At 70.5% G+C, this 56,474-nt stretch carries 58 protein-coding genes (1 of these 58 running past the window's edge); 38 read left to right on the top strand and 20 right to left on the bottom strand.

Going from position 1 to position 56,474, the window contains the following annotated elements:
• From VFI59_12540 to VFI59_12515, 6 genes are all read left to right on the top strand, one after another.
• Positions 1-11, top strand: partial view of an acyl-CoA carboxylase subunit beta gene (locus VFI59_12540; GenBank protein HET6714524.1) — the end only. It extends 1,609 nt beyond the left edge of the window; the window shows 11 of its 1,620 coding nt (coding positions 1,610-1,620); its start codon lies beyond the left edge, outside the window; the stop codon is at positions 9-11.
• An 11-nt stretch (positions 12-22) separates the two neighbouring features.
• On the top strand, positions 23-292 hold the full coding sequence (locus VFI59_12535) for a hypothetical protein (protein ID HET6714523.1): 270 nt from the start codon (positions 23-25) through the stop codon (positions 290-292).
• Positions 293-327: 35 nt separating this feature from the next.
• A complete protein-coding gene (locus tag VFI59_12530) occupies positions 328-636 on the top strand; it encodes an AraC family ligand binding domain-containing protein (protein HET6714522.1) in 309 nt (102 codons plus the stop codon).
• Positions 633-1,763 (top strand): glycosyltransferase family 1 protein, encoded by a 1,131-nt coding sequence (locus VFI59_12525; GenBank protein HET6714521.1) that lies wholly within the window; start codon positions 633-635, stop codon positions 1,761-1,763. The genes VFI59_12530 and VFI59_12525 overlap by 4 nt, the downstream gene beginning before the upstream one ends.
• 22 nt (positions 1,764-1,785) lie before the next feature.
• Positions 1,786-2,736: a glycosyltransferase gene (locus tag VFI59_12520; protein HET6714520.1), complete on the top strand. Its 951-nt coding sequence runs from the start codon at positions 1,786-1,788 to the stop codon at positions 2,734-2,736.
• A 239-nt stretch (positions 2,737-2,975) separates the two neighbouring features.
• Positions 2,976-4,655 (top strand): MFS transporter, encoded by a 1,680-nt coding sequence (locus tag VFI59_12515; protein ID HET6714519.1) that lies wholly within the window; start codon positions 2,976-2,978, stop codon positions 4,653-4,655.
• 49 nt (positions 4,656-4,704) lie between these two features.
• Here the strand turns inward: VFI59_12515 and VFI59_12510 are convergent, their stop codons facing one another.
• Positions 4,705-5,115, bottom strand: a complete 411-nt coding sequence (locus VFI59_12510; protein ID HET6714518.1) for a hypothetical protein — start codon at positions 5,113-5,115, stop codon at positions 4,705-4,707.
• Positions 5,116-5,281: 166 nt separating this feature from the next.
• On the opposite strand from VFI59_12510, the gene VFI59_12505 reads away from it, so the two are divergent.
• Genes VFI59_12505 through VFI59_12495 form a run of 3 tightly spaced genes read left to right on the top strand, consistent with a single transcriptional unit; the run spans position 5,282 to position 7,787 of the window.
• Positions 5,282-6,055 carry a GAF domain-containing protein gene (locus VFI59_12505; GenBank protein ID HET6714517.1) on the top strand — a complete coding sequence of 258 codons (774 nt, stop codon included), beginning with the start codon at positions 5,282-5,284 and terminating at the stop codon, positions 6,053-6,055.
• Between the two features lie 2 nt (positions 6,056-6,057).
• Complete coding sequence (locus tag VFI59_12500) at positions 6,058-6,885, top strand: S8 family serine peptidase (GenBank protein HET6714516.1); 828 nt, start codon at positions 6,058-6,060, stop codon at positions 6,883-6,885.
• Positions 6,882-7,787, top strand: coding sequence for a DUF1028 domain-containing protein (locus tag VFI59_12495; GenBank protein HET6714515.1), 906 nt, complete (start codon positions 6,882-6,884; stop codon positions 7,785-7,787). Before VFI59_12500 ends, VFI59_12495 begins: the two co-directional genes overlap by 4 nt.
• 33 nt (positions 7,788-7,820) lie before the next feature.
• Here the strand turns inward: VFI59_12495 and VFI59_12490 are convergent, their stop codons facing one another.
• Both VFI59_12490 and VFI59_12485 read right to left on the bottom strand, forming a co-directional pair.
• A complete protein-coding gene (locus VFI59_12490) occupies positions 7,821-8,513 on the bottom strand; it encodes a Crp/Fnr family transcriptional regulator (GenBank protein ID HET6714514.1) in 693 nt (230 codons plus the stop codon).
• A 147-nt stretch (positions 8,514-8,660) separates the two neighbouring features.
• Positions 8,661-9,617, bottom strand: coding sequence for a hypothetical protein (locus VFI59_12485; GenBank protein ID HET6714513.1), 957 nt, complete (start codon positions 9,615-9,617; stop codon positions 8,661-8,663).
• A 153-nt stretch (positions 9,618-9,770) separates the two neighbouring features.
• On the opposite strand from VFI59_12485, the gene VFI59_12480 reads away from it, so the two are divergent.
• Positions 9,771-10,415 carry a hypothetical protein gene (locus VFI59_12480; protein HET6714512.1) on the top strand — a complete coding sequence of 215 codons (645 nt, stop codon included), beginning with the start codon at positions 9,771-9,773 and terminating at the stop codon, positions 10,413-10,415.
• Positions 10,416-10,602: 187 nt separating this feature from the next.
• Here VFI59_12480 and VFI59_12475 read toward each other — a convergent pair whose 3' ends face one another.
• The gene (locus VFI59_12475) at positions 10,603-11,460 is read right to left on the bottom strand and encodes a 3-hydroxybutyryl-CoA dehydrogenase (GenBank protein ID HET6714511.1); all 858 of its coding nucleotides are present in this window, start codon (positions 11,458-11,460) and stop codon (positions 10,603-10,605) included.
• 47 nt (positions 11,461-11,507) lie between these two features.
• Between VFI59_12475 and VFI59_12470 the strand changes: the two genes are divergently transcribed.
• From VFI59_12470 to VFI59_12435, 8 genes are all read left to right on the top strand, one after another.
• Positions 11,508-12,086 (top strand): hypothetical protein, encoded by a 579-nt coding sequence (locus VFI59_12470; protein ID HET6714510.1) that lies wholly within the window; start codon positions 11,508-11,510, stop codon positions 12,084-12,086.
• 94 nt (positions 12,087-12,180) lie between these two features.
• Complete coding sequence (locus VFI59_12465; GenBank protein HET6714509.1) at positions 12,181-12,870, top strand: hypothetical protein; 690 nt, start codon at positions 12,181-12,183, stop codon at positions 12,868-12,870.
• 19 nt (positions 12,871-12,889) lie between these two features.
• Positions 12,890-13,465 (top strand): hypothetical protein, encoded by a 576-nt coding sequence (locus tag VFI59_12460; GenBank protein HET6714508.1) that lies wholly within the window; start codon positions 12,890-12,892, stop codon positions 13,463-13,465.
• On the top strand, positions 13,462-15,483 hold the full coding sequence (locus VFI59_12455; protein HET6714507.1) for a copper resistance protein CopC: 2,022 nt from the start codon (positions 13,462-13,464) through the stop codon (positions 15,481-15,483). Before VFI59_12460 ends, VFI59_12455 begins: the two co-directional genes overlap by 4 nt.
• 1 nt (position 15,484) lies before the next feature.
• Entirely contained in the window at positions 15,485-15,934 is a 450-nt protein-coding gene (locus VFI59_12450; GenBank protein HET6714506.1) for a hypothetical protein, read from the top strand.
• Complete coding sequence (locus VFI59_12445; GenBank protein HET6714505.1) at positions 15,931-16,503, top strand: CPBP family intramembrane glutamic endopeptidase; 573 nt, start codon at positions 15,931-15,933, stop codon at positions 16,501-16,503. The genes VFI59_12450 and VFI59_12445 overlap by 4 nt, the downstream gene beginning before the upstream one ends.
• Complete coding sequence (locus tag VFI59_12440; GenBank protein HET6714504.1) at positions 16,500-17,771, top strand: ABC transporter substrate-binding protein; 1,272 nt, start codon at positions 16,500-16,502, stop codon at positions 17,769-17,771. Before VFI59_12445 ends, VFI59_12440 begins: the two co-directional genes overlap by 4 nt.
• On the top strand, positions 17,768-18,544 hold the full coding sequence (locus tag VFI59_12435) for a hypothetical protein (protein ID HET6714503.1): 777 nt from the start codon (positions 17,768-17,770) through the stop codon (positions 18,542-18,544). The genes VFI59_12440 and VFI59_12435 overlap by 4 nt, the downstream gene beginning before the upstream one ends.
• On the opposite strand, the gene VFI59_12430 is transcribed toward VFI59_12435, so the two are convergent.
• From VFI59_12430 to VFI59_12420, 3 genes are all read right to left on the bottom strand, one after another.
• Positions 18,541-19,734, bottom strand: coding sequence for a peptidoglycan DD-metalloendopeptidase family protein (locus tag VFI59_12430; protein HET6714502.1), 1,194 nt, complete (start codon positions 19,732-19,734; stop codon positions 18,541-18,543). The genes VFI59_12435 and VFI59_12430 overlap by 4 nt on opposite strands.
• A 143-nt stretch (positions 19,735-19,877) precedes the next feature.
• The gene (locus VFI59_12425; protein HET6714501.1) at positions 19,878-23,099 is read right to left on the bottom strand and encodes an AAA family ATPase; all 3,222 of its coding nucleotides are present in this window, start codon (positions 23,097-23,099) and stop codon (positions 19,878-19,880) included.
• Complete coding sequence (locus VFI59_12420) at positions 23,096-23,443, bottom strand: VOC family protein (GenBank protein HET6714500.1); 348 nt, start codon at positions 23,441-23,443, stop codon at positions 23,096-23,098. The genes VFI59_12425 and VFI59_12420 overlap by 4 nt, the downstream gene beginning before the upstream one ends.
• Before the next feature lie 88 nt (positions 23,444-23,531).
• On the opposite strand from VFI59_12420, the gene VFI59_12415 reads away from it, so the two are divergent.
• The gene (locus tag VFI59_12415) at positions 23,532-24,515 is read left to right on the top strand and encodes a potassium channel protein (GenBank protein HET6714499.1); all 984 of its coding nucleotides are present in this window, start codon (positions 23,532-23,534) and stop codon (positions 24,513-24,515) included.
• A gap of 6 nt (positions 24,516-24,521) precedes the next feature.
• Here VFI59_12415 and VFI59_12410 read toward each other — a convergent pair whose 3' ends face one another.
• Positions 24,522-25,169 (bottom strand): PH domain-containing protein, encoded by a 648-nt coding sequence (locus VFI59_12410; protein HET6714498.1) that lies wholly within the window; start codon positions 25,167-25,169, stop codon positions 24,522-24,524.
• 45 nt (positions 25,170-25,214) lie between these two features.
• Complete coding sequence (locus VFI59_12405; protein HET6714497.1) at positions 25,215-25,961, bottom strand: biotin--[acetyl-CoA-carboxylase] ligase; 747 nt, start codon at positions 25,959-25,961, stop codon at positions 25,215-25,217.
• 110 nt (positions 25,962-26,071) lie between these two features.
• On the opposite strand from VFI59_12405, the gene VFI59_12400 reads away from it, so the two are divergent.
• Positions 26,072-27,796 carry a biotin carboxylase N-terminal domain-containing protein gene (locus tag VFI59_12400; GenBank protein ID HET6714496.1) on the top strand — a complete coding sequence of 575 codons (1,725 nt, stop codon included), beginning with the start codon at positions 26,072-26,074 and terminating at the stop codon, positions 27,794-27,796.
• Here VFI59_12400 and VFI59_12395 read toward each other — a convergent pair.
• Together VFI59_12395 and npdG are read right to left on the bottom strand one after the other, a co-directional pair.
• Entirely contained in the window at positions 27,793-28,674 is an 882-nt protein-coding gene (locus VFI59_12395; GenBank protein ID HET6714495.1) for an alpha/beta fold hydrolase, read from the bottom strand. The genes VFI59_12400 and VFI59_12395 overlap by 4 nt on opposite strands.
• Entirely contained in the window at positions 28,671-29,360 is a 690-nt protein-coding gene (gene npdG, locus VFI59_12390) for an NADPH-dependent F420 reductase (protein HET6714494.1), read from the bottom strand. The genes VFI59_12395 and npdG overlap by 4 nt, the downstream gene beginning before the upstream one ends.
• Positions 29,361-29,433: 73 nt before the next feature.
• Between npdG and VFI59_12385 the strand changes: the two genes are divergently transcribed.
• A complete protein-coding gene (locus VFI59_12385; protein HET6714493.1) occupies positions 29,434-29,598 on the top strand; it encodes a hypothetical protein in 165 nt (54 codons plus the stop codon).
• A 106-nt stretch (positions 29,599-29,704) separates the two neighbouring features.
• Here VFI59_12385 and VFI59_12380 read toward each other — a convergent pair whose 3' ends face one another.
• Both VFI59_12380 and VFI59_12375 read right to left on the bottom strand, forming a co-directional pair.
• On the bottom strand, positions 29,705-30,385 hold the full coding sequence (locus tag VFI59_12380; GenBank protein ID HET6714492.1) for a DUF4397 domain-containing protein: 681 nt from the start codon (positions 30,383-30,385) through the stop codon (positions 29,705-29,707).
• A 172-nt stretch (positions 30,386-30,557) separates the two neighbouring features.
• Positions 30,558-32,153: a methylmalonyl-CoA mutase family protein gene (locus tag VFI59_12375; GenBank protein HET6714491.1), complete on the bottom strand. Its 1,596-nt coding sequence runs from the start codon at positions 32,151-32,153 to the stop codon at positions 30,558-30,560.
• A gap of 43 nt (positions 32,154-32,196) precedes the next feature.
• Here VFI59_12375 and VFI59_12370 point away from each other — a divergent pair, with 43 nt between their 5' ends.
• From VFI59_12370 to VFI59_12335, 8 genes are all read left to right on the top strand, one after another.
• Complete coding sequence (locus VFI59_12370; protein HET6714490.1) at positions 32,197-32,835, top strand: O-methyltransferase; 639 nt, start codon at positions 32,197-32,199, stop codon at positions 32,833-32,835.
• A gap of 126 nt (positions 32,836-32,961) precedes the next feature.
• The gene (gene sdhC, locus VFI59_12365; protein HET6714489.1) at positions 32,962-33,363 is read left to right on the top strand and encodes a succinate dehydrogenase, cytochrome b556 subunit; all 402 of its coding nucleotides are present in this window, start codon (positions 32,962-32,964) and stop codon (positions 33,361-33,363) included.
• A gap of 13 nt (positions 33,364-33,376) precedes the next feature.
• The gene (locus tag VFI59_12360; protein HET6714488.1) at positions 33,377-33,832 is read left to right on the top strand and encodes a succinate dehydrogenase hydrophobic membrane anchor subunit; all 456 of its coding nucleotides are present in this window, start codon (positions 33,377-33,379) and stop codon (positions 33,830-33,832) included.
• A 54-nt stretch (positions 33,833-33,886) separates the two neighbouring features.
• The gene (gene sdhA, locus VFI59_12355; protein HET6714487.1) at positions 33,887-35,626 is read left to right on the top strand and encodes a succinate dehydrogenase flavoprotein subunit; all 1,740 of its coding nucleotides are present in this window, start codon (positions 33,887-33,889) and stop codon (positions 35,624-35,626) included.
• Complete coding sequence (locus VFI59_12350; protein ID HET6714486.1) at positions 35,626-36,390, top strand: succinate dehydrogenase iron-sulfur subunit; 765 nt, start codon at positions 35,626-35,628, stop codon at positions 36,388-36,390. Before sdhA ends, VFI59_12350 begins: the two co-directional genes overlap by 1 nt.
• Before the next feature lie 63 nt (positions 36,391-36,453).
• Positions 36,454-39,612, top strand: a complete 3,159-nt coding sequence (locus tag VFI59_12345) for an ABC transporter substrate-binding protein (protein ID HET6714485.1) — start codon at positions 36,454-36,456, stop codon at positions 39,610-39,612.
• 48 nt (positions 39,613-39,660) lie between these two features.
• On the top strand, positions 39,661-40,332 hold the full coding sequence (locus VFI59_12340) for a GAP family protein (GenBank protein HET6714484.1): 672 nt from the start codon (positions 39,661-39,663) through the stop codon (positions 40,330-40,332).
• Between the two features lie 49 nt (positions 40,333-40,381).
• Entirely contained in the window at positions 40,382-41,464 is a 1,083-nt protein-coding gene (locus tag VFI59_12335) for an isocitrate/isopropylmalate dehydrogenase family protein (protein ID HET6714483.1), read from the top strand.
• A 59-nt stretch (positions 41,465-41,523) separates the two neighbouring features.
• Here the strand turns inward: VFI59_12335 and VFI59_12330 are convergent, their stop codons facing one another.
• Positions 41,524-41,691: a hypothetical protein gene (locus VFI59_12330; GenBank protein HET6714482.1), complete on the bottom strand. Its 168-nt coding sequence runs from the start codon at positions 41,689-41,691 to the stop codon at positions 41,524-41,526.
• A 74-nt stretch (positions 41,692-41,765) separates the two neighbouring features.
• Here VFI59_12330 and VFI59_12325 point away from each other — a divergent pair, with 74 nt between their 5' ends.
• Positions 41,766-42,383 (top strand): Trp biosynthesis-associated membrane protein, encoded by a 618-nt coding sequence (locus VFI59_12325; GenBank protein HET6714481.1) that lies wholly within the window; start codon positions 41,766-41,768, stop codon positions 42,381-42,383.
• A gap of 139 nt (positions 42,384-42,522) precedes the next feature.
• On the opposite strand, the gene mdh is transcribed toward VFI59_12325, so the two are convergent.
• The 3 genes from mdh to VFI59_12310 form a co-directional block, all read right to left on the bottom strand.
• The gene (gene mdh / locus VFI59_12320; protein HET6714480.1) at positions 42,523-43,446 is read right to left on the bottom strand and encodes a malate dehydrogenase; all 924 of its coding nucleotides are present in this window, start codon (positions 43,444-43,446) and stop codon (positions 42,523-42,525) included.
• 88 nt (positions 43,447-43,534) lie between these two features.
• A complete protein-coding gene (locus tag VFI59_12315) occupies positions 43,535-44,017 on the bottom strand; it encodes a PLD nuclease N-terminal domain-containing protein (GenBank protein HET6714479.1) in 483 nt (160 codons plus the stop codon).
• 53 nt (positions 44,018-44,070) lie between these two features.
• Positions 44,071-45,159: an isocitrate/isopropylmalate family dehydrogenase gene (locus tag VFI59_12310; GenBank protein ID HET6714478.1), complete on the bottom strand. Its 1,089-nt coding sequence runs from the start codon at positions 45,157-45,159 to the stop codon at positions 44,071-44,073.
• 154 nt (positions 45,160-45,313) lie between these two features.
• Here VFI59_12310 and VFI59_12305 point away from each other — a divergent pair, with 154 nt between their 5' ends.
• The 5 genes from VFI59_12305 to VFI59_12285 all read left to right on the top strand — a co-directional run bounded on the left by VFI59_12305 (position 45,314) and on the right by VFI59_12285 (position 51,975).
• Positions 45,314-46,432, top strand: a complete 1,119-nt coding sequence (locus VFI59_12305; protein HET6714477.1) for a citrate/2-methylcitrate synthase — start codon at positions 45,314-45,316, stop codon at positions 46,430-46,432.
• A 105-nt stretch (positions 46,433-46,537) separates the two neighbouring features.
• Positions 46,538-47,470, top strand: coding sequence for a hypothetical protein (locus VFI59_12300; GenBank protein ID HET6714476.1), 933 nt, complete (start codon positions 46,538-46,540; stop codon positions 47,468-47,470).
• Positions 47,467-48,135 carry an ABC transporter ATP-binding protein gene (locus tag VFI59_12295; GenBank protein HET6714475.1) on the top strand — a complete coding sequence of 223 codons (669 nt, stop codon included), beginning with the start codon at positions 47,467-47,469 and terminating at the stop codon, positions 48,133-48,135. The genes VFI59_12300 and VFI59_12295 overlap by 4 nt, the downstream gene beginning before the upstream one ends.
• Positions 48,132-48,866, top strand: coding sequence for an ABC transporter ATP-binding protein (locus VFI59_12290; protein ID HET6714474.1), 735 nt, complete (start codon positions 48,132-48,134; stop codon positions 48,864-48,866). Before VFI59_12295 ends, VFI59_12290 begins: the two co-directional genes overlap by 4 nt.
• The gene (locus VFI59_12285; protein ID HET6714473.1) at positions 48,859-51,975 is read left to right on the top strand and encodes an FtsX-like permease family protein; all 3,117 of its coding nucleotides are present in this window, start codon (positions 48,859-48,861) and stop codon (positions 51,973-51,975) included. Before VFI59_12290 ends, VFI59_12285 begins: the two co-directional genes overlap by 8 nt.
• A 68-nt stretch (positions 51,976-52,043) precedes the next feature.
• Here VFI59_12285 and VFI59_12280 read toward each other — a convergent pair whose 3' ends face one another.
• Positions 52,044-52,370 carry a hypothetical protein gene (locus VFI59_12280; protein HET6714472.1) on the bottom strand — a complete coding sequence of 109 codons (327 nt, stop codon included), beginning with the start codon at positions 52,368-52,370 and terminating at the stop codon, positions 52,044-52,046.
• 391 nt (positions 52,371-52,761) lie between these two features.
• Positions 52,762-53,259 (bottom strand): hypothetical protein, encoded by a 498-nt coding sequence (locus VFI59_12275; GenBank protein HET6714471.1) that lies wholly within the window; start codon positions 53,257-53,259, stop codon positions 52,762-52,764.
• Between the two features lie 507 nt (positions 53,260-53,766).
• Here VFI59_12275 and VFI59_12270 point away from each other — a divergent pair.
• Complete coding sequence (locus tag VFI59_12270; protein ID HET6714470.1) at positions 53,767-54,117, top strand: hypothetical protein; 351 nt, start codon at positions 53,767-53,769, stop codon at positions 54,115-54,117.
• A 28-nt stretch (positions 54,118-54,145) separates the two neighbouring features.
• Here the strand turns inward: VFI59_12270 and VFI59_12265 are convergent, their stop codons facing one another.
• The gene (locus VFI59_12265; GenBank protein ID HET6714469.1) at positions 54,146-54,742 is read right to left on the bottom strand and encodes a hypothetical protein; all 597 of its coding nucleotides are present in this window, start codon (positions 54,740-54,742) and stop codon (positions 54,146-54,148) included.
• A 113-nt stretch (positions 54,743-54,855) separates the two neighbouring features.
• On the opposite strand from VFI59_12265, the gene VFI59_12260 reads away from it, so the two are divergent.
• Entirely contained in the window at positions 54,856-55,539 is a 684-nt protein-coding gene (locus tag VFI59_12260) for a class I SAM-dependent methyltransferase (protein ID HET6714468.1), read from the top strand.
• A gap of 97 nt (positions 55,540-55,636) precedes the next feature.
• Positions 55,637-56,407: a class I SAM-dependent methyltransferase gene (locus VFI59_12255; GenBank protein HET6714467.1), complete on the top strand. Its 771-nt coding sequence runs from the start codon at positions 55,637-55,639 to the stop codon at positions 56,405-56,407.
• Positions 56,408-56,474 lie beyond the last annotated feature (67 nt).

The following is a 56,474-nucleotide window of genomic DNA, read 5'->3' as shown; positions in this document are numbered from 1 at the left end:
TCCCGCTCTAGAGGAGACGCCGATGCCGATCCGCGACGAGGGAGAGCGACGGTTCGAGCTTCCCGAGGACATCACCCCCGAGGAAGAGCGCGCGATCCTGATGGCGCTAGAGCGGTACTTCGTGGCCGAGAGTCCCCGGCCCGCGCCGTGGGTGCTGCAGGGCCGCATCGACGCCATCGGGCTCGGGGCGTTGCAGGCTCGCCGCTACGCCCGCGAGCCCTGGCACGGACAGCAGGGGCCGTTCGCGCGCAAGGGTGTGCCGACGGTGCACGGTCGCAGCGACGTCCGCTAGTCTGATTCAGACTAGCCTTCCCGACGGAGACGGACCTGGGCGCGACGAAGACCCCCGGCACCGCAGACCGAGCGCAGGCGCTCGAGGCGTTCCAGGAGGACGGCTGCGACGCGCCGCGTTCGTGGGGGAACGCCCCCGGCGACCGCTACGGCCGACACGATCACGGCACGCACAAGGTGCTCTTCTGCCTCGAGGGGTCGATCGTCTTCCACACCGACGACGGCGACGTCGACCTGACCGCCGGCGACCGCCTCGACCTGCCGGCCGACACCTCGCACGCGGCCACGGTCGGTCCAGACGGGTGCGCGTGCATCGAGGCGTACCGGACCGGCGGCCACACGTGAGGGTCGCCTTCCACATCGACCAGCTGTGGTTCTCAGCGCCCGGCGGCATCGGCACCTACGTGCGAGAGCTCGCGCCGGCGATGCTCGACGAGGACCCGACGCTGGAGCTACTGCCGTTCCGCTCCCGGTTCGCCGCCGGCGGTCCGCCGGCCGCATGGCTCCAGCGGTTGCCGCCCGTCACGATCGTCGATCGTCCGATCCGGGCGCTCTACCCGCGCTGGGACCTGATGGGCCGGCCCCCGCTGCCCGCCGGCATCGCTGGGGCCGCCGTGGTGCATGCAACGAACCCGGTGGCCGTCGCGCCGAAGCAGCGCGGCCAACGGCTCGTGGTGACGGTGCACGACCTCGCCTTCGTGCGCCATCCCGAGATGTTCCCGCGGGACTGGCGCATGCTCTACCGGGCCGGACTCCGCGCCGTCGCCCGACGCGCCGACGCGGTCGTGGTTCCATCGGCGTTCACGGCCGACGAGCTGCGGGAGCACTCGGGCGTCGACCCGGGCCGCGTGCACGTCACACCGCTCGCCTCGTCGCTGCCCGTCGATCCGGACCCCGCCGTCGATGCGACGCTCGAGCGGCTCGGGGTGCCGAGGCCCTACGTGCTCTCGGTGGGCACCCTGGAGCCCAGGAAGAATCAGGCCCGGCTCGTGCGGGCGTACCGGCGCCTGGCGGGCGAAGGGCGACCCCATGCGCTCGTGCTGAACGGTCCCGACGGCTGGCTCGACGACGAGCTGCGGTTGGCGCTCGCCGCCGAGGGGCCGGGTCGGGTCGTGCGGACCCGTGACCTCGGGGCGCGCGACCTCGACGCGTTGTATCGGGGAGCCGATGCGTTCGCTTACGTCTCGCTCTACGAGGGGTTCGGCCTGCCGGTCGTCGAGGCCCTCGCCCGCGGTGTGCCGACCGTGGCGGCCGACGCGACGTCGATCCCCGAGGTGACCGGCGACGCGGCGCTGCTCGTCGATCCACGGAGCGAGGATGCGATCGCTACCGCGCTGGGCCGGGTGGTCGACGACCCGGTGCTCGGCGCCGAGCTCCGACGCAAGGGCCCGGAGCGCGCAGCCGCGTTCTCGTGGCGGGAGACCGCTCGGGCCACGTTGCGCGTGTACCGTCACGTGGCGGGCGCGAGGTGACGATGCTCCTGAGGGGTTCCCGATGAAAGTGACGCTGATCTCCACCGTGAAGGACTGCGCCGGGTCGGCCGGCGGCTTCCTCGCCTCGCTCGCCGCGCAGACGCGCGCCCCCGACGAGGTGATCGTCGTCGACGGAGGATCGACGGACGGCACGGCCGAGGCCTACTCGCGAGGCGAGGCTGTGACCGTGCTCGTGGAGCCCGGCGCGAACATCTCGCGCGGCAGGAACGTCGCGCTGGCCTCCGCGACCCACGAGATCGTCGCCGCGACCGACGCGGATTGCGAGCTCGACCCCAGATGGCTCGAGGCGATCGTCGACCCGATCGAGGCGGGCGCCGACGTGTCGATGGGCTGGTACGAGCCCGTGCTCGAGACGACGTTCGAACGGTGCATGGCCGCAGTGAACCTTCCGCTCGACGCCGGCGACGTCGACCCTGCGACGTTCAACCCGTCCGCACGGTCGGTGGCGTTCCGGCGCGAGGCGATCGACGCCGTGGGCGGCTACCCGGAGTGGCTGGCGATCGGCGAGGACATGTGGGTCGACCAGCGATGGCGCGAGCTCGACATGGACATGCGGTTCGCGCCCGACGCCGTCGTGCGGTGGCACCTGCGATCGGGCCTCGCGGACACGTGGCGCCAATACTTCGGGTACGCGCGCGGCGACGCCCAGGCGGGCATGCACGCCGAGCGCCACGCGCTCCGGTTCGGTGTGTACGCCGGGCTCGGCGCGGCGCTCGCGTCCCGGCGCACTTGGCCGAGGGTGCTCGCTGCGGCAGGGGCCGTCGCGTACGCCCGGACGCCGGTGCGCCGCGGATGGGCGCGCGCGCGCGACGCCCGCGAGCGCGCGATCACCACGGTCGCCGTGCCGGGCCTGATGGCGTTCACCGACGTCGCGAAGATGGCAGGTTACGCGGCGGGCCTCGCGGACCGGCTCGGCGGAGCCGGCCGGCCAGTCGAGGATCCTCCGGGTTAGGCCGCGGCCTCGACGTGCAGATCCCTGGTCACGTCGAAGAGGTCCCACGACGCCGTCCCGAACACGAGCGGGCGAGCCGGCCGGCACCGAGTGGCGATGCTCCATCCGGCGGGTATGGACGGGGGGGCCGGGTGCTCCAGCCAGAGGGTTGCGTGGCGACGCTACCGTAGTCCTGTGTCGTCACGCGTGTACGGACCGCGCTTGACAGGGCGGGGCGACTCATCGGATAACCCACCGTCATGGGCGACGAGGCGCGGGGCGGGACGTTCCGCGCCGCCCTCTCCCACCGCGACTACCGGCTGCTGCTGAGCAGCCTCGCGATCTCGGATTCCGGGAACTGGCTCTACGCCGCGTCGAGCATCATCTACATCCTCGACGTCACCGGCTCGCCGGCATGGGTGGCGGCGTCGGGGGTCGTCCGACTGTTGCCGTACGTGATCTTCGAGCCCCTGGGAGGGGCGATCGCCGACCGATACGACCGACGCAAGGTCATGATCGCCTCCGACCTGGCACGTGCGGTGCTGATGCTGATCCTCACCGTGGTCGCCCTGTCGACCAGCACGGCCGCGGTGATCGCCCTGATCGGGATCACGTTCGTCAACAACACCCTGTCAGCCCCGTACTACCCGGCGGTCACGGCGATCACGCCTTCGATCGTGCCCGAAGAGGACCTCGCCGCCGCGAACGCGTTGTCGGGCACGATCGACAACTTCGCGATCGCCTTCGGCCCAGCGCTCTCGGCCGTGCTGCTACTGCTCGGGCCGCCACCGGTCGCGTTCGCCCTCAACGCCCTGACGTTCCTCATCTCCGCGCTGCTGGTGTGGCGGATGCAGGTGCGAGGCAAGGTCGGCGACGTGGAGGTGGAGGCGGGGCTCCGGTCGCGCATCGTCGCCGGAGCCCGCGCGATCAGAGGATCGAAGGAGGCCGTGCTCCTCGTGGGCCTCACGATGGCGTTCAGTTTCACGTTCGGCCAGGAGATCGTGCTGTTCGGACCGATCTCGGAGGAGTCGCTCGGTATGGGCATCGAAGCGACCGGCCTGCTGTTCGCCGCGCCGGGCATCGGGGGCATCCTCGCCACCGCTGCGGCGGCCAGGCTCGCGTCGAGGGCCCACACGGCTGGCATCCTCACGGTCGCGACATTCGTCGCCGGCATCCCGCTCGCCACGCTGTCGGTCGTCACCCTCCCCCCCGCCGCCTACCTGCTGCTGGCGATCGAGGGCGCCGCCGTGATCATCGCGGACGTCGTGACCACGACCACCCTGCAACGCGTCGTGCCGGCAGAACGCGTCGGCAGCGTCTTCGGCATCCTCGGCGCCCTCACCGTAAGCGCGATCGCGCTCGGTTCGGTCGTCGCGCCGATCACGATCGAGCTGCTGGGGCTCGCGGGGGCTACCGGCCTCGCCGGGGGCGTGTTGCTCGCGGTCACGCTGGTCACCCTGCCCCGAGCGCGTTCGATGGATCGCATCGCCGCGGCGCGGGTCGCCGAGCTCGCCCCGGCGGTCTTCCTGCTCGAGCGGCTGGACCTCTTCGAGACGGCGTCGCCGGCCACCCTCGAGGCGCTAGCCGCCGTCTCCACGCGAGAGCAGGTACCGGCCGCCACGGTCGTCGTGCGAGAGGGCGACGAACCGGACGACCTGTTCGCGATCGAGTCCGGCACCGCGGAGGTCACGACGGTCGGGGCCACAGCGCCCCTCGCGAGCCTGGAGGCAGGCGACTACTTCGGCGAGATCGGCCTGCTCGAGCGGCGACCTCGCACCGCCTCCGTCACCGCGGTGACCGACATGGAGCTCTATCGAATCCCCGGCGAGGAGTTCTTGCGCATCGCGAACGAAGGCCCGCGCATCTCGACGACGCTCCTGGCGGTCGTCTCGAACCGGCTGGCTTCCACGAGCCCCGTGGAGGAACTGGGCCACGCATGATGAAGGGGCCGCCCGAAGGCGGCCCCCGTGGTGCGGATCGGGACGATCGTCACGCCTGCTCGAGGGTGTCGTCCTCGTCGAGGCGCTTCCTCTGACCCTCGGTGTCGTCCTCGTCCACGGTGCGCCGAGACCTGATCATGCCCTCGGTGTCGTCCTCGTCGAGGCGCTTCCTCTGACCCTCGGTGTCGTCCTCGTCGAGGCGCTTCCTCTGACCCTCGGTGTCGTCCTCGGCAAGACCGGCCCGCCTCTGCCGCTGACCCTCGGTGTCGTCCTCGGCAAGACCGGCCCGCCTCTGCCGCTGACCCTCGGTGTCGTCCTCGTCGAGGCGCTTCCTCTGACCCTCGGCGTCGTCCTCGGCGAGACCGGCCCGCCTCTGCCGCTGGCCCTCGGCGTCGTCCTCGTCGAGGCGCTTCTTCTGACCCTCGGTGTCCTCTGCCTCGATCTTCCTCTCGTCCGACATCTTGAACCTCCTTCTGGTGGGAGCCCTCTGGTCTGGGGCTCATCCTGACCCCTGCATCATCGACCATGCAAGTGCTGATGGGTGTCATGCAGGCGACTTCCAGGGTGTCGTGTTGCCGACACCGTGATGTCGCGCCTGGACGCCGGTGCGGGTAGCATCCGCGGCGATGAGCGACGACGGCTCGACGACGAAGGAATCCTCACCGGACCCAAACGCTCACTTCGCCGTGCTCGCGCGCGCGGCATCCGACCTCGGCCCCGCGATCGAGCCCCCCGGCTACCAGGAACTGCTCGACTGGATCGTGGAGGAAGTGCGAGAGATCACGGGGGCCGAGGCCGCTTCGATCGCCTCGTTCGACCCGACCAAGGAAACCCTCACGTTCGTCGCCGCGTCGGGCGCAGCAGGCGACCAGGTGGTAGGCATGCAGATGGATGCGGGCAAAGGTATCGCCGGCTGGGCTCTCTCGTCGGGCCAGGCGATCACGATCTCCGACGCGCCGAGCGACCCGCGCTTCGCGCGGGACATCGCCGACGCAACCGGGTACACGCCCTCGTCGGTCTTCGCGATCCCGCTCGAGACCGACGCCGGCGCCATGGGTGTCATCGAGATCCTCGACGCTCCCGAAGGTCGTGCAGGCGCCCACGACGAGTCGCGACTCGTCTCGACGCTCGCGCGACAGGCCGCCGTCACGCTCGAAACGACGCGCATGTTCCGTTCGCTCGGACGGGTGATCTTCAAGGCGGCGTCGATCGCGGCAGAGGAGGACGACCTCACGGCCGCCCTGGAGCGCATCGCCGAGAAGACACGGGGACCGACTCGCGAGCTGGCGGAATTGCTCGATCTGTTCTCCGAGGTCGGCTCGCTGGGCCCGAAGGAGCGTGAGGCCGCGACCGAGCTGCTGTACACCTTCCTGACGTACGCGCAGGAAACCCGGGACTAGCCATGCGTCCCGCATGGTCGTGGGCCTTCCAACCGGGGGCGCTACAACAAATCAACGTCGACCTGCCGCACGAGATCACGCCTGAGTGGGCATGGGGCGACAGCACCGGCTCGGGGGTCAAGGTGGCGGTACTCGACTCAGGCATCGACGCCGATCACCCGTGGGTGCGGAGCGTCGAGGGCGCCGTGGCCGTGGACTTCGACCCGGAGGCACCCGGCAACGTGCGCTTCACCGAGGGGCCGCACGAGGACCTGTTCGGTCACGGCACTGCGTGCGCCGGCGTGATCCGACGTCTCGCCCCCGATTGCGAGATCTACAGCGTGCGCGTGCTCGGACCCAAGCTCACCGGGAAGGGGTTCGTGTTCGCCGCGGGGCTGCGATGGGCGCTCCGCAGCGACATGAGAGTGATCAACCTTTCGCTGTCGACCGGCAAGCGCGACTATTACTCCGTGTTCCACCGCATCGCCGACGAGGCCGCGTTCCGCCGGGTGATGCTGGTGTGCGCGATCAACAACATGCCGGGACCGAGCTTCCCGGCCGAGTACTCGTCCGTGTTCTCGGTGGCCTCGCACGAGGACGTCGACGACCCGCTCGCATTCGACTACAACCCGGCACCGCCGGCCGAGTGGGGGGCGCCGGGCATCGACGTCGAGGTGCCCTGGCTCGAGGGCAAGACGATCGTCGCGACCGGGAACTCGTTCGCCGCGCCGCACATCGCCGGTGTGCTGACGCTGATCCTGGCCAAGCACCCCGAGCTCACGCCCTTCCAGGCGAAGACAGTGCTGATGGCACTCGCGAGGAACGCCAGGTCGAGGGAGGAACCACCATGACCTACTCGATCGTCGCCCGCGACCCCGAGACCGGCCGCCTCGGGGTCGCCGTGCAGTCGCACTGGTTCTCGGTCGGGAGCGTGGTCTCGTGGGCAGAGGCGGGCGTGGGCGCCGTGGCGACGCAGTCGTTCGCCGAGCGCTCCTATGGCCCGCTCGGACTGGAGCTGATGCGACGCGGGCGCAGCGCCTCCGAGGCGCTCGAGACGCTCGTGCGAGCCGACCCCGACCGAGCGGTTCGACAGGTCGCGTTCGTCGATGCTCGTGGACGCGTGGGGGTCCACACAGGAGCCGACTGCATCCGCCAGTTCGGACATGTGACCGGCGACGGGTTCTCGGTGCAGGCGAACATGATGGAGCGCGACACGGTGTGGAAGGCGATGGCCACCGCGTACCGCGGTGCCGAGCGTGACCTCCCCGACCGCCTGATGGCTGCCCTCGCGGCCGGCCAGGACGAGGGTGGCGACATCCGCGGCATGCAATCGGCCGCGATCGTCGTCGTGGCGGCCGAGCCGACAGGCACCGAGTGGGGCGATCGGCTGCTCGACCTACGCGTCGAGGACCACGCCACGCCCGTGGACGAGCTGGCCAGGCTGGTGCGGCTCTGGCGGGCGTACGGCCACGCGGAGCGCGCCGAGGAGCTCGAGCTCGCCCACGACCTCGACGGCGCGATGCGCGAGCGGTTCACCTCGCTCGAGATCCAGCCCGACCATCCCGAGCTGGCGTTCTGGGCGGCGGTGGCGATGGCGCAGGCCGGTCGCCTCGACGACGCTCGCCGCACGATCGCGGTCGCCCACGCGGCGGGACCTGGCTGGGCGGAGCTGTTGCGCCGGGTGGTCGCCGACGGCCAGGTGCCGCTCGACGAGGAGAGCGTGCAGGCACTCCTCGACGAGGCGCCCTCCTGAACGGAACCGGTGCCGCGAGCACGCGACCGCGGCTCAGCGGGAGCCGCGCCGCCGGAGGGCCTCGAGGTCCGAGATCACGACCTCGCGGCCGCGGAGCTCCAGGAACCCGCGGTTCTGGAACATCCTCAGGCTCTGATTCACGCTCTGGCGCGAGCCCCCGACCATCTCGGCCAACTCGGTCTGCGTGAGCGGCAACTCCAGCACGACCGTCTCGCCCTCGACCCTGCCGTCGCGTGCGGCGAGCGTCGCGAGGGTCTTCGCGAGCCGACCCGCGAGATCGAGGAAGACGAGATCCGACGTCTGCTCGGTGATCCTGCGTGCGAGGCCTCCCAGCGCGCGGAGCATGCCGTCGGCCACACCGGGGTGTCGATGGACCGCATCGAGCAACGTGGCCCGGTCGAGCGCCACGAGCATCGTCGGCTCGAGGGTCGTCGCAGAGGCGGATCGAGGCCGCCCGTCGACCGCCGAGAGCTCGCCGAACGCGTCGGGACTCCGAAGGGTGGCGAGCACCATCTCGCCGCCCTCCCCCGACGAGACCCACACCTTCACGAGGCCTTCGGCGATCACGTAGAGCGTGTCCCCTTCGTCCCGCTGATGGAAGATCGTGTGACCTCGCTCGAGGTCGAGTCGGTTCGCACGTTCGGCGAGGAACTCGAGCGCCTTGGGTGAGAGGTCGACGAACAAGGCCGAGTTCGCCAGCAGCGCGGCGTTCTCCTTCGTCGTCACGGCCGAAGCCTTACAGGACATCGTCCGCGCCGCAAGGCGAGTCTGTCGTTCCCACGCTCAGTGCTCATGACAGTTCGCGCATGCGATCGACTCGCCTCGTGATGCTCGCAACGGCGCGTGGGAGGCGACCGGCTCGTCTGTCGACCCCTACGGCACGATCGCCTGCCACGAGCGCGAGTATTCGTCGCGGCGTTCGGTGTCGGTGATCCGCGTGACGTTCGCACCGTCGGCATCCATGAGCCAGAGATCCCCGGCATCCGGTCCACGCCGCACGGGCTGCTCGCGCGTGAACGCCACGAGGGCGCCGTCGGGCGAGAACAGCGGGCCGTACTCGCTGCGCCGTCGTGTGCCCGTCAGGTTCGAGAGGTTCGCCCCGTCGGGGTCGATCGCGAAGATGTCCGAGTACACCCGGTTGCGCTGGGCTCCGAAGACGATGCGCGACGCGTCGGGGGCCCAGTTCGGCACGACGAACCAGATGACGTTCCAGCGTGCCTCCGGCGGAGGCATCGTCTCGACGACCTCGCGGTCGCTGCCGTCGGGCGCCATCGTCACGACCTGCTGGGCGCCACGCTGGATCTCCTCGGAGGCGACGATGCGGTTGTTGCTGCCCCAGTCGGCGTGGCAATCGTCGGTGCCGAACGAGATCCTCGTGAGGTTCGATCCGTCGACGTCGACGGTGTACAGGCGGTACCCTCGCCGAGCGAACACGCAGAACACGACGCTCCCCCCGTCGGGCGACACCCCGAGCGAGAAGGGCTGGCCGGGCGCGTCTCGGCGTCCGAGGATCACCGTGCGGTCCGAGGTCGCGAGATCCAGCAGCACGATCCGCCCGCGGCGATGGCCCGATTCGGCGATCACCGCCGAGGTGCCGTCGGGTGTGTACTCGGCGTCCACGGCGTCGCTCGCGCCGACCGAGAGCTGATGGTCGCCGGTGCCGTCGGGTGCGATGGCGCGCATCGCGAGGGACGATCCGCCGATCTTGAGGTAGGCGATGTCTCCGTTCCCACCAGGGAAGGTCGCGATCGCCGGGGAGGCCGCGACAGCGACCGCGAGCATGCCAGCGACCACCACCGCGAACGATGGTCTCGCCGATCGTGCTCGCATCGCCGTCTCTCCCTTGGCGGGGTGCCCGGACGGTAGCCGCAGATGCGCCACCGGTCAACACGGTTGCATCACGTCCGCGGGGGTTGCGCAGAAGTGCGCCTGCGGGTAGCGTCATCGGCGGCTGCCCGCCAACCAACCCGTAAAGGGGACGCGATGGTTCGGCGGATCTCACTCCTCGCTCTGTTGGTCTCGCTCTTGATGGTCGCCGCGATCCCGGCGCGTGCAGGCGTTGCCGGCATCCACCGGACGCACCAGCCCCGAGCACGGGAGTACAGCAGGTGGGCGCTCGGCTCGAGCCCGAGCCCGCTCCTCGCGTCACTCGAAGGAACGTGCGGGGGGGTGGTCGACGGCCGCTTCTTCATCGCTCCCCCGATCGCCGAGGACCTCGAGCTCTGGTGCGACGTGCCGGCGGACACCCCGATCGTGTTCTCCCACGCGGCCTGGTTCACATTCAGCCCCGCCGACGGCACGACGGACGCGGAACTCATCGCCGCGGCCGACGCAGGATTCGCACCGGTGTCCTCGTGGGTGAAGTACGACGGTGACCGTGTCGGGACCAGCGGCAAGACCATCAACCTCGGCGCGTTCACGATCAGGTCGCGGTCGGGCAGCTTCCTCGATGCGATCGGCGTCGGAACCGGCTCGGTCCGTGCGTCGCTCACCGGCACCTTCCTCACAATCCCGACACAGGGGTGCGGACGCCACCTCATCGAGTCCGCCGTCGACTTCGGCGTCCCCAACGAGGTGTTCAGCGGCACGTACCACATCAGGATCGGAGGGTGCGGCGAAGACGATTGACGAGCACTCGTCGCACCATCCGGTCGAAGGACGCGGCGAGATGCGCCTCCGCTGGCTCGCTCTGTCATGCACCTTCTTTGTGGTCGCGGTCGCTTGCTCGGGAGGGAGCGGCGACGACTCCGCCCCGCCGGCGCGAGTCGGGACGGCTCGCGTTGGCACCTGATCGGTCGGGACGAGCCACGTCGGGTCAATACTCGTAGAAGCCCTGGCCGCTCTTCCTGCCCAGGTGTCCCGCGTCGACCATGCGCTGCAGCCTGGGCGGCGGTGCGTACAGCGGATCGCGGAACTCGGCGTGGAGCACGTCGGCGATCTGCAGGACCGTGTCGAGGCCGATGAAGTCCGCGAGGCGCAGCGGTCCCATCGGGTGGTTCATGCCGAGCGTCATCGCGGTGTCGATATCCTCGCGGCTCGCGAACCCCTCGTCGAGCAGGCGGATCGCCGCGCAGATGTACGGGATCACGAGTCGGTTCACGATGAACCCGGCGTGGTCCTTCGCCACGACCACGGTCTTGCCAAGCCGTTCGCCGAACCCTCGGGCGAAGGCGATCGTCTCCTCGCTCGTCGACAGCGACGGGGTGAGCTCCACGAGGCCCATCACCGGGGGCGGGTTGAAGAAATGCATGCCGATCACGCGGTCGGGCCGATCCGTGACGGCGCCCAGCGTCGCGATCGGGATGGACGACGTGTTCGAGCCGAGCACGACCTCGTCGCGGGTGAACTCGTCCAGCTTCCGGAACGTCTCGAGCTTGATCTCGGGATCCTCGGTCGCGGCCTCGACCACGAGGTCGACGTCTGAGAACGCGGCGATCTCGGTCGAGCCACCGATGCGCGCCAGGATCGCGTCACGGTCCTCAGCGGTGAGCTTGCCGCGCTCGAGGGCGCGGCCGGTGGACGCCTCGATGCGCTCGCGGCCCGCCTCCACGAGCCCGTCGCTGGGTTCGAGGAAGACCACGTCGATGCCGATGCGGGCGACCACCTCGACGATGCCGGAGCCCATGAGACCGCACCCCACGACCCCCACCGTGCGAACGTCCCTGGCCTGCATCGTCCCCCGTCCCATTGGATGTCGGCGCCAACACTACAATCGACGCGATGAGGGGTACGCATCCTCGCCGCGCCGTGGCCACGGCGGGCATCGCCGGCTCCGGGCTCCTGCTCGGGCACTGGCTCGCCTACGCGCTCGGCACGCCGCAGGCCCACGCCCGCGAGGAGCTGCTGCGCGCCACCGGCCACGGCTACCTGCCTTACGCGACCCAGGTCGCACTGCTCGCCGGCGCCCTCGGGCTGGCGGCGCTGTTCCTCGCCCGCGTCTCGAGGCGGGAGGACCGAGGCTCGTTCGGGTTCGACGCGGCCACGCTGGCCGCGGTGCAGTCGGTCACGTTCGTCGCGATGGAGGCTGGCGAGCGGCTCGCGTCGGGCGCCTCCCTCGACGGCCTCACCCATGGGCGTCTGCTCGCGATCGGCCTCGCGGCGCAGGTCGCCGTGGCTGTCGTCGGCGCGTGTGTGCTGCGGGCGACCGACCGTGCAGCCGAGGCCGCCGAGGCGCAGGCCGGCCTCAGCACGCCCACCGCTGCGCGTCCGGTGGCGACCGTCCCGATCGCCCCGTTCGACGCTCCGCCCCGTCCCGCGATCCGCGCGGCCGCGAGCCGGGCTCCTCCCTCCCTCCCCTGAGCCTCATCGTTCCGAACGCCACGCCGACCACGCCAAGCCCGAGCGACGTGGCCAGCACGCATCTCCGGGAATGCATCTCGGGAAGGAGCACCACATGCGTCGTTCCATCGTCACGCGCGCCGCGCTCGGCGCGACCGTCACCGGCATGATGCTGCTGGCGGCCGCACCCGCCCTCGCCCACGGCGAGGCCGGCGAGGGCGACCTCGTCCTCACGATCGGGTTCGCCGACGAGCCCGCCTACGCGGGTCTGCCCAACGCCGCGCAAGTGCACGTCGAGCACGGCGGTGAGCCCGTCAACGACCTGAAACCCGGCGACGTCGAGGTCGAGATCACCTTCGGCGACGAGACGTCGGAACCCATGGACATGCAGCCGTGGTTCTTCTTCGAGGGCGGCGACCTCGTCTTCGGTGAGCCGGGCGAGTACCGGGCAGACTTCGTGCCGTCGCAGCCGGGCAGGTACACCTTCCATTTCACCGGCACGATCGACGGCGAGGAGATCAACGAGGAGATGACCTCCGGTCCCGACACGTTCTCGATGGTCGAGGACGCGGCCGCGGCGTCGTTCCCGGCGGTCGAGGCGCCCTCGAACGAGGAGCTCGCCACGCGCATCGACGAGGAGTCCGCTCGCACCGCAGACGCCGTCTCCGCCGCGGAGGCCGCCGCCGCCTCGGCGGACGACGCCGCCTCGAGCGCTCGAACCGTCGGTACGGTCGGCGTCGTGCTCGGCGCGATCGGCATCATCGCCGCGATCGCCGCGCTGGCGTCGAGCCGGCGGAAAGCCTGAGGCGGCCAGGACGACGGCGATGCTCGCCCATCAAGGGGCGGTCGACGAGACCCTCTCGGTCGTGCTGCTGCTCGGCGCGCTCTGGGTCGGATGGGTGGGGTGGTCCCGCCTGAAGGGGAAGGGGTTCCCCCGCATGCCCGCCTGGGCGGGGCCGGGGCTGCTGGCCGCGGCCGCCGCGCTGGCCGTCACGGCTGCGATCGCCCCCCGGGCGATCTTCGCTCCGTCACCCGCGACGTTGACCGGCGCCTCGGCGAGCGACCCGGGACCCAGGCCATCCTCCGCAGCGGCCCTCGGGTTCGCGGCCCCGACCGACGGCCAGACCGTGATCGGCGACGAGGTCGAGGTGGTCCTCGACCTGCGGGGGGGTCGCATCGTCGAGGACACGAGCACCCACCTCGCCCCCGACACCGGCCACGTGCACCTCGTGCTCGACGGGGAGCTCGTCTCGATGACTTACGGGCTCGTGCAGGTGGTGGACCTGCGCAACGTGCCGCCCGGGTCACATACCCTGCTGGCGGAGTACGTGGCCGCCGACCACGCCCCCTTCGATCCGCGGGTCACGGCGGTCGTGCGGTTCGAGACGGAGGGTCCATGACGTCGGCGGGCTCGAGCAGGTCGCCTCACCGCGTCGCGAGGGCGATCGCGGCCGCTGCGACCGGCGTCGGCATGCTCGTGGCGCTCGCGGCCGCCGCCTCGGCGCACGCCGGACTCGAGTCGTCGGACCCGGCTGCGGGCGAACTGCTCGCGGCACCGCCCGCGTCGGTCATGCTCGCGTTCACCGAACCCCCCGACCCGGATCTGTCGTCGGTCGCGGTGCTCGACGCCAACGGCGCCGAGATCGAGACCGGCCCCCTCGAACGCGGGTCGGCCCCCCGCTCCGTGCGGGTCACGCTCCCACACCACCTCGGCAACGGTGTCTACACGGTCTCGTGGCGCGTCGTCTCGACCGCCGACGGCCACCTCACGGCCGGTGCGTTCGCGTTCGGCGTCGGTGTGACCGAGGGCGAGGTCGCCGCCGTTCCCGAGGCGCCGTCCACACCCTCGCCGTCGCCGCTCGCCGTCGCGGGCAAGGTGCTGCTCTATGCCGGCCTGGCGGTGGCCGTGGGAACGACGGCCTCCGGCGTGGTCGCGTTCGACGGCATCGTGCCGGCGCGACGCGTGCTGCTTCCTCTCGCGGGCACCTCGGCGCTCGTCGGGGCGGTGGCGATGACGATCGCAGAGGCCGACGTGGTGGGCGCGTCGGTCGGCGACCTGCTCTCGTCGGCCGCCGGGCGCTCCTACGTCTGGCTGCTCGGGACCACCGCGATCACGCTCGCCGCATCGTTCGTCGCGAGCCGAGGGCCGAGCCGCGTCCCGCTCGTCGCGTTCGGCCTGGCGGCCGCGGCGGCGATGCTCGTGCGTGCCACGAGCGGCCATGCGGCGGCGCTCGTGCCCGCGCTCCCGGCAGAGATCGCTCAGTGGGTGCACTTCCTGGCGATCGGTGTCTGGATCGGCGGGCTCCTGCCGCTGCTGTTGCTCGTGCGCGAGCGGCGTACCGGGGCCGCGCCCGCTCCCGTCGCCGAGGTGGCCCGGTTCTCGCGCATCGCCGGATGGGCGCTGCTCGTCGTGGTGCTCACCGGCATCGCGCGTACCGTCGGGGAGGCCGGGGGCATCGGCGACGTGCGGGCCATGCTCACCGGCACGAGCTACGGCACGACGCTCATCGTGAAGATCTCGATCGCGTTCCTGCTGATCGGCCTCGGCGCGCTCAACCGCCGCCGATCGATCCCCCGGCTGCAGCGAGACGGCACGTTGCTGCGCCAGGTGGTCGCGATCGAACTCGTCGCCGCCCTCGGCGTCTTCGGCCTGACCGGCGTGCTGACGAGCCTCAACCCCGACCCCGCCGACGACCCATCGGACGAGCCGGCCGCTGCGTCGGTCTCGGCGTCGGGCGCGGACTTCGCCACGACCACGCGTGTGACGTTCACGGCCACGCCCGGCAGCGCCGGGCCGAACACGTTCGAGGCCCGCATCGTCGACTACGACGAGGGAACCCCGGTCGAGGCCGACGAGGTCGCGGTGCTGATGGCGGCGATCGGACGCCCCGAGATCGAGCCGGCGACGCTTCCGTTGGAGGCTGACGAGCCGGCCGGTGGCGGCGCCCCGGCCGTCTGGACGGGCGCCGGCACCCAGCTCTCGCTCGCCGGCGCTTGGGACCTGGTGGTCCAAGTTCGATCGGGGGCGCGCACGACGGAGGTGCCGCTCGTGCTCGTCACGCGCGCCCCCCCGACGACCAGCGTCGTGGCCCAGGGTTCCGGCGATCTCCCCGACATCGAGACCGTCACGATGTCGACCGACGAGCAGCTCCAGCTCTACCTCGATCCCGGCGCTCCTGGCACGAACGAGTATCACGTGACGGCCTTCGACCCCGAGGGCGATGAGCTCGAGCTCTCCGGGCTCGTCGTCGTCGCCACCGGCCCCGAAGGCACGACCGAGACGCTCGACGTCACCCGACTCACCCCGGGACACTTCGCCGCGCCCATCGAGACCGACGTCGGCTCGTGGCGGTTCGATGTCGTGGCGACCACCGTGGGCGGTACCGTGCTGCAAGCGAGCCAGGAACAGGAGATCTGACGTGCGACGCATCGGGATCGCGCCGGTCGCCCTCGTGGCGGCCCTCGCCGCCGCGTCGGCGCTCGTGGGCTGCGGTGGAGCCGCCGACGACGGCGCGCCGACCTCGGCGGCGTCGCCCACGGTGGCGGTGGAACGGCCCGCGAGCACGGCCGAGCTCACGATCGTGAGACCGGAGAACGGCGATCGCGTCGCGGGCGATACGACGCAGCTCGAGATCGACCTGCAGGGGGCAGAGGTCGTCGACCAGACCTCGACCGACCTGAGGCCCGACGAGGGGCACCTGCACGTGATGCTCGACGGGAAGCTCGTCTCGATGACCTCGGGCACCTCGCAGCTGCTCGCCGACCTCACCCCCGGCGAGCATCTGCTCCAGGTGGAGTTCGTGGCCAACGACCATGCCCCGTTCGACCCGAGGGTGCTGGCCGCGGTGACGTTCGAGGCCAAGGGATGAGCGCCGTCCGCCCGCGCGAGCGCGCCGCGCCCGACCTCGCCACCCTCGGCCTGGTGGTGACCGGCGCGGCCTTGCTGCTGGCGCGGCTGTGGCTGCCCGCACTCGGCACGACCGGACGCGTCGTCGGCCTCACGGCGATCCTGCTCGCGATCCTCGCGGCGTCGCTCCTCGTGCCCACGTCCCCCGAGCCGGCGAGGCTCACCCCAGCGGTCGTGCTCGCGACCGGGCTCGCCGGCGTCACGGTCGCGACCGCAGCAGCCGGCCGTCCCGTCGCCGCCCCCTACGCGGCATGGGCCCTGCCCCTCGCGCTGCTCGCGGCCGTCACCGAGGAGGCCCTCTTCCGCAGGGCGGCCTACGGGGCGCTTCGACGGCACGGCGCGATCGTGGCCGTGGGGGTGACCGCGTTGGCGTTCGCCCTCGTGCACGTGCCCCTGTACGGGATGGCCGCCCTCCCCGTCGACCTGGGCGCCGGGCTGCTGCTGTCGTGGCAGCGCTGGGCGTCGGGAACCTGGACCGTTCCCGCGGCGACCCATGCCGCGGCCAACCTCGCGATGACGGTGATGCGATGAGACGCAGGCTCGCACTGGTGGCCACGGTGGCGATCGCGACCGCGGCCTGCTCGACCGGACCGACCGACCCGGGCGGCGACACGATCGCGGTCGGCGCCGTCTACCCGCTCTCTGGGTCGCAGGGGCAGGGCGGCATCGACGAGCACCGCGGCACCCTGCTCGCGGCGCAGCTCGTGAACGAGGGGGGCGGTGTCGACGGACGCACGATCGAGATCGTCTCGACCGACGTCTCGGCGGCCGAGGCCGCGCCGGGGGCCGTCGAAGACCTGCACGCCGACGGGATCGACATCGTACTCGGCAGCTACGGCAGCACGATCTCGGCGCCCGCATCGGAGACCGCAGCCGCCAACGACATGCTGTTCTGGGAGACCGGAGCGGTCGGCATGCTCACCGAGCGCTCCGAGCAGGGGGAGCGCACGTTCCGCATGCCGCCGACCGGTGCGGTGCTCGGACGCAACGCGATCTCGTTCGTGGACGGCCCGCTCGCCGAGGCGTTCGGGCGTACCCCCGCCGACCTGCGGTACGCGGTCTCGTTCGTTGACGACGTGTACGGACGGTCGGTCGCGAGCGGTGCCCTCCAGGCCGCCGCGGACCTCGATCTCGAGGTGGTGGGCGCGTTCGGCTACGACTTCCGGACGGTCGACTACGACGCGCTGGCCCGGCGGATCGATCGATCGGGCGCCGACGTGCTCTTCGTGTCGGCCTACCTCGTCGACGCGGTCGAGCTGCGGCGCGCGCTCGTGCGCAACGACGTCGACCTGCTCGCGAGCATCGGCACCTCGTCGTCCTACTGCATGCCCGAGTTCGGCGCCGCGCTCGGCGACGGCGCCGTCGGCCTGTTCGCCTCGGATAAGCCGAGCGGCGACGCGATCGATCCGTCGACGTTGCGCCCCGATGGCGCCGCGCTCCTCGAGCGGGCCCGCACCGCCTATGACGAGCGATGGGGCGAGGAGATGAGCTCCGCGGCGCTCGCCGGGTTCTCCGCGGCGTGGGCCTTGTTCGCCGAGGTGATGCCCACCGCCATCGACGCGTCGGGCACGGTCGCTCCCGATGCGATCGCGGACGCAGCGCTCGAGGCCGACCTCCCGATGGGGAGCCTCCCCAACGGCAGCGGTCTGCGCTTCGGCGATCCCGGGACCGCGACCGCCGGCGACAACGTGGCGGCGGCCGCCGTGATCTGGGAATGGATGGTGCCCGGGGAGCACATGGTCGTCTGGCCGCCCGAGCTCGCGACCCACGAGGTGCGGGCGATGGACATCGTTCCGTGACGACGCGGCCGGTACCGATCGTCACCCGGGCGGCGTTCATGGCGGGTATCGCCGTGATCGCTGCCTACGCGGCCCTCGCCGCGTGGTCGGGCTCCCTCTCCCCTCTGGCGCGCGGTCCCCTGCTCGACGGCCTCGGCCCCGTGAACTACCGATGGGTCTCGCCGCCGCCCGGGCTCGCGGCGACGAACCAAGAGCCCAGCTCGGGACGGTTCGCTCTGCCCCTGCTCGAGGGAGGGGTCGGCACCCAGGTCGTGTTCACCTCCGACAGCCAGGTCACGATCGTGATCGACGACGGATCGATCGGAGCCGCGCCGAAGCAGCGGTCGGTCGAGCTGTTGGTGGCACCGGTCGATCCGGCCGGGCTCTCGCCACCGGGCGGCGACCTCGCCGTCTTCGGCAACGCCGTTCGCCTGAGCGCGAGGTATCGGCCCTCGCGCGATCCGGTCCGTGACCTGGACCGGCCGATCCAGGTGATCCTCGTCTACCCGGCGACCTCGACGCTGCACGCGAACACCCACGAGATGCTCTTCTCGCGCGACGGCGAGTCGTGGGAGTCGCTCGAGACCACCGATTCCCCCGGCCAGCAGCAGGCGGAGGCCCAGGTGCCGGGGCTGGGCTACGTGATGATCGCCGGGGTGCCCGCCCCGCCGTCACCGAGCCCGGCAGGAGTGGGGTCGGGCGGCACACCGCCGTTGGCCGTGGCACTGCTGGTCGCCGCCGGCGCCGTCTTCCTGATCGGGATCGGGCTGCTGATCCGCGGCCGGGCGCGTTAGCCGCAGGCGGCCACGAGCAGCGGGTACGGGTTGATCGCGTCCTCGATGATCGAGTACCCGTAGTAGCTCGCCGGCCAGTTCGACGGCATCACGCTCGGGCGGAACTCGAAGTGGTTGTGGTTGACCTCGCCGCCGGCGAGCCCGTCGGAGCCCACGTATCCGATCACGTCGCCGGCCTGCACCGGCCCCAGCTTCGCGATCGAGGTCATGTGCGCGTTGTACGTCGACCCGTACTGTCCTTGCACGTACACGGCCTTGCCGCCGTAGATGTTCGTGGCGTCGCTGGCGACGCCGTCGAACGTCGCGCGGATCGGCGTGCCGAGCGGCGCGACGATGTCGACTCCCTTGTGCAGGTGGTAGCCCCCCACGTACCGGGGAGCACCGAACCCGTCGCCGAACCCCCGCGGCTGGTCGACCGGGCACACCTTGAAGACGCCCTGCCACGCCTCAGGCAGGGCGACCGATCCGTGGCCGCCGTAACCGGTCGCGGCGAGCTCGGCCTGCCACTCCTCGTAGGCCTTCTTGGCCTGCTTCTCATCGCCCTCGGCGTCGGCGAGCGAGGTACGCACATCGGCGAGCACCGCTTGCTGGGCCTCGAGGTCGGCCTGCACCTGCGCCTGCAGCTCCTGGGCCGCCGCCTGGCGGCGCCGTGCCTCGGACTGCAACTCCTCGAGCCGCGCCTCTGCCGCCTCGAGCTCGTGGCGCACGTTGAGCACCGCCTGCGCCAGATCGGCGTCTTCCTGCTGCACGACATCGACGAACTCGATTCGGTCGGAGAGGTCCGAGAGAGACGTCGCGCCGAGGTAGAAGCCGACGTCGGACGCGGGGCCTTCCATGAACACCTCGGCGGCCCGTTCGTTCAACCGCGCTTCGATGCGGGCGGAACGGGCCTCGGCGGCGTCGCGCTCCTCCCGGGTCGCTTGCAGGTTCGCCGTGACCTCCTCGAGGCGACCCGTCGCCTCCTCGAGCTTCTGCATCGCGGTCGCGAGGCGGGCGTCGATCGTCGCCAGCTGTCCCTGGGCGGAATCGAGCTGAGCCGCGACCTGTCGTCGTCGTTCCCGCGCTTCCCGGAGATCATCCTTCGGGGTCGCCGAGCCGCTGGCGGCGGCCAGCGCGACGAGGGCGACGAGCGCGGTCGCGACCGCGACGACGCGGAACGCCACGGGGAAGGAGTGGTGCGTTCTCGTCATGTGTGAGCGTGTACCCATATCGGACCGAGGGAAGGGTTGGCAACCGGCCCGACGCCGTCACAGGCTCCCTCGGGTACGCGGCCGATGCAACCATCCTCGGGCCGAGCGCTCGAACCCTTGAGCCCCGGTCGACCCCGCGGGCACTATCGCCGCAGGTCGGAGGCCAGATCGGGCTCGCGCAGAGCCTGCTTCCAGTGGTGACGTTCGAGCAGATCGCGGGCCTCGCGCATCGCATCCTCGCCTCCCGCGGCATCAGATCCGAACAGGCTCCCCGCCCACCACACCTGCGCCGCCCACACGTTCGTCACGCCTCCGGGGCCCGCCTCGGCCTCGATCGCGGTCGTGGCCTTCATGCGAGCGGTGGCCTCGTCGCCCTCCACGAGGGCTACCAGGCACTCCGCCGTGAGCAGCGCCGTCGACGACCCGGGCTCGCCGTCGGCCAGGCGAGCGGTGGGATCCGAGAGCACCTGGCGAGCCGACGAGGGGTCGCCACGGGTTGCGAGGATGCGCGCGAGCTCGGCCGCGGTCCACGTGACCAACGCCCGTTCCTGCAGGTCGCGGCAGAGCACGAACGCCTCGCGCAGGTCGGTCTCGGCTTCCTCGAGGCGACCGGCGAGACGGTAGATCGCGCCACGATCGCCGAGCGCGCTCGCGAGCTCCCACCGCGCGCCCAGCTCACGGAACGTCCGGATCGCGGCCTCCGAGTGCTCGAGACCCTCGTCGAGCCGCATCAACCGGCGGAGCGAGGCGGCCACCGTCTCGTGCGCGACGGCTGCGGTGAACGCCTGCCCGGCGTCCTCTCCGACGGCGAGAGCTTCGAGTCCGACGCGCAGAGCTTCCTCTTCGTCGCCGGCAGGTGAGATCACGTTGGCGATGCCGACCAGGGCACGCGATTCGCCCCACGGGTCGCCGCCCTCCGCCGAGCGGGCGGCGACGAGCGCCTCGCGGAACATCGCCTCGGCCGTCGGCAGGTCGTTCGACCAGAACGGCACCCAGCCGGCCATGAGCAGGGTGCGGGCGAGCACGTGCGGCTCACCCAACCGGCGTGCCGCCTGCAGCGAGCGTTCGAACAACGCCGCCGCCAGCGGGCGGTCACCGTGGATCGTGAGCGTGATGTCCGCGAGGAACCGCGAACCGTGCGCGCAGACCTTGTCGCTGGAGTCCCCACCGAGCGCGACGGCGCGGCGCAGCGCATACTCGGCGGCGTCGAACTCTCCCAACCAGTAGCGGGCCTCGCCCAACACACTCAGGATCCAGGCCTCCCGGTCGCCCCAGTGATCGTCGGACCCGGCCATGACCAGCGCGCGCTCGTACAGGTCGGCGGCCGACCGCGACTCGATGCGGCGGCGCGCGATGTGGCCGGCGTGGGCGAGGGCGTCGACGGCGCGTTCGGCCAGCGTGCGATCGCCTGGGTTCAGGTCGAGCGCTGCCTGGGCCGCCTGCTCCAGATGGAACGCCACCGTGCGGGGGAAGCGATCGGCCTGGTCGCCCTCCGACAGCTTGTTCGCCACGCGCAGGTGCAGCCGCTGGCGCTCGCGCTTGGCGAGCGAGTCGTAGGCCACGTCGCGGAGCACGTCGGAGCCGAACCGCCACACGCCGGGGCGGTCCTCGTCGCGCATCAGCAGCTCGTCGTCCTCGGCCTCGTCGAGCAGCTCCTGCCGGGGCTCGACGAGAAGGGCGAGCTCCTCGAGGTCGAAACGCCCTTGAGGGAAGACCGACGCCCGGCGCACGAGCTCGCGCGCTGCGGGCGAGAGCTGGTCGATGCGGGCCGCGATCACGGCCTGCACGGTGGGGGGCAGCAGCCGTCCGCTGGGCGCAGGCCCCCACGGCGGCAGATCTCGCTCCTCCCGGCGCAACATGCCCACGATCTCGACGATGAAGAACGGATTGCCCCCAGCGTGCTGGGCGACGCGCTCTGCGTCGTCGTGACGCAAGCCGCCGGCCTCCATCGCGAGCTCGGCGGCGTGGCCGAGCGTGAGCGGCTCGACCCACAGGGTCACGTTATCGGCGATGCCGCCCGCCCAGCTCGGGCGCTGTTCCAGGAACTCCCACCGTGCGACGCAGAGCACCATCAGCGGGACCTTCCGGGCCTCCTTGACGAGCTGCTCGATCAGATCGAGGAGGACGGGGTCGGCCTCCTGCATGTCCTCGAAGACCAGCACCACAGGCCCTCGTGACGCGAGGCCGGTGAGCACGCTCAGCATGCCGCGGCGCACCTCGGCGGCGTGGTAGCGCTGCTCCTCACGGTCGGCGTCGACGCCGAGCGCCATCGCGAGCCGCCGGGCTGCCTCGTCGACGTCATCGTCCTCCACCCATTCCTGCACGAACGAGCGGAGGCGATCGAGCACCTCGTCGTCGGAAGCGCCGCGGTCGGTACCGATCTCGCGGTAGACCATCTGCGCGAGAGGCCAGAACGTGACCTCTTCCTCGAACGCGCTCGAGCGGCCCGCGAGCACGCGCACGCCCTCGGGCAACCCGGCGAGAAACTCCTCGACCACCCGGGTCTTGCCGATGCCTGGCTCGCCGAGCAGCGTCACGAGGTGGGCGCGCTCGCGCACGCGCACGCGCTCGAACGTGTCGGTGAGCAGGGCGAGCTCCCGCCGGCGGTTCACGAGCGAGATGGACCGGCGCGTCTGCGGACCGACGACGCCGATCGCCGGCCACGCGGCCATCGCCTTCTCGAAACCCTTGGCTTCGATCAATCGGCGCTCGCCGAACTCGATCGCGTCGCCGACGAGCAGGCGTGTCCGCTCGCCCACGAGCACCTCGCCGGGACTGGCCGCCTGCTGCAGCCGCGCGCCGATGTTGACCTCGGCCCCGATCACGATGTTGCGATCGGAGGGCGAGCCCACGGCCACCTGGCCGGTGTTCACCCCTACCCGCACATGGACCGGCACCGGCAGCTCCAACCGTGCGCCGATGCGACCCGCCCGCTGCACGATCGCGAGAGCCGCACGGACCCCCCGTTCGGCATCGTCGCCGTGCAGCATCGGCACGCCGAACACGCCCAGCACGGCGTCGCCGATGAAGCCTTCGGCCCGTCCCCCGAGCGCGGTGATCTCATCGGTCACCATGCCGTGGAACGCGGCGAGCACGTCGCGGAAGCGCTCCGGATCGAGCATCGCGGCGAGCTCGGTCGACCCTGCCAAGTCGGCGAAGACCACGGTGACCACCCGGCGCTCGGCTGCCGCGGGCACGACGATCGGCGCGCCGCAGTTCGGACAGAAGTTCGCGTCGGCGGCCACCGTCTGGCCGCATCGACGGCACGCCTCGAGGCCCACCTCCTCCTGCGCAGGAGCGTCGAGCGCGTCCGCGGCCGGGTCCGCCGCGCCCTTCCGGCGGTCCTGCGCGCGCTCCGCGCTCATGCCACGTACTCGATCAGCTGCACCGGGTTGCCGTCGGGGTCACGCACCGTCGCGAACCGGGCGAACCCCTCGACCTCCCCGACGTGATCGTCGACGTGCGCGCCGCGGCCCGTCAGCACGATGCGCACCTCGTCGAGATCGGCGACACGGAACACGATCGTGCCGTTGCCGGGTGACGCCTCGCCACCGCCGTGCAACGCCACCCGGATCGGTCCCGCGTCGAACTCGGCCCACTCGTCCCCGTCTCGCCGTAGGAGAGGAAGCCCGAGCACGTCGCGGTAGAACGCCACCGCGGCCTCCATGTCGCGCACCCAGTAGTAGACGTGGTCGATCTCGCCGATCATGGCCGCGATGGTCGCACGGGCTCGGTGCCTGCGTCACCCGGGCCGAACGGCCGCCGACAGGGCTCGCCCGAGGGGGTAGCCTCCGCTCGTGAACGGCACGGCCCGAGGCTCGGACCTGTCACGGCGCGTCCGATGGACGTTCGCCGCGCTCGTGGCCGTGTTCGTGTTCGGCGTGCTCGGGTACTGGGTGCTCGAGGACTGGTCGTTCCTCGACGCCGTCTACATGACGGTGATCACGCTCACCACGGTCGGGTTCAGAGAGGTCCGCCCACTCGACACCAACGGGCGAGTGTTCACGATCGTGCTGCTCGTGATGGGGGTCGGCCTGGCGCTGATCTCGGTGGCGTTGATCGCGCAGATGGTGGCCGAGAGCCAGCTCGGGGCGCGGAGCAGGAGGAGACGCATGGAACGCGACATCGACCGGCTTCGGGACCACACGATCATCTGCGCCTACGGCAGGGTCGGGCGAGCGGTCGCGCGGGAACTGCGCGCGAACGGACGGGCATTCGTCGTGATCGACCCGCAGGAGGATCTGCGCGAGCGCATGGAAGCCGACGGGGTGCCCTTCCTGATCGACGACCCCTCGAGCGAGGCGGTCCTCAAGCGCGCCGGCGTCGAGCGGGCGCACTCGCTCGTCTGCGCGGTCGACTCCGACGCGACGAACGTCTACATCACCTTGATCGCCCGCTCGATCCGGCCCGACCTGCAGATCGTGGCGCGCGCCTCCGAGCCCGGTTCGCCGGAGCGCCTCGAGCGGGCCGGCGCGGACCGGGTGGTCTCGCCGTTCGTCACGAGCGGCCAGCACATGGCGAAGATGGCGATGCGGCCCGAGCTCGTCGACGTGCTCGGCGAGGAGGAAGAGGGCCGGCCCGCGCTGTCCGTCGAGGAGCGCGTGGTCGCGCACGGCTCCACCCTCGAGGGCCGCCCCGTCGCCGACGCGGGCGGACCGGTGCTCGCGGTACGCCGCGTGGGCGGTCAGGTGATCGCGAACCCGGCCGGCGACCTGCTCCTCGCCGAAGGCGACACGGTGCTCGTGCTCGCAGCCGAGCCGGCCTCGACGGGGCCCGCCTGAGCCCGCTCAGCCCTTGCCGAGGATGCGGGCCTTCTGGGCCTGGAACTCCTCCTCGGTCAGCACGCCCCGCGCGCGCAGGTCGGCCAGGCGCTCCAGCTCGATCGTGACGGACGGCGACGCGGGCGGCGCGCCCGAGCCGTCGGGGCGCGCGGGAGCCGCCGAGGCCGAGCGATGGGCGGACCGCTGCTGGTTCAGCTCCCCCTGATGGAAGATGGTCCGCTGCACCTCCTCGGGGTGACGGATGTGGTCGAACGAGTTCGTTCCGCTCGTGCTCGCCGACTGGATCAGCAGGGTGCCCGCACCCACGATGCGGTCGAAGATGCCCTGCTCGAACCGCACGTCGTTCACCTGCTCCAGCGGGATCTCCATCGAGCGCTTCGCGATGAACCCCTCGCGGCTGATCACCCGGTCGGTCGAGACCACGAAGATCGAGGTCCACCACGCGACCGCCTTCGGCACGACGAACCCGAGCATCAGCGCGAGCCACGCCGCCCAGGCGACCCAGACCACGACGCCGTCGATCTTCGTGGAGAGCCATGACGCGAAGGCGGTGCCGACCAGGAGCGCGATCACCGGCATGGCCAGCGCGACCGGATGCGGCCGCAGCTCCAGGACGACCTCTTCACCCGGGATCAGCAGCTTCCGAGGGAACATGCGCGAGACGCTACCCAAGCGGGAGGTTCCAGGCAACGAGCTGGGTCAGCGGAGGTGCTCGACGTCGTCGGACGCCACGGCCACCGGACCGTCGGCGGTCTCGAGCACCAGCCGTCCCCATGGATCGATCGCGACGGCGACGCCCTCTCGGCGGGTACCGTCGATGGCGACCGCCGCCACCTGCCGCCCCAGGGTGGCCGAGACCGCGGACCAGCGCCCGACGACCTCGCCCACGAACGTCGCCGGGGGCATCCGATATCCGCGCGCGAAGCGCGCGAGGAACCCACCGAGCAGTGGGGCCCGGTCGACCTCACCGAGCCCCCCGGCGTCCTCGACGCCCGGGTCCGCGAGGTTCACTCCGGAGCCGATCACGACCCATCGCACCTCGTCGCCCTGCACCGAGGACTCGGCCAGCACGCCACCCACCTTCCGTCCGGCCACGAGCAGGTCGTTGGGCCACTTGCAGCGCACCTCGAGGCTCGTCGCGTCCGTCGCCGCCTCCGCCCAGGCGGCGCCGGCGAGCAGCGTCAGCAGGCCCAGCCGGTCGGGGCGCATCGCCGGGCGGAGCACGAGCGAGGTCATGAGCGAATCGCCGGGGCGGTCGAGCCAGGTCCGGCCTCTCCGGCCTCGCCCGGCCGTCTGGTGTCCGGCGCCGACGAGCGTCCACTCGTGAGCGCCGTCCTCGGCGAGCGCGACGGCGTCGGCGTTCGTGGACCCGGTAACCTCCTGCCAGTGCACGGAGGCGGAGAGACCCGCGAGGGCTGCGGCTCGTTCCAGTTCGGTCGCCGTCATCGTCATCGCCCCACGTTGACTCGCGTCGAGAGTCCGGAGAGTATCCCGGGCCAGTACCCGCCGAGGAAGCGCCCGAGGAAACGGACGGTGGTCCTGCCAGTGAGGCAGTCATGAGGCCCAAGGTGCTGATCGCGAACCGCGGCGAGATCGCCGTCCGCATCATCCGCACCTGTCGCGAACTCGGTATGACGAGCGTCGCCGTCTACTCCGACGCGGACCGCGACGCCATGCACGTGGAGATGGCCGACCAGGCCTTCCGTATCGGGCCGGCCCAGGCCTCGTCCTCGTACCTGTCGATCGAGGCGATCGTCGACGCGGCCCGTCGCGCCAAGGCGACGCTGATCCACCCCGGGTACGGCTTCTTGTCGGAGCGGGCCCACTTCGCCGAGGCCGTGGCCGAGGCGGGGCTCACGTTCGTCGGCCCGCCGCCGCAGGCGATCGAGATGATGGGTGACAAGGCGGCCGCCCGCCGCGCCGCGGACGCGAGCGGCATGCCGATCGTGCCCGGCACGCCCGAGCCCGTCGACGCGAAGCAGGCGAGGAAGCAGGCCGAGCGCATCGGGTTCCCGTTGCTCGTGAAGGCCGCCTTCGGTGGCGGCGGCAAGGGCATGCACATCGTGCGCGACGCCGGCCACCTCGAGGAGGCGCTGAAGCGCGGGGCGCGTGAGGCGCAGTCCTACTTCGGGCGACCCGAAGTCTTCCTCGAACGCTACGTGGACCGCGCCCACCACGTCGAGGCGCAGATCCTCGCTGATACCCACGGCAACGTCGTGTTCCTCGGGGAACGCGACTGCACCGTGCAACGGCGCCACCAGAAGCTGATCGAGGAGACACCCTCGACCGCGATCGACGACACGATGCGCCAGCGGCTCGCCGACGCGTCGATCGCGCTCGCGCGCGAGACCGGCTACGTGAACGCAGGCACGATCGAGTGCATCGTCGACGAGGACGGCGACTTCTACTTCCTGGAGATGAACACGCGCCTGCAGGTGGAGCACACCGTGACCGAGATGGTCACGGGCCTCGACCTCGTCGCCCTGCAGCTCGAGATCGCGATGGGCGCCTCGATCGCCGGTCTCTCCGTCGAGCCGAGGGGAGCCGCGATCGAATGCCGCATCAACGCCGAGGATCCCGGGCGAAACTTCATGCCGGGGCCAGGGCACATCACCGGCTACGTCGAGCCCGCCGGCCCCTTCGTCCGCGTCGACGCCGGATTCGGCCAGGGGGGGGAGATCCCCGGCGACTACGACTCGATGTTCGCGAAGCTGATCGTCGCGGGCACCGACCGCGAGCAGGCCCGCCGGCGGATGATCCGCGCGCTCGGCGAGTACACGGTCGAGGGTGTGCCGACCACGATCCCTGCGCATCTGTGGGTGCTCGAGTCCAAGGAATTCAAGACGGGACGCCACACGACCACGTGGGCCGAGCGCGCCCTCGCCGAGGCCGACCTGCCGGCGCAGGCCGAGCTCGGCCCGTCGGGCCCGACGGCGCGTGAGGGACGCCCTGCCGACATCCTCGTGGAGGTCGACGGCCACCGGGTGCCCGTGCGCGTGTTCGACGAGCGCCGCGGCGTGGCCCCCAAGCCCCCCGAGGCCCACGCCGCCGGCCACCAGGAGCACGTGCATGGAGAGGTCCGCGCCGAGATGCAGGGCACGATCGTCAAGGTGCTGGTCGAGAAGGGTCAGGACATCAGGGCGGGCGAGGTGATCTGCATCCTCGAGGCGATGAAGATGGAGAACCACATCGCCGCCACCCGCGACGGCGAGGTCACCGACCTGCCGATCCGCGCCGGCCAGGTCGTCGAGACCGGCCAGGTTCTCGCGGTGATCGACTAGCCTTCGTCCTCGTCTTCCTTCCAGCCCAGGAACCGCGACACCGCCTCGAGGTAGACCTCAGGCTCTTCCACGAACGTCATGTGCCCGCTGGCCTCGAAGACCAGCAGCTGGGCGTCCGCGATCCCGTCCGCGATCGCCGCCGACGCCTCGGGAACGCAGGTGCGATCCGAGCGGCCGGCAAGCACCAGCGTAGGAACGGACACCTCGTCGAGACGATCCTCGACCTCGATCGCGCCCTGCTCGCCGCCGGCGAAATGCCGCAGCACGTCGGGCGAGTAGATCATGCCGGCGCTGCGCAGCCGGTACTCCTCGATCCGGGAGTCGCCCGGGAACGCGAAGTGGAACGGCCATTGATCGCGCATCAGGTCCTCGAATTCCTTGGACGTCGACACCTCGGGCTCGCGCGCGAACGACGCGGCCACCTGGTCGCGCAGGTCAGCGGGCTCGAGCGCGCGAAGGTTCTCGTCGACGCGCTCGAGGAACCGCGCAGAGGGAACACCGCTGCTCACGATCACGGCCGCCGCCGAGCCCGGGTAGTCGACCGCCTGCTGCAGCGCTACGAAGGCGCCGTAGGAGTGCCCCAACACCGCCCAGCGCTCGAGGTGCATCGCCCGGCCGAGCATGACCACGTCTTGCGCATGACGCTCGAGCGTCCATGTCTGTGGTGACGGCCGCTCGGAGCGCCCACACGCCCGGAGATCGACGAGCACGAGGCGTACCCCCCGCTCGGTGAGCGGATCGAGGTAGTCGGCGAACTCGTGATGGTCGAGCCCAGGCCCGCCGTGCAGGACGAGCAGCGGCACACCGTCGTCATGACCACGCTCGACCACCCAGAGGGAGGTGTCGTCGATCTCCACCAAACGGCCCGGACAGCTCATGGCTCGGGCGCCCCCCACCCGTCACGGCCCGTGATGCGGAACCCGCCGTCCTTCAGTCTGTAGCGCCGGTTGATCATGATGATCAGCGGGGTGAGCGGCTCGGTGAGCCGGGCGTTCGCGAGCGGCCCGGCGTCGACCCAACGCATGCCGGGCACGGAGTCGATCAGCTCCCCGACCCTTCGCTTCGCCGTCTCGTCGTCGGCGCAGAGCAGCGCGTCGGACGCGATCTCCTCGTCGAGCGCCATCAGGGTGTGTGCGCCGATCGTGTGGAAGCCGGCCACCACCGAGACGCCGTCGGGCACGAGTGAGGCCGCCAGCTCGGCCGCCGATCCCTGCCAGGGGCGGATCGCCTCCCACGCCTTGCCGCCGACCGCCGCCATCAGCGGGCTCGTCGCGTCGAGCACGACCTGTCCATGCTGCAGGGCGGGGGCGATCGAGGCGTAGATCTCGATCATGCCGGCGAAGGGCACGGTCACGACGACGATGTCGGCGCCGAGCACCGACGGCGCGTTCTCCGCCCCCTCGACGTCGACGGCTTCGCCGAGCGCTTCCTTAGCCCGCGTGACCGCGTCGGTCGCTCGCTCGGACGACCGCGAGCCGATCGTCACCCGGTGGCCGGCCAGGAGCAGGCGCAGCGCGAGGCCGAAGCCTTCCTTCCCCGTGCCCCCGACGATCGCGACGTCCATCGTGCGTGGAAGCCTACGGGAAGCGGACCTGAACACGGGAACGCCTCGACCGGCTTCGATAGGGTCCCGCGTCGTGGAGACCGCGACCTGGCTGATCGAGCTCGGGGTCGGGTCGGCCTGCCTGGTCGTCGCCATCCTCGCCCTTCGGAACCCGCGCCTGCGGCTTGCCGGTGTCGTCCTGCTCGTCGCGGGGGTCGCGGCAGCCGGTCATGCGACGACGCAGCTCATCGGCGACTAGTCTATCTTGGAGTAGTTGCGTGAGCCGCACACGCGACGAGCGAGGACGAACGAGGAACCCCGCCGGCTCCGCCGGCGGGGCCCTGGGCTCGCGCCGATGAAGGACGTCACGCCGGAGGCGGCGTGAAGTCCTGGTCGATCACGATGAACCGGTAGTTCGACGCGTTCGTGCCGACCGCCATGACCTGGTAGGCGTGTGCAGCCTCCAGCTCGGAGACGTCGGGCCCGATCACGGGCACGAAGTCGTTGTGGGCGGCCGCCCAGTACGCGTAGACGCCCGGCGGCACCTCGAGGGCGAACTCCTCACCCTTGGCGATGCCGTCGCCCGGCGTGATCTCGGTCCCGTTGGCCCACACATCGACCTTCGGCGCCTTCGCCGTGTGCCGGACCTGCAGGATCGCGTCGCCGATGTCGGTGAACACGACGTCGTTGTCGAACGCCTGCAGGAACGGGTCACCCGACTTCACGTAGGCGACCACCGTGACGTTGTCGCCCGCCTCGATCTCGAGCGAGGCGCCGACGAGCAGGGTGCCCTTGCCGGACTGGGCGGGCGTGCGCACCTTCACCTTGTAGACGCCGGGCGCGACGTTCTCGAGCGTCGCCACCTTGCCGTAGCGCCAGTTCGACAGCACCTCGTCGCCTGCGATGTACACGTCGACCTTCTGGCCCGGGATGCCGTGCGCGAGGAACACCGTCGCGTCGGTGACCGGACCGGCCGACACTCCACCGACGAGCAGGCCGATCACGAGGGCTCCCGCCGCGAGCGCTCCGAGGGATCGCTTCCTCATGTCGCCCCCTCCTTCCATCGGACCGGGGCGTCTGCCCGATCCACGACCGGAGCGACTCCGAGGGGACCACGACCGCACTCCTCGAGCAGGATCGCGATCGAGGCGCTCCCGCCGTTCACCTCCAGCGTACGAGCGCTACGGTCGGTTCCCTTCGGGAGGAACGAACCGACGGTCAGACGGTGGGCCGGTACTCGCCGAATACCCCTCGCAGGGCGTCGCTCACCTCGCCGAGGGTCGCGCGAGCCCTGAGCGCGTCCTTCATCGGCGGCAGCAGGTTGCCCGTCCCACCGGCGGTCTCGGCCACCGCGTCGAGGGCGGCGTCGACGACCGCCTGGTCCCGACTCGCGCGCAGCGCCCGCACGCGCTCGACCTGCTGGGCGGTCTCCGCTTCAGAGATGCGCTGCAGCTCGACCGGCTGTTCCTCGGCGTCGACGAACCGGTTCACGCCGACGACCACCCGCTCCCCCGACTCGATGCCCTGCTGGATGCGGAACGCGGCCTCGTGGATCTCCTCCTGGTAGAAGCCCGCCTCGATCGCGCGCACGGCGCCGCCCATCGCATCGATCTTCCCGATGTAGTCGGTCGCGAGACGTTCGAGCTCGTCGGTGAGCGATTCGACGTAGTACGAGCCCGCGACCGGGTCGACCGTCTCGGTCAGGCCCGGCTCGTAGCCGATCACCTGCTGCGTGCGCAGCGCGATCGTGGCGCTGTGCTGGGTCGGGAGCGCGAGCGCCTCGTCGAACGCGTTCGTGTGCAGCGACTGGGTGCCGCCGAGCACGGCGGCGAGCGCCTCGAGGGCCGTGCGCACGATGTTCACCTCGGGCTGCTGCGCCGTGAGCGTCGCGCCGCCGGTCTGCGTGTGGAACCGCAGCATCCAGCTCCTCGGGTCCTTCGCCTCGAACCGCTCGCGCATGATGCGCGCCCACATGCGCCGGGCCGCGCGGAACTTCGCGATCTCCTCGAAGAAGTGCATGTGGCAGGCGAAGAAGAACGAGAGGCGTGGCGCGAAGTCGTCGACGCCGAGCCCCGCGTCGAGCGCGGCCTGCACGTAGGCGATGCCGTCGGCGAGCGTGAACGCGATCTCCTGGGCGGCGGTCGAGCCGGCTTCCCGCATGTGGTAGCCGCTGATCGAGATCGTGTTCCAGCGGGGGATGCGCTCGCCGCAGTACGCGAACAGGTCGGTGATCAGGCGCATCGACGGGCCGGGCGGATAGATGTAGGTTCCGCGCGCCGCGTACTCCTTCAGGATGTCGTTCTGCACGGTGCCGCTGATGTCGGTCGAGGCCACGCCCTGGTCCTCGGCGACGAGCTCGTAGAGCAGCAGCAGCATCGGCGCGGTCGCGTTGATCGTCATTGACGTCGAGACGCGATCGAGCGGGAGGCCCTCGAGCAGCCTCGCCATGTCGTCGACGGAATCGATCGCGACGCCGGTCTTGCCGACCTCGCCCTCGGCGCGGGGGTGGTCCGAGTCGAGGCCCATCTGCGTCGGGAGGTCGAAGGCCACCGACAGGCCGGTCTGCCCTTGGTCGAGCAGGTACCGGAAGCGCGCGTTCGTCTCGTCGGCGGTCGCCATGCCGGCGTACTGGCGCATCGTCCAGAGGCGGTGGCGATACATCGTCGGATACACGCCGCGCGTGAACGGGTACTCCCCCGGCTCGCCGAGATCGCGCGCCGGGTCGAACCCGCGCGCCGCCAGGTCGTCGGCGGTGTAGACGGGCTGCAGCTCGATGCCGGAATCGGTGGTGCGTCGCTCGTCGCCGGGTGCCATCGTCCGAAGCCTACTCAGGTCGCCGGTCGGTAGCCTTGGGGCCATGGACATCGTCGACCCTCGCATCGAGGCCTACACCGCGTCGCTCCACGCCCGCCACGACGAGCCCGTGCTGCTCGAGATGGAAGCCGAGGCGCGCGAGCTCGGCTTTCCGATCGTCGGGCGGAACGTCGGCGTCACGCTCTGGACGCTCGCCGCATCGATCGGCGCTCGTCGCGTGTTCGAGCTGGGCTCGGGCTTCGGGTACTCGGCCTACTGGTTCGCGAAGGCCACCGGCGCCGAGGGCGAGATCCACCTTACCGACGGCGACGCCGCCAACGAGCGGAAGGCGGCCGACTACCTGGGGCGCGCCGGCGTCTGGGAGCGTGTCACGTATCACGTCGGCGACGCGCTCACCTCGTTCGCGGCCGTCGACGGCGAGTTCGACGTCGTCTACGACGACATCGACAAGCACGGGTATCCCGATGCCTGGCGTGCCGCTCGCGACCGGGTACGCATGGGGGGCCTCTACATCTGCGACAACACGCTCTGGTACGGGCGGGTGCCGCCCGACGGCGAGCCGCCGGACGACCTCACCGGCGCGATCCGCGAGCACAACGCGATGGTGGCGGCCGACGACCGCTACGTAACGACGATCCTGCCGATCCGCGACGGCGTGTTGGTGGCCCTCCGCACGTCATGACCCCGCACCGTGTGAGCCGATCTGCATGGGTGAGCCTCTGCCGGAACGGAGTACACTCCGCGCCGTCCGCTGGACGCCTCGGCTGACTCGCTCGCCGGGGCGCGAGATAGCCTGAGGGTGATCGCCGTGGCCACCAGACTCCGCAAGAAGCAGAAGGACGACTTCGGCTCTCCATATCTGGGCCACGAGGGCCAGTGGTCCTGGATCTTCCACCGCATCACCGGCGTGGCCGTGATCCTGTTCCTGTTCGCCCACGTCGTCGACACCGCCGTGATCGGCTGGGGTCCGGAGGCCTACGACCGGGTCACCGAGGCGTACAAGAACCCCGCGGTCCACGTGCTCGAGCTGGGCCTCGTGCTCGCGGTGCTCTTCCACTCGATCAACGGCATGAAGATCACCTTGATCGACTTCTTCCCGAGCCTGGCCGGTCACATCAAGGTGGTCGGGCGCACATCGGCCGCAATCTTCCTCGTCTCGGCGATCGCGGTCACCGCGATCATGGGCAAGCAGATCCTGGACCTGCTGTGAGCGGAGCGAGCTGATGGCGACCACGATCGAACGACCGTCGACCCCCGAGGGCGGGGCGCCGCAACCACCCCAGCGCGACTACACGCGAGGGCGCGAGCGGCCCGTGGGCGGCTTCGAGCTCTGGATGTGGCTGTTCATGCGCATCAGCGGCATCATGCTGCTCGTGTTGGCGCTCGGCCACACGCTGATCATGCATCTGCCCGCCGGCGGCGTGGACCGCGTCGACTTCGGCTTCGTCGCGGCCCGCTGGGGAAGCCCCTTCTGGCGCACGTGGGACTGGATGCTGCTCACGCTCGCGCTGATCCACGGCATCAACGGGTTGCGCAACATCACGCTCGACTACGTGCGCAAGCCCGGCGTGCGCTTCGCGATGAACATGGTCTTCTACGTGCTCGGCTTCGTGCTCTTCGTGCTGGGCTCGGTCATCGTCGTGACGTTCGACCCGACCGACTGGCCACCGGTGGCGTAGCGATGGCCACCATCACGGAGGCATAGCGATGGCCACCATCTGGAGGGCGTAGCGATGGCCACGACCCACACCTACGACGCGCTCGTGATCGGCGCCGGCGGCGCCGGCATGCGCGCCGCGATCGAACTCAGCGATCAGGTGCGCACGGCGGTGATCTCGAAGCTGTACCCGACGCGCTCACACACGGGCGCCGCGCAGGGCGGCGTCTGCGCGGCCCTCGGCAACACCGAGGAAGACAACCCCGAGTGGCACGCCTTCGACACCGTGAAGGGGGGCGACTACCTCACTGACCAGCCGGCTGCACAGCTGATGGCCGAGGAGGCGATCGACGCGATCTACCAGCTCGAGCGGTGGGGGCTGCCGTTCAACCGCACCCCCGACGGGCGCATCGATCAGCGCCGGTTCGGCGGCCACACCGCCAACCACGGCGAGCGTCCCGTTCGACGTGCCTGCTACGCCGCCGACCGCACGGGTCACATGATCCTGCAGACGCTCTACCAGCAGTGTGTGAAGCGCGACGTGCGCTTCTTCAACGAGTTCTACTGCCTCGACCTGCTGCGCGACGCTGCCGGCGCGGCCACGGGCGTCGTCGCCTACGAGCTCGCGACCGGTGAGCTGCACGTCTTCCGGGCGAAGTCGATCGTCTTCGCGACCGGCGGGTACGGCCGCATGTTCAGCGTGACCTCGAACGCGCACGCGCTCACCGGCGACGGCCCCGCGGTCGTCTGGCGCCGAGGTGTGCCGCTCGAGGACATGGAGATGTTCCAGTTCCACCCGACGGGGCTCGCGAAGCTCGGCGTGCTGCTCAGCGAGGCGGCCCGCGGTGAGGGCGGCATCGTGCGGAACAAGGACGGCGAGCGCTTCATGGAGCGCTACGCACCCACGATCAAGGACCTCGCCCCGCGCGACATGGTGAGCCGCGCGATCTACCAGGAGATCAAGGAGGGCCGCGGCGGAGGGCCGAACGGCGATTGGGCCTACCTCGACATCACCCACCTCGACCCGAAGGTGATCGAGGAGAAGCTGCCCGACATCACCGAGTTCGCCCGCGTCTACCTGAAGGTCGAGCCGACGAAGGAACCGGTGCCGATCCAGCCGACCGCGCACTACGCGATGGGCGGCATCCCCACCGACGTCGACGGCCGGGTGGTCGAGGGGTCCGACGAGACGCCGATTTCGGGCCTGTACGCGGCCGGCGAGTGCGCGTGCGTGAGCGTGCACGGCGCGAACCGCCTCGGCACCAACTCGCTGCTCGACCTCGTGGTGTTCGGTCGCCGCGCGGGCGCCGACGCCGCCCGCCACGCCAGGGAAGCCCCGCTCGGCGAGGTGCCGCAGCGACCGACCGAGCGGACCCTCTCGATGCTGAACGGCGTGCTCGAGCGCTCCGAGGGCGACAACGCGGCCGACATCCGCAAGGAGCTGCAGACGAACATGTTCGACCTCGCGTTCGTCGTGCGCAGCGAGGAGAGCCTGTCGAAGATGGAGGAGATCATCGGTGGGCTCCAGGAGCGCTACGCGCGGGTCGCGATCACCGACAAGGGCGCCCTGTACAACACCGACCTGTTGGAGACCGTCGAGGTCGGCTACCTGCTCGACTGCGCGCAGGCCCTCGTGGTCAGCGCGCGCGCCCGCACCGAGAGCCGCGGCGGCCACTACCGCGACGACCACCCGCTGCGCGACGACGCGAACTGGTTGAAACACACGCTCGCGTACCGCAACGACGACGGCTCGATCCGGCTGGACTTCAAGCCGGTGAAGATGGGTCCCTACGTGCCGATGGAGAGGAAGTACTGATGGCGACGCCCGCCGACGTGCTGCAGGACTCCGACCGTCGGCGGGCGGGTGGTTCCACCGGTCAGGTCACGCTCACCCTGAAGATCCGCCGCTTCAACCCCGAGGTCTCCCAGGATTCCTGGTGGGACGAGTTCACGGTGCAGGCCGACCCGCTGGACCGGCTCGTCGAGGTCCTGCACCAGGTGAAGTGGTACCAGGACGGCACGCTGAGCTTCCGGCGCTCGTGCGCCCACGGCATCTGCGGCTCCGACGCGATGCTGATCAACGGCCGCAATGCCCTCGCGTGCAAGGTGCTCGTCGACGACGTCGGCTCGAAGGTCACGATCGAGCCGATCCGAGGCCTGCCCGTGCTGAAGGATCTGATCGTCGACATGGACCCGTTCCTCGATGGCTACAAGAGCGTGCTGCCCTTCCTGATCAACGACTCCGGCGAGCCCGAGAAGGAGCGTCTGCAGTCGGCCGAGGAACGCGCGCGCTTCGACGACACGACGAAGTGCATCCTGTGCGCCGCGTGCACGACCTCGTGCCCGATCTTCTGGGGGGACGAGGGCTACGTCGGCCCCGCCGCGATCGTGAACGCGCACCGGTTCATCTTCGACTCGCGCGACGAAGCCGGCCGCGAGCGGCTGAAGATCCTGTCGGAGAAGACCGGCGTCTTCCGCTGCCGCACGACCTTCAACTGCACCGAGGCGTGCCCCCGCGGGATCCAGGTCACGAAGGCGATCCAGGAAGTGAAGCGCTCGATCCTGTTCGACCGCTTCTGAGGTCGCAGGTCCGTACCCCTGCAGGGCAACGCAGGGTACGCTCCCCCCGAGAGCGGGGGTCAGGTGGACGAAGAGCCGGGCGGGACGGGCGTCGAGCCCGAGCAGGGACAGATCCGCACGTTCCTGATCGCCGACGTCCGCGGCTGGACCCTGTTCACGCAGCAGCGCGGCGACGAGGTGGCCGCGAAGCTCGCAGCCAAGTTCGCCGGCATCGCCCGCGAGGTGGTCGCGCAACGCGGCGGCGAGGTGATCGAGCTCCGTGGCGACGAGGCGCTCGCGGTCTTCACGTCGACCCGCCAGGCCGTGCGGGCAGCCGTCGACCTGCAGGAGCGCTTCGTCGAGGAGACGATCGACGACCCCGAGCTGCCGTTGCCCGTGGGGATCGGGCTCGACGCGGGGGAAGCCGTCCCCGTCGAGGGCGGCTACCGGGGAGGCGCGCTCAACCTCGCCGCCCGCCTGTGCGGGCAGGCGAAGGCCGGCGAGATCCTCGCGAGCCGAGGCATCACCCATCTCGCGCGCAAGGTCGAGGGCGTCCGCTACCTCGACAAGGGCACGGTCCGTCTGAAGAACCTCACCGATCCGGTCGAACTCGTCCGCGTCGTGCCCGAGGGCGTCGATCCTGCCGAACGGCTGCAGGCGGCATTGCCGGCGCCCGAGGCCGCCCCTCGTCGCCCGGTCGGCCCCATCCTGATCGCGGCGGCGGTCGCGATCGCCCTGGCGATGACCACCGTGGTCGTCCTGATCCGTGATGAACCCACGACGATCGCGGCGGGAACGGTGGGGCTGCTCGACGGCTCAGGGGGCCTCGTGGGCTCCGTCGAGGTCGGCGAGCTCCCTCGAGGCGTGGTCGAGGGGCTGGGGGCGTTGTGGGTCACCGACCAGGAGTCGAGCACGCTGGTGCGGGTCGATACCGAGACGTTCCGGGTGGACGAGCGCATCCCGGTGGGGGCCGGGCCCACGGGTGTGACCACGGCGGGCGGCTTCGCCTGGGTCGCGAACACCGACGACCGCACGATCTCGGTCGTGGATCCGCAGGCGCATCGGGTCGTGCAGACGATCGTCGTCGGCAACGGGCCTGCGGGGATCGTCGCCGCCGATGACCGAATCTGGGTGGCGAACAGCGTCGATGCCACCGTCACGGAGATCGCCGCCGGAGACGGCGCGGTGGTCGCCACCTATCCGGTGGGCGATCGCCCGGTCTCACTGGCGGCCGCCTCCGGTGCCATCTGGGTGGCGAACGAGGGCGGGGGGACCGTGAGCCGGGTAGCGAGCGGCGACGGCGTGACCCAGTCGATCCCCGTCGGGCGAGCCCCGGTGTCGATCGCCTACGGAGCCGAGGCCCTCTGGGTCGCGAACGCCGAGGACGGGACCGTGACCCGCATCGACCCCTCGACCGGCACGGTGACGGGCACCGCCCGGCTCAGCGGCTCACCCGTCGCCCTCACCGCCGGCGCCGAGGCAGCCTGGGCCGCCGACGCGGGCGGAACGATCGAGCGGATCGACGCCTCCACCACGAACGTCACCGACACGTACGAAGTCGGGAACGCGCCGCGCGTCCTCGCGGCCGACGGGGACGGCTTGTGGATCGGCGTACAGGCGTCACCGGCGTCCCACCGTGGAGGGACGCTGCGGATCGTATCGGAGCAAGGGGTCACCACGATCGACCCCGCCAGCCCCAACGCGCTCGGCGGCCCACCGGCCTCGGTGATCTCGTCCGTCTACGACGGCCTGGTGACCTTCCGTCGCGCCGGCGGGGCGGCCGGCCTGACCGTCGTCGCCGACCTCGCGGCGACCGTGCCCGTGCCGACCGATGACGGCCGGACCTACACGTTCCGGCTCCGGGACGGGGTCCGCTTCTCGGATGGCCGCGAAGTCGAACCGCAGGACGTGGTGGCGACGTTCGAACGGATCTACACGATGCGGCGCGGATGGGCGCGATCCCTGCTGCCGGAGATCGTCGGCGGACCGGCATGCGTGGAGCAGGATCCGGCGGGATGCGACCTGTCCCGAGGGGTGATCGCCGACGAGGATGCCCGCACGGTCACGATCCGCCTCACCCGACGCGCCCCCGACTTCCTCACGATCCTCGCGAGCCTCAATTTCGTGATCCTGCCCGCGGACACCCCGCTGGCGATCGAGGAGCCCGCTCCCGGCACAGGCCCGTACGTGATCAGCGAGATAGCGAAGGACGGCTCGGCCGTGCTGACGCGGAACGAGGAGTTCCGGGAGTGGTCGGCCGACGCGCAACCCTCAGCGTTCGCCGATCGCGTCGAGTTCGCCGCAGGGGTCGCCCCTCCCCAGCAGGTTGCGACCGTGGAGGAAGGGGACGCCGATCTGGCGGCTGACGGCGTCCCGTACGAACTGCTCGACGCGCTCGACCGCCGAGCCTCCGATCAGCTCGTGCGATCGCAGGCCTTCTTGATCTTGGCCTTCGCCCTCAACACGGTGGACGGGCCCTTCGAGAACCCCGACGCCCGCCGGGCAGTCGCGAACGCGCTCGACCGTGCGTCGCTCGCGGAGCTCTTCCTGACGATTGGGATCGTCCAGGAGACCCCCGTGACGTGTCAGGTGATTCCGTCGAACCTCCCGGGGTACGCCCCGTACTGCCCGTTCGGGCGGCCGGGCGACGTGGAGGGCTCCTGGGCTGGGCCGGACATGACCCGGGCCCAGGAGCTGATCCGTCGATCCGGCACGGCGGGCGACGAGGTGGTGTTGGCGATCACGCAGTTCCAGAAGGATCTCGCGAGCCGCATCGCCCCGACCCTCCGAGACCTCGGGTACGACGTCGAGGTCAGGATCGTACGTGTCGAACAACCGGGGCTCCTTTTCGGGGAGGACCTGCCGTCGGATGCTGACCTGTCCCTGATCGCGTGGGTGCAGGTGTACCCGTCTGCGGCGGAGTTCCTCGTGCCGCTGCTCGCGTGCGTATCGCCGTCGGGGGGGCACTCGATCAAAGGCGTCGAGCAGAACACCTTCAACCTTTATGACTTCTGTCGCCCCGATCTCGACCGTCGGATGCAGCGGGCGCTGGACCTGAAGCTCACCGACCCGTTCGGATCCGCCCGGGCGTTCGAGTCGATCGACCACGATGTCGTCGACCTGTCGCCGCTGATCCCGTATGCGACCGCGAACAACCTCTACCTGGTGTCGGAAGGGGTCGGTAACGTGCAGGCGAACCCACAGCTCGGCGGCGTCCTGATCTCCCAGATGTGGATCCGCTGACGCTATCGGTCCACGCAGGCGTCGACGGATCCCTGGGAGACTGCCGCGATGCTGACCGAAGCGATCGGGAACGTGCTGCCGGCCGCGGCCGCGGTGGCGCTGAGCCCGATCCCGATCGTCGCTGTCGTGCTCGTGCTGGGCAGTCCCCGGGCGCGCACGGCCGGGCCGGCCTTCGCGCTCGGCTGGGTGGCGGGGCTGGGCGTCGTGAGCGTGACCGTCACCCTGGTGGCCGGCGGAGCCCCCGAGACGAACGACGGTGTCGACACCGGCATCAGTTGGGGCCTCGCGACGATCGGCCTGGCGTTCCTGGTGATGGCGGCACGCCAGTGGCGGAAGCGGCCGAGGCCGGGTGAGCAGCCACAGATGCCCGCCTGGATGGCGACCGTCGGATCGGTCTCGTGGCCACGAGCGCTGGTGCTGGGCCTCGCGCTGTCGGCCGCGAACCCGAAGAACCTCGCGCTGACCCTCGCCGCGTCGGCATCGATCGCGCAGGCAGGGCTGGAGACCGGCGAGACGCTGATCGCCGATGCCGTCTTCGTCGCGATCGGCTCGGTCACGGTCGTCGGAGCGGTGCTGTTCGCGCTCGTCGCTCCTCGGGTGGCCACCCGACCTCTGGACTCGGTCCGACGGTTCATGACCGACAACAACGCGACGATCATGATGGTGCTGCTCCTCGTGCTCGGGCTGAAGATCCTGGGCGACGCGATCGGGGGCCCGTAAGCACGTCCGCCGCGAGTCGCCGCTCGTGGCTCCGGTATCGTTCCCCGCGATGGCCCACCGCGTGACCCTGATACCCGGCGACGGCATCGGCCCCGAGGTGGCCGCGGCCGCCCGCATCGTGCTCGACGCCGCCGACGTCGGCATCGAGTGGATCGAGCGCCCCGCCGGTACCGCGGCGCTCGAGGACTACGGCGAGCTGATGCCCGAGGAGACCCTCGACGCGATCCGCGAGAGCCGGGTGGCGCTCAAGGGCCCGATCACGACCCCGGTCGGCACTGGGTTCCGAAGCGTGAACGTCGCCCTCCGCCAAGGGCTCGACCTGTTCGGGGCCGTGCGGCCCGCGCGGGCGCTCCCGGGCGTGCCCATCCGCCACCCGAGCGTCGACCTCGTCGTCGTGCGCGAGAACACCGAGGACCTCTACGCGGGCATCGAGTTCGAGCGTGGCTCACCCGAGGCTGCCGCGCTCCGAGATGAACTGCGCGCCCTCGGCGGGTACGAGCTCCGTGAGGACGCCGGTCTCACCGTGAAGCCGATCAGCGTGAGCGGCACCCGGCGCATCGTGCGCTTCGCCTTCGAGTACGCGCAGCGCAACGGTCGAAAGAAGATCACCGTCGGCCACAAGGCCAACGTGATGCGCTACTCCGACGGTCTCTTCCTGCACACCGCGGAGCAGGAATCCCGCGCCTATCCCGACGTCGCCTGGCAGGAGATCCAGATCGACCACCTCACGAGCCGCCTCGCCCGCATGCCCGGCGAGTTCGACGTGCTGCTGCTGCCGAACCTGTACGGCGACATCATCAGCGACCTGTGCGCGGGCCTCGTCGGCGGCCTCGGCCTGATCCCCGGGGCGAACATCGGGTGGGAGTACGCGGTCTTCGAACCCGTGCACGGCAGCGCCCCCGACATCGCCGGCCAGGGCAAGGCGAACCCGATCGCGATGATCCTGTCGGGAGCGATGCTGCTGCGCCACGTCGGCGAGCTCGCTGCGGCCGAGAACGTGGAGTGGGCGGTCGACGAGGTCCTCTCACGCGGGGAAATCCGCACCGCCGACCTCGGCGGAACCTCGACGACGATGAGGGTGGCCGAGGAGATCGCGACCCAGGTCACCGCCTGGGAACATAGCCCGAGCTGAGCCCTTCAGTGATCGTGGTTCCCGTGGGGACCCCGACCGGGGTCCCGGTCCTCCAGGCTTCAGCAGCCGGGCTGGCCGTGGTTCCCGCAGCAACCCCCGTTCACGAGTGACTTCGCGCGGTTACGGAACGTGACCCCGACCTTCTCGGCGAATCCGTCGTCGGAGTTGCGCCAGTTCGTGAAGAACGAACCGACGTGGTAACGCAGTTGCTCGCGGAACGTCGCCATGACTCGATGCTACCCGCGTGCTGCGTCGGGGCCGGGTGCTTGGAGCGACGTGCATGGGATGCCACGATGCGCCGATGAGCGAGCCCTCCGGCACCCCTGCGGACACCGGCAGCGACACCTCGATGCGCCTGGCCGGATTCGGCCTCACGGCGCTCGGGGGCCTGCTCATCGGGGTCGGTGCCCTGATGCCGTGGGTGCGGTCTTCCCTCGAGGGACTCCCCGACGCCATCTCCCCCACCTACTACGGCGTCGACCTTCCCGCCGGGCTGATCGCCCTCGGAGCCGCGACCGTCGTGCTCGTCGGGCTCGCGATCACGCGGCTGGCTTCGTCGCCCAGGGCTCGACGCGTCGCCGCCGGCGCGGTCGTGGCTGCCTCCTGCGTCGCCCTCGCGGTCGCGGGAGCGGCCCTCGTCACCGCCGCCGCGCGGTTCGAGTCGACCGCTGTCGACGACATCCTCGCCGACCTCGACCCCTCGGGGAACGCGACCCAGGAGCAGCGACAACAGGTCGAGGAGCTGGTCGTAACACGCATCGCGCCCGGCCCGTTCGCCGTGCTGGGTGGCGGCGTCCTCGGCGTGGTGGGTGGCGTCCTCCTGCTGTCGTGGGCGAGCCGTGGCTCGACCGCGGTCGCTCCTCGTTTCCCGAACGTCGGTGGTCGACCACCGACGTCGACCACCGACATCGTTCCCTGACGGGACCCCCGGAAGGTCGTCGGCACTCGGCGAGGACCTCCCCCGTGGCGCCTGCGATCGAACAGGGAGGTCCCTGCCAAGTCGCGACGCGAGCCGCGGTGCCGATGATCCGTTTGCCCCGACCGACCCGTCGAACCGCTTAGAGCTTCGCGAGGTCAGCGCACTTGGCGCGGATCCCCTCCGCCGCTTCCCGCAACGCCGCGAGCTCGTCGTCGTTCAGGTCGAGCTCGACGATCTCCTCGATGCCCTTGCGACCGAGCCTCGCCGGAACGCCGACGTAGGTGTCCTCGATCCCGTACTGACCTGTCGTCCACGCGGAGACCGGCAGCGTGTCGTGCGTGTCCTTCACGATCGCCTCGACCATCGCGACCACCGATGCGCTCGGCGCGTAGTACGCGGAACCGGTCTTCAGCAGGCCGACGATCTCGGCGCCGCCGTCGCGCGTGCGCTGGAACAGCTGCTCGAGCGTCGCCTCGTCGACGAGCTCGGGCAACGGCTTCCCAGCGACGGTCGCGTGCCGCGGCAGCGCGATCATCGCGTCGCCGTGCGACCCGAGCGTGATCGCGTCGACGTCGGACGGGCGCGCGCCCGTGATCTCCGAGATGAAGTACCGCAGGCGCGCCGAGTCGAGCACTCCCGCCATACCGAACACGCGCTCCTTCGGGAAGCCGGAGGACTCCGCCGCGAGGTAGGTCATCTCGTCGAGCGGGTTCGAGACCACGACGATGATCGCCTCGGGTGACCCGGGCGCGACGTTCTCGATCACTGAGTTCATGATGGCCGCGTTCTTGCCCAGCAGGTCCATGCGACTCATGCCCGGCTGGCGCGGGAACCCCGCCGTGATCACCACGATGTCGCTGCCGGCGGTGTCGGCGTAGTCGTTCGTGCCGACGATCGAGGGCTCGTACCCCTCGATCGGGGCCGCTTCCTTCAGGTCGAGGGCCAGGCCCTGCGGCTTCCCCTCGATGATGTCGATCAGCACGACGTCGCCGAGGCCCTTCTCGAGGATCCTCATCGCGGTCGTCTGTCCGACGAACCCACTGCCCACCACGGTGATCTTCATGACGGTCTCCTTGAATAGGATGTCCCCCTGCCACCAAGGCTATCGAACGGCTCGATCGGCCCGGACGATCGTTCCCGGGTCCGGAGGGTCAGTAGCTCGCGGTGCGGGTCGTGCGCCCGAACAGCGCGTAGCAGAACGCCGGGATCACGCCGAAGAAGAAGATCAGCAGCGCCCAACCCACCCGGGAGTTCGAGATCGCCTCGATCAGCATCCAGAGCCAGAAGACGCCGGTGGCCGCCCACGAGACCGTCAGCAGCACGGCGACCGTTCCCGACGGCAGCGCCGCTCCGCCCGAGCTCACGATCATCGCGGTGCTCGTGAGGAACGTCAGGACGGCAACGAGCCCGAGGACGACCGCGACGCTCCACGTTGCGCTGCGGTCGTTCGGAGCCTGCTGCACCATCGCGTTCCAGCCGTACCCCGACGGCTGCGGCGACGGGGCCGCGGGCAGATCGTCGAGGTCGACGCCGATCGGGACGGCGGGCAGCTCCATCGGCGAGCCGCAGTTCATGCAGCGCGAGATGCCCTCGTGGTTGATCGAACGGCAGGCGGGACACGTCGTGGTGGCCATGGACCTTCCCTCTCGGAACCGACCTTGGAAGCATCGGCTCGAAGCCGCCGCGACTAGAGCGAGGCGATCACGGCGTCCGCGAATTGGAACGTTCCAGCCGCCGGCCGGTCGTCGTCGGGCCGTCGTAGGTCCCTCGGCAGGTGCGTGCCGTCGGCCAACACGGCGGCCACCGCGGCCTCGAGCCGGTCGCCGGCGTCGCGCTCGCCGACGTGCCGGAGCAGCATCGCACCGGAGAGCATCACGCCGACCGGATCGGCCGTGTTCGTGCCGGCGAGGTCGGGCGCCGTGCCGTGGGTGGCCTCGAAGACCGCGAGCTCGAAACCGTCGCTCCCGCCGAAGTGGCCGCCCGGAGCCACGCCGATTCCCCCGATCAGCCCGGCGCAGAGCTCGGCCGCCACGTCGCCGTAGAGGTTCGGCATCACGAGCACCTCGAACCGTTCCGGGGCCTGGATCAGCTGCATGCAGAGCGCGTCGATGATGCGGTCCTCGAACACGACGTCGGGGTACTCGGTCGCCACTCGCCGAGCGACCTCGAGGAAGAGCCCGTCGCTGAACTTCATGATGTTCGCCTTGTGGCTCGCGGTGACCTTCCCGCGCCCTCGGCGGCGGGCCTCCTCGAAGGCGAAGCGCACGATGCGGTCGCTGCCTTCCTCGCTGATCGACTTGATCGAGACGCCGGAGTCCTCGCGCATGTGGCGACCGGTGGTTTCCTCGACGAAGCCGATCAGCTCCTTCACGGCAACCGTGCCCATCTCGAACTCCAGCCCCGTGTACATGCCCTCGGTGTTCTCGCGGACCACCACGACGTCGACGTCGTCGTAGACGCTCGGCACCCCGGGGTACAGGCGACACGGCCGGACGTTGGCGTAGAGATCGAGCGACTTGCGCAGCTCGAGGTTGGAGCTGCGGAGCCCGCTCGTGACGGGGGTCTCGATCGGTCCCTTCAGGGCCACGCGATTCGCCCGGATCGAGTCCAGGGTCTCGGCCGGCAGCGCGCGGCCGGTTCGAGAGAAGGCCCCCGCGCCCATCGGACGGCGCTCCCACTCGATCCCCACACCGGTGGCCCCGATCACACGCCGGGCTGCCTCGATCACCTCGGGACCGATGCCGTCGCCGGGGATCAGGGTCGCGCGGTGGATCAACGGTGTCCTTCCTGCGTCCGGGGACCGGCTCGGGATCAGAGGGGTGCGCTTTGGTCCGCCGCCGGACCGCCGACTATCCTGTCAGAAGCCCGTACGCTCGACGCGGGCTCTCGGCGCGCGTTGGGCGCGCCCTCGACCCGAGGATGTGGCCAGCGTGAGCGAGAAGGGGCTGCGGGAGGTCGTCGCCGCCGACACCACCGTGTCGGACATCGACGGCGAGGCGGGGCGCCTGTGGTACGTCGGCTACGAGATCGCTGACCTCGCCGAGCACGCGACGTTCGAGGAAGTTGTCTACCTGCTGCACAACGGCCACCTGCCGAACCAGGACGAACTCGACGAGCTCGACGGGTTCCTGGTCGAGAACCGGGAGCTGAGCCCGTTCCTCACCCAGCTGATGTCGACGCTGGCCCAACAGACCTCGCCGATGTCGATGCTGCGCACCTCGATCTCGGCGGCGTCGGCCTACGACCCCGACGGCTGGGACGAGTCGCCTGAGGCCCAGTACCGCAAGGCGATGCGCCTGATCGCGAAGACGCCCGCGCTGATCGCCCACTACGAGCGCATGCGGACCGGCCAGGAGATCGTGCCGCCCAACCCGAAGCTGCCGCATGCGGCGAACTTCCTCTACATGCTCTCGGGTGAGGAGCCCGACCACGACGATGCCGACGCGCTCGACACGACGTTCATCCTCTATGCCGATCACACGATGAACGCCTCGACGTTCACGGCACGCATCATCGCCTCGACACTTTCGGACATGTTCAGCGCGATCACCGGTGCGATCGGGGCGCTCAAGGGCCCGCTGCACGGCGGCGCCAACGAGGAGGCGATGAAGATGGCCGAGGAGATCGGCGATGCCGCCGATGCCGAGGCCTACGTCCGTGACCGCCTCGACCGGCACGAGAAGATCATGGGCTTCGGCCACGCCGTGTACCGCACGATGGATCCGCGTGCCACGGTGCTGAAAGGCCTCGCGCGGGAGGTCGGCGCGCGCCACGGCGACGAACGGTGGGCCGACATCTTCGAGGCGCTGCAGGAGACGGTGTACGAACAGAAGCAGCTCTGGCCCAACGTCGATCTCTACGCCGCCGGCGTGTACCACTCCCTCGGCATCCCGACCGACCTGATGACCCCGCTCTTCGCGCTCGCCCGCATGGCCGGCTGGACCGCGCACGTTCGGGAGCAGTACGCCGACAACAAGGTGATCAGGCCGGGCTCGACCTACGTCGGCCCTCGCGACCAGGCCTGGGTACCGATCGACGAACGCAGCTAGCCGACTCGTGCGACGCCGCCCACGTCGACGGCCGTGACCGGCTGACTCACGCCCTCGAGGCGGTCTCGGTATGCCGCGGGCCGGGTCACCGCTAGCATGCTCCACATGCGCGGGAAACGGCTCGCCCTCGCGACGATCGTGACCAGCATCTGCGTGATCGCCGGGACCCCCGCGTGCTCCGGCGGCCAGGAAGGAGCGCCTCCGTCGTCGGCGACCTCGGTTCCCCCTTCCCCGAGCGAGACGAAGGCCACGACCCCACCACCCGCTTCGGACGCGACCCATGCTCCGGCGGGGAAGATCCCCAAGACCTTCGACCGGAAGAACTTCGCTCGCACCCCGACCGACGTGAACGAATGGGTGCCCTTGATCCCCGGGCTCCAGTCCGTGAGCAAGGGAAGCGTGTACGTCGGCGATCGGCTCCTGCCCCACATCCGCGTCACGACCGTCACCGACGTGACGAAGGAGATCGACGGCGTGCCCGCCGTGCTCGTGCTCGATCAGGACTTCGACGGTGGCCAGCTCAGCGAGCAGTCCATCGACTTCCTCGCCGAGGACGAGGGGGGGAACGTCTGGTACATGGGCTCCTACACGGAGGTGTACGAGGGCGGACAGTTCCTGAACTCGGAGGACGCCTGGCTCGCGGGCGTGAACGGAGCCGTGCCGGGTCTGTGGATGCCCGGCGCCCCGAAGGCGGGGACCTCCGCCTACTACCAGGTGCAGATCCCCGGGGGGGAGCAGTCGAGCGCCCAGGTCGTCGACGTCGGCCGGAAGACCTGCGTGCCGTTCAAGTGCTACACGGACGTGCTCGTGGTCGAAGAAGGGGGGTCGGAGAACAAGTACTGGGCGTCGGGGGTGGGCCAGATCCTCACGGAACCGCTGAGCGGGGCGTCGCAGGAGGTCGAAGAGCTGGTCAATCTGCGGCAGCTCAGCTCGAAGGCGCTGGCAGAGCTCAGCAGGGAGGTCCTGAAGCTTGATCGGGGCGCGGCGGTTCGGGTGGCGACCGTCTTCGGTGGATCTGAGCCCGCCGAGCGCCTGTGACCCCCCTCGTCCACCTCGAGGACGTCTCGAAGACCTTCCGGGAAGGGTCGATCGAACGACCGGTCCTGCGCCGCGCCGACCTCGAACTCCACCGAGGCGAGATGACCAGCCTCGTCGGGACCTCGGGGAGCGGCAAGTCCACGTTGATCTCGCTGCTCGCCGGTCTGATGTTGCCCGACTCGGGAAGGGTGGTCTTCGACGGCGACGAGATCTCCAGGTTGGACGATGTCGCGCGAGCGGAGCTGCGAGCTCGCCGCGTGGGGATCGTGCTCCAGAGCGGCAACTTGATCCCGTTCCTCACCGCGACGCAGAACGTCGAGCTCGCGATGGAGTTCGGGGCGCGGCACGACGGGGCGCGGGCGACCGAGCTGCTCACGGGGCTCGGAGTGAGCGAGCGGCTCGATCACGTCCCGCGACGGATGTCGGGCGGGGAAGCGCAGCGCGTGTCGATGGCCGTGGCGCTGGCGAACGACCCCGACCTCCTGCTGGCCGACGAGGTCACCGGCCAGCTCGACTCGGTGAGCGCCGAACGCGTGATGGACGTCATCTTCTCGGCGTGGCGCAGCCGGGGCCTCACGGTGCTGTACGTCACTCACAACGCCGAGCTCGCCTCCCGGGCAGAGCGCCGACTGATGCTCGAGGACGGCGAGGTGCGGGACCTGTGAGCACCGGGTCGGCCGTCGAGCTCGACCGCGTCTCGAAGCGGTACGAGACGCCGGCCGGAGTGATCGAAGCGGTCGACGCGGTCAGCCTCGACGTGGCGCCCGGGGCCAGCCTCGCGATCAGCGGCCCGAGCGGCTGCGGCAAGTCCACCCTGCTCGGGCTCATCGGCGGCCTCGACGCTCCCACCGCCGGCCGCGTCTCCATCGGCGGGCGGGAGATCTCGACGCTTCCGGGCCGGGAGCGCGACGGCGTTCGCCGACACGAGATCGGGTTCGTGTTCCAGTCCGACAACCTGCTGCCGTTCCTCACGGCGACCGAGAACGTCCTCGTGCAGTGCTCGCTGAACGACGACGAGGACGCTCTCGATCGAGCTCGCGCGCTGCTGGCACAACTCGGGCTCGCGACCCACGCGGATGCCTTCCCCGACCAGCTCTCCGGCGGCCAGCGCCAGCGCGTGGCCGTGGCGCGGGCGCTCGTCCATGGACCGAGCCTGATCGTCGCGGATGAGCCGACCGGCTCCCTCGATGCCGACAACGCGACCGCCGTGCTGGATCTGCTGCTCGAGGCCCAGCGCGCCTCGGGCGCGACCCTCGTGCTCGTGACCCACGAGCCGGCGGTGGCCATCCGGTTCGACCGGAGGATCGGCATGCGGGACGGCCGCGTGATCGACGGGCCGGAGCCAGAAGGGGTCCGACTCCCCGCGGCGACGATCCCCGAGCCGCCACGTGTATAGGTACGCCTGGCGCGACCTGTTGCACAACCCAAGGCGTACCCTCGCGGCGCTCGCAGGCGTGACGCTCGGCATCGGGCTGTTCTCGGGTGTCCTGTTCTTCATGGACGCCTCCGGCGCGACGATGACGCAGCGGGCCCTCGCGCCGCTCACCCTCGATATCCAGCGCATCGTCACGTCGCCGGCCGGCGGCGGATTGCGCCTGACGGAGAGGGTGTCCCCGGAAGGGGGGCCCCTCGAGGCCGGCGAACGAGCGACCATCACCCTCGTCGTCGCCAACGACGGCGACGCACCGGCCAACGAGGTGGTCGTGAGCGACGGGCCGCCGCGGCCGCTCACCTACCTCGGAGGCAGCACGGCGATCGATGGTCGCCCGCTTCCCGACGTCGACGGCGACAGCCCGCTCGCCCACGGCCCCGCGGGCCTCGGCATGAACGTCGGGCGCCTGGCGCCCGGCACCGAGGTGACGGTCTCCTACGAAGTCCGGGCGCAGCGATCGATCGACGACCTCGCATCCCTGGGGCTGCAGGGCTCGGTCTCCGGCCGCGAGCAGCTCGTGCCGATCCCCGCCAACGCCCCGACGGCCCCGACCCTCGACGAGCTCCGAGCGGAGGTGGAGGCCATCCCGGGCGTCACGGCCGCCGACGGTCTCGCGTCGGTGGACCTGCCTCCGGACTCCCTCGGCTCGGGCGGCGTCAGGATCGACCGCCCGGTGCGCGTCTTCGCGTTCGATCGTCGGTACCACGAGCACTACCCCTCGATCCACATGGTCGAAGGCGGCTTCGAGCCCGGGTCGGCGCTGCTCAGCGCCGAGGCGGCGGCGGCCCTGGCGGTGTCGCCGGGCGGAACGGTCGAGCTTCGGCTTCCCGGCCGCCGGACGCCCCTCTCCCTGCCGGTCGCCGGCGTGGTCGACCTGTCTCGCGCGCAGCCACTGTTCGCGAGCCGGAAGGTCGCCAAGCTCGAGGACTTCCTCTACGTCCCCGACTCGGTGGTGGTGGGTCCAGAGACCTTCCGCGAGGAGATCGTGCCGGCGTTCGATGCGGCGAGAGCGTCCGTCGGCACCGTGATCAAGAGCGTGCCGGTGCAGGAGGTGGACGTGCTCCTCGACAGGACGCAACTGCGGTCGGACCCGGGCAGGGCGCTCGAGCAGACGCGACGCATCGCGCATGAGATCGGGGGGATCGCCCCCGGACAGGACTACCTGATCGACAACATCTCCAACGCGCTGCATGTGGCCCGAGCCGACGCGGCGGTCGGCAAGCGGATGTTCCTCGCGCTCGGGATCCCCGGTTTGGTGATGGCCGCCTTCCTCGCCGCGTACGCCGGCGGCATCCTCGCAGTGTCACAGCGCCGTGAGCTCGCGAACCTCCGGGTCCGCGGGGCTCACCGTGGGCACCTGCGACGGATCGCCCTCTCCCAAGCAGCGCTGATCGCCGGCATCGGTTGTGTCGTGGGAATCGTGATCGGCTTGGCATCCGCGGCAGCGGCCCTGGGGAGCGACGCCATCACGCACGCCTCCCCCGCCGGCCTGGCCGTGTCGACACTGCTCGCGGCCGGGGTGGGGGGCCTGGTGACCGGTCTCGCGCTCTACGTGCCCGCCCGCCGCTCGGTGAATCGGGAGATCGGCCAGGAACGGCGTGAGATGCAGCTGACCCGGGCGCCCGTGTGGCGGCGGCTGCACCTCGACCTCGTCCTGCTCGGCTCCGCCGTGGGCGTGCAGATCGTCGCCGTGCGCAGCGGCGCCCTCGAGCCCCCATCCGGGTCGGTGTACGCCGGCGTAGCGATCTCGGTGCCACCCCTCTCGCTGCTGGCGCCGGTGTTGCTGTGGGTGGGCGGCTCCCTGGTGTGCGTCCGGGTGTTCCACGCGGTCGCCTCGCACCTGCCGATCCGAGCCTCCGCACCCTTCGGCACGGTCACCCGGGGCGTGCTGAGCCGCAGCCTTCGGCGACGATCGTGGTCGCTGGCCACCGGAACCGTGGGGCTCGCGCTCGTGGTGGGGTTCGGCACGAGCCTGGCGACGTTCAGCGAGACCTACGAGGTGACGAAGGCGGATGACGCGAGGTTCTTCGTCGGCTCGGATCTCCGCGTCACCCCGAGCGTCGTGAGCAGCCGCCCGTACCTGGCGACGGATGCGATACGGCTCGCCGTCGACGGGGTGTCGGCGGTGACGCCGGTGATCTTCGATCTCGAGAACGCCGTCTTGGTGGGTCCGTACAACCAGGGGCGCGCGAACCTCGCGGCGATCGACCCCGCCGGCTATACCCTGGCCTCACCGCCGCCCGTCGAGCGGTTCCTCGACGCCTCGGCACGGGCCGCGGTCGCGGCGCTCGATGCGGACCCGAACGGGGTGATGGTCGACGCCGAGACGGCGGACGACCTTCAAGTCGAGACGGGCGACACCGTCGAGGTCATCCTGGCCCTGGGAACCGAGCGCGAGACCCGGGTGAGCCTGCGTGTGGCCGGCCTCTTCGAGCGGCTGCCCGGCTTCCCCGAGGGGGCGAACCTGGTCGTCGACATCGACCGCTTCCAGGAGGCCACTGGCGTCGAACGCGTCGACTTCTTCCTCGCCCAGGCGGCCGACGACGGTCGGGCCGGCCTGGCGCGAGCGGCCACGGCCCTGCGGTCCGGTCCCGGCGCGGGTGAACCGATCCACGTCGACTCATCCGAGACCGCGCTCGACAAGGACCAGTCGAGCCTGACGGCGTTGAACATCCTCGGCCTGGTGCGCCTCGATTCCCTCTACGTCGTGTTGATCAGCGTCGCCACGACTGCGATCTTCGTCTTCGGCCTGATGCTGCACCGACGCAGGGAGTACGTGGGACTCAGGGCGCAAGGGCTCCGGGTCGGGGAACTGCGAGCGATCGTGGTGATCGAGGCAGCCGTGGTGGGACTGCTCGGGGTGACGGCCGGTGTCCTGGTCGGCACCGTGGTAGGGACCCTCACGGTCCGCGTCTTGAGAGCGCTATTCATCCTCGAGCCCGAGGTGAGCTTCCCGGTGGGGCGCATCGTGTCGCTGGCGTCGCTGGCGCTCGTGGGGGCCCTCGTCTCCGCCTTGGCGGGAACCGAGATCCTCCGCCGCCTGAGGCCGACCGAGGTGCTCCGCGAGGAGTGACGGCCGACGACGAGCGGAAGGACGGGCTCGAGGGGTCGGCCCGTCCTTCCGACACCGCACCGCGAGGTTCAGCCCTCCGGGGCGAAGAAATGGTTCTGCACGTAGTCCGCCGTCCTCCTTCCCAGGATGGCGCCCTGCTCGTCGGCGGTCCGGAAGTGGATGCCGGAGTACACACGAGCGTCGATCACCTCGTCCCGTGCCTGCGAGAAACGCGTGAACGTCCTCGTCGTGCCCGAGATCGCGCTGTTCGTGCTGAACATCATGCGGTTCGTCTCGAAGAACGCCTGCAACGTGCGCACGACCGAGCCGCTGAAGGACCCGTGACCCGAGGGGTGATCGGGAAACGGCGGGGTGGCGATCAGACGTTCGAGGAACAGCTCGTCGTTCGAGGCCACGCCGAGACCGCGTCGTGGGTGGACTACAGCACTGACGGAACGATGCTCGTGTCGAGTGGAGCTCAGGGCGGCGTTCGGGTGTGGGCCCTCGAGATAGACGACCTGCTCGAGATCGCCCGCAACAACGTCACGCGCGAACTCACCACGAGGGATGCCGGCACTACCTGCACATCGACCGCTGCCCGTCCGAGCCTGTCGCCCGTTCAACGTGAGTCGGTAGGAGCATCCGTCCGATCCGCCTCGCGTCGCGGCAAGGCACCCGCCTCGACCGCGAACGCGATCGCTCGTTCCAGCCATTCGAGGCGCTGTGCAGGCGAGGTCGCGAGGAGGTCGATGAGCTGTTGCCGACGATGGTCATCCCACCCGGCCGGTCCGTCGGGGCCCTCAGCGTTCATCCCTCTCGTTCCTCCAGGATCGCCTCCAGCGCTGCGATGTCGGCGTCGTCCTGCGGCCGCGCAGCCATGCGCTTGAGACGGATGAGGTCGGAGATCGACGCGACGCGGATAACGATCCGAGACAGCTCGACCGAGTCTGCCCGCTCGAACAGCTCTTCGAACGGGACCGGCTCATCGACGAAGAGGTCGACGGAGCGGAGCGGGTCGTTCGGGTCCACCATCGAGAACACGCGCATGCCTCGCTCCGCGATCCAGCGTGCTCGCTGCGCAGGGTCCGCGAAGTGGGCGGGGTCAACGGGCGCCCGGGCCCTCAGCCCGAGACCGGTTAGGGCGTCGACGGCACGACGAGCCTGCTCGGTCGACAGGTCGACGGCGAGGTCCAGGTCCGCCGTCAGACGTGGATGTCCTTGAAGCACCACGCCGACGCCGCCAACGACGACGTAGCGGACACCGGCTGCGTTCAGCGCCTCCAGGATCGGCTCGAACAACGCCACGTGCGGACTATACGGTCACCTGCTCGGGCCCGACGGAGACGGTCGTTGCCGGTCGCGACCTCGGCTCCTCGACGTGAGCCCCCGGCTTCCCAAGTACGCGTCAAGGCTCTATCAAGGGCTCAGCGCCCAGGCCCCATTCTTCAGCGCAGACGGAACAGAGATCCTCTGGATGTGATCGCCTTGCCGTCCGGGAAGTAAGCGGCGTGAGCTTCGGATCCTCGACACGGCGACGCCCGCCTGCCAGGTGATTTCGGACGACGACACCGTCGAAGTTACGACTGCGACCTCGCTACTGAGCGTGTTGAGTGGCGCATCGACCCAGGGAGACGATCTTCGTCGCCACGAGACGGAAGTGGGCCCCGGGTGCCCGCGACGCGGAGCCCACCGTGTCCGTTACGAGATCAGGTTCAGGGTGTAGCGGTCTGGTCCTTCTTCCTGCGTAGCATGCCCACGGACGTTCTCGTAGGCCGGATCGCGATCGGGACGCCCGATACCACGATCTCGGACGTGCGGACCGGGCGCCTCCTCCTGACCCTGCCCTCGAGCCAGGACCCTCCCAAGGACCTCGCGTTCAGCCCCGACGGTTCGCGGCTCGCCGAGGGGGATCCCGATGGGACCGTCCGCATCTTCGACACGCACTCAGGCGAGGAGGTGCTCGTCCTTCGAGGTCACGACAGTGTCGACGAGGTGGCCTTCAGCCCCGACGGCTCGATGCTCGCGACGGTGGGCGATGGCATCCTGCGGATCTGGGCACTGGACATCGACGACCTGCTCGAGATCGCCCGCAACAACGTGACCCGACCGCTCACCGAGGAGGAGTGCAGCCAGTACCTGCACGTCGACCGTTGCCCGGCCTAACTGAGAGAACCCTCGGGGTGCCCGACGCTCAGATCACGCCCGAGCACGCCTCGACGTCGGCCGCGGCCTCGTCGAGCTCGGGGCTCTGGATATCGCCGAACGACGTCGAGATCTTCGTGCCGGCCTCCTGCAGCTTGGTGCCCACTTCGGTGAAGCCCTGCACGAGCGCCGCCGGGTCGTCCGTGGAGAGCGCCTCGATGTCGGCTTCGGCCTCGTCGAACGCGGCGACGACCGTCTCGAAGGCTCCCGTCAGGTTCGACCGCACCGCCTCGCCGTTCTCGACGTCGGGCGTCCCCAGGGCCTCGACGTCGTCGATCAGTTCATGCGTGCGATCGGAGAGCCCGCTCACGAACGTGACCAGCGATTCCTTCATATCCCCGGGCGAGGGCGTACCCCCGCTGAGCGCATCCTGCAGCTCCGCGCTCTGCCGGTCGAGGTCGGTCTGGAAGTCGGCGATCGCGGTGCACAGCCCCTCGGCGTAGTCGGCAGGAGCCGTCACCGTGTCGGCCGATCCTTCGTTGCCCCCGCCGGACCCTCCGCCGCCACCGTCGTCGCCGGAGCTGCAGGCCGCGAGCAGGGAGAGGGCGAGCAGCAGGGCCAGAGCGCTGGTGATCGCACGGCGCATGAGGCGGACATCCTTCCTCGTCGAGGGAGGCCGCGAGCCTAGCAGCCGAAGCGCAGTGGAGGTCTCCGAACCTCGGTGTTCCCCCCTCGGCCGCATCGGCGTAGCGTCGCGGCATGGATCGCGAACGATGGCTCATGGAGCGCCGCGCCGCGGTCGAGCAGGCGTACACGGCAGAGGGGGCCACGTACGACGACGGCTACGATCCGGCGACGCCGACCCATCGTCGTTTCGTGTCGAGCCTGATCGAGTCGGTTCCGCCCGGCGGCTCGGTCCTCGATGCGGCATGTGGAACGGCTCCGTACGCGGGCATGGTGCTCGACGCGAACATCGGGTACGTCGGCGTCGATCGGTCGGCCGGCATGCTGGAGAGGGCGATGGCGAAGTGGCCGGATGCTCGGTTCGAGCAGGTCGGCCTGCAGGAGCTCGACTTCGAGGCGACCTTCGACGCGGTCATGTGCACCGATGCCATGGAGAACGTCTCGCCCGAGGACTGGCCGGTCGTCGTCTCGGCGTTCGGTCGAGCCCTTCGACCCGGCGGTCATCTGTATCTGACGGTGGAAGAGGTCGAACGAAGCGAACTCGAGGAGGCGTTCGCGCGAGCGAGCGCCGAGGGATCGCCGGCGTTGTTCGGGGAACTCGTGGAAGGAGACACGGCGGGCTACCACTTCTATCCAGATCGAGGGCAGGTAGATCAGTGGTTGGCGAGCGCCGGATTCCACGTGGTTGCGCAAGCTGACGAGTGGCTCCACGGCTACGGGTATCACCACCTTCTGATGCGCACGCATCGCGACGAGTGAGCATGTCGTCGACGTGATCCGAGCCCCCTCCTGGCTCGCCTTCACCTCGCAACGCGAGCAGCAGTGCGGGAGTGTCCCTTCCGGGTACGGTTCACGGATGGTCGACGATCACGTGCTGGTGAACCGGGTCAACTGGGACGCGGACGCGCCGAACTGGGTCGAGCGGGGCCGGAAGGATTGGGCTCGCGAGGAACCGGTGTGGGCGAGAGGGCACCCGGAATCCGACCTCCGGTTGCTGAGTGATGTCTCACGTCTCGACGCGGTCGAGCTTGGGTGCGGCACCGCCTACATCTCGGCGTGGATGATGCGCCGGGGTGCGCGCGTCGTCGCGCTCGACAACTCGTCGCAGCAGCTCGCCACGGCTCGCGCGTTCCAGGAGGAGTTCGACCTCCGGTTCCCGCTCGTGCACGCCGATGCCGAACATCCGCCGTTCGCCGATGAGAGCTTCGACTTCGCGATCTCGCAGTACGGGGCGTCGATCTGGTGTGACCCCTACCGATGGATCCCGGAGGCGGCCAGGATGCTCCGCCCGGGGGGCCGACTGGTCTTCGAGACGCTCACTCCGCTCGTGATGATGTGCTTCCCGACGCACGACGACAGCGCGCCCGCCGAGCCGACGCTTCACCGCGACTTCTTCGGGATGCACCGCTTCGAGTGGCACGATGACGACGGTGTCGTCGACGCGATCGAGTTCCACGTGGGTCATGGCGAGATGATCCGGCTCCTCCGCACGTGTGGCCTGGAGGTGGAGGATCTGATGGAGCTCCAGGCGACCGAAACTTGGGAAGCGTGGAGCGATGATGTCCCGCACGAGTGGGCTCGACGATGGCCGAGCGTCGAGATCTGGAAGGCGCGCAAGACGCGTTGACATCGATCGAGGGTCGGATGCCAGAAGGGGCGGCCCACTATCCTTCGGACGTGAAGATCGGAGCGAT

The organism is Actinomycetota bacterium (genome assembly GCA_035697485.1).
Taxonomy (GTDB): Bacteria; Actinomycetota; UBA4738; order UBA4738; family HRBIN12; genus JAOUEA01.
Note: the sequence above shows the minus strand (reverse complement) of the source record. Positions and strands in the feature narration are given on the sequence as shown.

Coding starts and splice junctions, on each gene's coding strand:
- VFI59_12335 (HET6714483.1), top strand. CDS start 40,382: ATGGCCCACCGCGTGACCCTGATACCCGGCGACGGCATCGGCCCCGAG.
- VFI59_12440 (HET6714504.1), top strand. CDS start 16,500: ATGAGACGCAGGCTCGCACTGGTGGCCACGGTGGCGATCGCGACCGCG.
- VFI59_12445 (HET6714505.1), top strand. CDS start 15,931: ATGAGCGCCGTCCGCCCGCGCGAGCGCGCCGCGCCCGACCTCGCCACC.
- VFI59_12485 (HET6714513.1), bottom strand. CDS start 9,617: ATGCGAGCACGATCGGCGAGACCATCGTTCGCGGTGGTGGTCGCTGGC.
- VFI59_12465 (HET6714509.1), top strand. CDS start 12,181: ATGCGTCGTTCCATCGTCACGCGCGCCGCGCTCGGCGCGACCGTCACC.
- VFI59_12500 (HET6714516.1), top strand. CDS start 6,058: ATGCGTCCCGCATGGTCGTGGGCCTTCCAACCGGGGGCGCTACAACAA.
- npdG (HET6714494.1), bottom strand. CDS start 29,360: ATGGACGTCGCGATCGTCGGGGGCACGGGGAAGGAAGGCTTCGGCCTC.
- VFI59_12515 (HET6714519.1), top strand. CDS start 2,976: ATGGGCGACGAGGCGCGGGGCGGGACGTTCCGCGCCGCCCTCTCCCAC.
- VFI59_12460 (HET6714508.1), top strand. CDS start 12,890: ATGCTCGCCCATCAAGGGGCGGTCGACGAGACCCTCTCGGTCGTGCTG.
- VFI59_12480 (HET6714512.1), top strand. CDS start 9,771: ATGGTTCGGCGGATCTCACTCCTCGCTCTGTTGGTCTCGCTCTTGATG.
- VFI59_12350 (HET6714486.1), top strand. CDS start 35,626: ATGGCGACGCCCGCCGACGTGCTGCAGGACTCCGACCGTCGGCGGGCG.
- VFI59_12255 (HET6714467.1), top strand. CDS start 55,637: ATGGTCGACGATCACGTGCTGGTGAACCGGGTCAACTGGGACGCGGAC.
- VFI59_12330 (HET6714482.1), bottom strand. CDS start 41,691: ATGGCGACGTTCCGCGAGCAACTGCGTTACCACGTCGGTTCGTTCTTC.
- VFI59_12510 (HET6714518.1), bottom strand. CDS start 5,115: ATGTCGGACGAGAGGAAGATCGAGGCAGAGGACACCGAGGGTCAGAAG.
- VFI59_12420 (HET6714500.1), bottom strand. CDS start 23,443: ATGATCGGCGAGATCGACCACGTCTACTACTGGGTGCGCGACATGGAG.
- VFI59_12430 (HET6714502.1), bottom strand. CDS start 19,734: ATGACGAGAACGCACCACTCCTTCCCCGTGGCGTTCCGCGTCGTCGCG.
- VFI59_12495 (HET6714515.1), top strand. CDS start 6,882: ATGACCTACTCGATCGTCGCCCGCGACCCCGAGACCGGCCGCCTCGGG.
- VFI59_12475 (HET6714511.1), bottom strand. CDS start 11,460: ATGCAGGCCAGGGACGTTCGCACGGTGGGGGTCGTGGGGTGCGGTCTC.
- VFI59_12405 (HET6714497.1), bottom strand. CDS start 25,961: ATGACGGCGACCGAACTGGAACGAGCCGCAGCCCTCGCGGGTCTCTCC.
- VFI59_12520 (HET6714520.1), top strand. CDS start 1,786: ATGAAAGTGACGCTGATCTCCACCGTGAAGGACTGCGCCGGGTCGGCC.
- VFI59_12300 (HET6714476.1), top strand. CDS start 46,538: ATGCGCGGGAAACGGCTCGCCCTCGCGACGATCGTGACCAGCATCTGC.
- mdh (HET6714480.1), bottom strand. CDS start 43,446: ATGAAGATCACCGTGGTGGGCAGTGGGTTCGTCGGACAGACGACCGCG.
- VFI59_12375 (HET6714491.1), bottom strand. CDS start 32,153: ATGGCACCCGGCGACGAGCGACGCACCACCGATTCCGGCATCGAGCTG.
- VFI59_12315 (HET6714479.1), bottom strand. CDS start 44,017: ATGGCCACCACGACGTGTCCCGCCTGCCGTTCGATCAACCACGAGGGC.
- VFI59_12340 (HET6714484.1), top strand. CDS start 39,661: ATGCTGACCGAAGCGATCGGGAACGTGCTGCCGGCCGCGGCCGCGGTG.
- VFI59_12535 (HET6714523.1), top strand. CDS start 23: ATGCCGATCCGCGACGAGGGAGAGCGACGGTTCGAGCTTCCCGAGGAC.
- VFI59_12410 (HET6714498.1), bottom strand. CDS start 25,169: ATGTTCCCTCGGAAGCTGCTGATCCCGGGTGAAGAGGTCGTCCTGGAG.
- VFI59_12260 (HET6714468.1), top strand. CDS start 54,856: ATGGATCGCGAACGATGGCTCATGGAGCGCCGCGCCGCGGTCGAGCAG.
- VFI59_12360 (HET6714488.1), top strand. CDS start 33,377: ATGGCGACCACGATCGAACGACCGTCGACCCCCGAGGGCGGGGCGCCG.
- VFI59_12505 (HET6714517.1), top strand. CDS start 5,282: ATGAGCGACGACGGCTCGACGACGAAGGAATCCTCACCGGACCCAAAC.
- VFI59_12265 (HET6714469.1), bottom strand. CDS start 54,742: ATGCGCCGTGCGATCACCAGCGCTCTGGCCCTGCTGCTCGCCCTCTCC.
- VFI59_12325 (HET6714481.1), top strand. CDS start 41,766: ATGAGCGAGCCCTCCGGCACCCCTGCGGACACCGGCAGCGACACCTCG.
- VFI59_12370 (HET6714490.1), top strand. CDS start 32,197: ATGGACATCGTCGACCCTCGCATCGAGGCCTACACCGCGTCGCTCCAC.
- VFI59_12380 (HET6714492.1), bottom strand. CDS start 30,385: ATGAGGAAGCGATCCCTCGGAGCGCTCGCGGCGGGAGCCCTCGTGATC.
- VFI59_12425 (HET6714501.1), bottom strand. CDS start 23,099: ATGAGCGCGGAGCGCGCGCAGGACCGCCGGAAGGGCGCGGCGGACCCG.
- VFI59_12455 (HET6714507.1), top strand. CDS start 13,462: ATGACGTCGGCGGGCTCGAGCAGGTCGCCTCACCGCGTCGCGAGGGCG.
- VFI59_12395 (HET6714495.1), bottom strand. CDS start 28,674: ATGAGCTGTCCGGGCCGTTTGGTGGAGATCGACGACACCTCCCTCTGG.
- sdhA (HET6714487.1), top strand. CDS start 33,887: ATGGCCACGACCCACACCTACGACGCGCTCGTGATCGGCGCCGGCGGC.
- VFI59_12400 (HET6714496.1), top strand. CDS start 26,072: ATGAGGCCCAAGGTGCTGATCGCGAACCGCGGCGAGATCGCCGTCCGC.
- VFI59_12470 (HET6714510.1), top strand. CDS start 11,508: ATGAGGGGTACGCATCCTCGCCGCGCCGTGGCCACGGCGGGCATCGCC.